The 57,671-nt window shown below is 38.8% G+C and carries 38 protein-coding genes and 1 pseudogene; 24 read left to right on the top strand and 15 right to left on the bottom strand.

Features of this window, described 5'->3' with window-relative positions; genetic code table 11:
* Positions 1 to 53: 53 nt before the first annotated feature.
* The 4 genes from trwL to ACFINU_RS02995 all read right to left on the bottom strand — a co-directional run bounded on the left by trwL (position 54) and on the right by ACFINU_RS02995 (position 1,993).
* Positions 54 to 371: a VirB2 family type IV secretion system major pilin TrwL gene (gene trwL, locus ACFINU_RS03010; RefSeq protein WP_375617815.1), complete on the bottom strand. Its 318-nt coding sequence runs from the start codon at positions 369 to 371 to the stop codon at positions 54 to 56.
* Entirely contained in the window at positions 334 to 633 is a 300-nt protein-coding gene (gene korA, locus ACFINU_RS03005; RefSeq protein WP_375613158.1) for a KorA family transcriptional regulator, read from the bottom strand. The genes trwL and korA overlap by 38 nt, the downstream gene beginning before the upstream one ends.
* Before the next feature lie 116 nt (positions 634 to 749).
* Positions 750 to 1,322 (bottom strand): TrwN protein, encoded by a 573-nt coding sequence (locus ACFINU_RS03000; RefSeq protein WP_375617816.1) that lies wholly within the window; start codon positions 1,320 to 1,322, stop codon positions 750 to 752.
* A 56-nt stretch (positions 1,323 to 1,378) separates the two neighbouring features.
* Positions 1,379 to 1,993: a hypothetical protein gene (locus ACFINU_RS02995; protein WP_375617817.1), complete on the bottom strand. Its 615-nt coding sequence runs from the start codon at positions 1,991 to 1,993 to the stop codon at positions 1,379 to 1,381.
* A 128-nt stretch (positions 1,994 to 2,121) separates the two neighbouring features.
* On the opposite strand from ACFINU_RS02995, the gene ACFINU_RS02990 reads away from it, so the two are divergent.
* Entirely contained in the window at positions 2,122 to 2,409 is a 288-nt protein-coding gene (locus ACFINU_RS02990) for an H-NS family nucleoid-associated regulatory protein (protein ID WP_015857007.1), read from the top strand.
* A 1,584-nt stretch (positions 2,410 to 3,993) separates the two neighbouring features.
* Here the strand turns inward: ACFINU_RS02990 and ACFINU_RS02985 are convergent.
* The gene (locus ACFINU_RS02985; RefSeq protein WP_375617818.1) at positions 3,994 to 5,271 is read right to left on the bottom strand and encodes a ubiquinone biosynthesis hydroxylase; all 1,278 of its coding nucleotides are present in this window, start codon (positions 5,269 to 5,271) and stop codon (positions 3,994 to 3,996) included.
* A gap of 733 nt (positions 5,272 to 6,004) precedes the next feature.
* Between ACFINU_RS02985 and ACFINU_RS02980 the strand changes: the two genes are divergently transcribed.
* The 8 genes and pseudogenes from ACFINU_RS02980 to ACFINU_RS02945 all read left to right on the top strand — a co-directional run bounded on the left by ACFINU_RS02980 (position 6,005) and on the right by ACFINU_RS02945 (position 22,412).
* Positions 6,005 to 8,446 (top strand): DNA translocase FtsK 4TM domain-containing protein, encoded by a 2,442-nt coding sequence (locus ACFINU_RS02980; protein ID WP_375617819.1) that lies wholly within the window; start codon positions 6,005 to 6,007, stop codon positions 8,444 to 8,446.
* A gap of 706 nt (positions 8,447 to 9,152) precedes the next feature.
* Positions 9,153 to 9,416 (top strand): annotated as a pseudogene (locus ACFINU_RS02975) (DNA translocase FtsK); the annotation flags it as partial.
* A gap of 121 nt (positions 9,417 to 9,537) precedes the next feature.
* On the top strand, positions 9,538 to 10,146 hold the full coding sequence (locus ACFINU_RS02970; RefSeq protein ID WP_375617820.1) for an outer membrane lipoprotein carrier protein LolA: 609 nt from the start codon (positions 9,538 to 9,540) through the stop codon (positions 10,144 to 10,146).
* Between the two features lie 33 nt (positions 10,147 to 10,179).
* A complete protein-coding gene (locus tag ACFINU_RS02965) occupies positions 10,180 to 10,995 on the top strand; it encodes an exodeoxyribonuclease III (RefSeq protein WP_375617894.1) in 816 nt (271 codons plus the stop codon).
* A 61-nt stretch (positions 10,996 to 11,056) separates the two neighbouring features.
* Positions 11,057 to 12,538, top strand: coding sequence for an efflux transporter outer membrane subunit (locus ACFINU_RS02960; RefSeq protein WP_375617821.1), 1,482 nt, complete (start codon positions 11,057 to 11,059; stop codon positions 12,536 to 12,538).
* Complete coding sequence (locus tag ACFINU_RS02955) at positions 12,535 to 13,761, top strand: efflux RND transporter periplasmic adaptor subunit (protein ID WP_375617822.1); 1,227 nt, start codon at positions 12,535 to 12,537, stop codon at positions 13,759 to 13,761. The genes ACFINU_RS02960 and ACFINU_RS02955 overlap by 4 nt, the downstream gene beginning before the upstream one ends.
* Before the next feature lie 3 nt (positions 13,762 to 13,764).
* On the top strand, positions 13,765 to 15,753 hold the full coding sequence (locus ACFINU_RS02950; protein WP_375617823.1) for a MacB family efflux pump subunit: 1,989 nt from the start codon (positions 13,765 to 13,767) through the stop codon (positions 15,751 to 15,753).
* Between the two features lie 1,709 nt (positions 15,754 to 17,462).
* Positions 17,463 to 22,412 (top strand): DEAD/DEAH box helicase, encoded by a 4,950-nt coding sequence (locus ACFINU_RS02945; protein ID WP_375617824.1) that lies wholly within the window; start codon positions 17,463 to 17,465, stop codon positions 22,410 to 22,412.
* Between the two features lie 1,366 nt (positions 22,413 to 23,778).
* Here the strand turns inward: ACFINU_RS02945 and ACFINU_RS02940 are convergent.
* The 6 genes from ACFINU_RS02940 to ACFINU_RS02915 form a co-directional block, all read right to left on the bottom strand.
* Positions 23,779 to 24,444 (bottom strand): YdcF family protein, encoded by a 666-nt coding sequence (locus ACFINU_RS02940; protein WP_375617825.1) that lies wholly within the window; start codon positions 24,442 to 24,444, stop codon positions 23,779 to 23,781.
* Positions 24,445 to 24,448: 4 nt separating this feature from the next.
* Complete coding sequence (locus ACFINU_RS02935; protein WP_375617826.1) at positions 24,449 to 25,402, bottom strand: cell division protein FtsX; 954 nt, start codon at positions 25,400 to 25,402, stop codon at positions 24,449 to 24,451.
* Positions 25,395 to 26,054: a cell division ATP-binding protein FtsE gene (ftsE, locus tag ACFINU_RS02930; RefSeq protein ID WP_273723097.1), complete on the bottom strand. Its 660-nt coding sequence runs from the start codon at positions 26,052 to 26,054 to the stop codon at positions 25,395 to 25,397. The genes ACFINU_RS02935 and ftsE overlap by 8 nt, the downstream gene beginning before the upstream one ends.
* A gap of 537 nt (positions 26,055 to 26,591) precedes the next feature.
* Complete coding sequence (gene acs, locus ACFINU_RS02925) at positions 26,592 to 28,535, bottom strand: acetate--CoA ligase (RefSeq protein WP_375617827.1); 1,944 nt, start codon at positions 28,533 to 28,535, stop codon at positions 26,592 to 26,594.
* 1,138 nt (positions 28,536 to 29,673) lie between these two features.
* A complete protein-coding gene (locus ACFINU_RS02920) occupies positions 29,674 to 29,988 on the bottom strand; it encodes a hypothetical protein (RefSeq protein ID WP_375633465.1) in 315 nt (104 codons plus the stop codon).
* A gap of 1,106 nt (positions 29,989 to 31,094) precedes the next feature.
* Complete coding sequence (locus tag ACFINU_RS02915; RefSeq protein WP_375617829.1) at positions 31,095 to 31,784, bottom strand: YggS family pyridoxal phosphate-dependent enzyme; 690 nt, start codon at positions 31,782 to 31,784, stop codon at positions 31,095 to 31,097.
* 165 nt (positions 31,785 to 31,949) lie between these two features.
* Between ACFINU_RS02915 and leuS the strand changes: the two genes are divergently transcribed.
* Both leuS and ACFINU_RS02905 read left to right on the top strand, forming a co-directional pair.
* Complete coding sequence (gene leuS / locus ACFINU_RS02910) at positions 31,950 to 34,592, top strand: leucine--tRNA ligase (protein ID WP_375617895.1); 2,643 nt, start codon at positions 31,950 to 31,952, stop codon at positions 34,590 to 34,592.
* The gene (locus ACFINU_RS02905) at positions 34,579 to 35,169 is read left to right on the top strand and encodes a hypothetical protein (RefSeq protein WP_375617830.1); all 591 of its coding nucleotides are present in this window, start codon (positions 34,579 to 34,581) and stop codon (positions 35,167 to 35,169) included. Before leuS ends, ACFINU_RS02905 begins: the two co-directional genes overlap by 14 nt.
* Here the strand turns inward: ACFINU_RS02905 and fsa are convergent.
* Entirely contained in the window at positions 35,166 to 35,819 is a 654-nt protein-coding gene (gene fsa / locus ACFINU_RS02900) for a fructose-6-phosphate aldolase (RefSeq protein ID WP_375617831.1), read from the bottom strand. The two genes, ACFINU_RS02905 and fsa, sit on opposite strands and share 4 nt — an antisense overlap.
* 364 nt (positions 35,820 to 36,183) lie before the next feature.
* Positions 36,184 to 36,354: a hypothetical protein gene (locus ACFINU_RS02895; RefSeq protein ID WP_375667350.1), complete on the bottom strand. Its 171-nt coding sequence runs from the start codon at positions 36,352 to 36,354 to the stop codon at positions 36,184 to 36,186.
* 523 nt (positions 36,355 to 36,877) lie between these two features.
* On the opposite strand from ACFINU_RS02895, the gene ACFINU_RS02890 reads away from it, so the two are divergent.
* The 8 genes from ACFINU_RS02890 to ACFINU_RS02855 all read left to right on the top strand — a co-directional run bounded on the left by ACFINU_RS02890 (position 36,878) and on the right by ACFINU_RS02855 (position 48,024).
* Entirely contained in the window at positions 36,878 to 39,085 is a 2,208-nt protein-coding gene (locus ACFINU_RS02890; protein ID WP_375617833.1) for a primosomal protein N', read from the top strand.
* A gap of 1,030 nt (positions 39,086 to 40,115) precedes the next feature.
* Complete coding sequence (gene atpH / locus ACFINU_RS02885; protein WP_375617834.1) at positions 40,116 to 40,697, top strand: ATP synthase F1 subunit delta; 582 nt, start codon at positions 40,116 to 40,118, stop codon at positions 40,695 to 40,697.
* Positions 40,697 to 42,232 carry a F0F1 ATP synthase subunit alpha gene (atpA, locus tag ACFINU_RS02880; protein ID WP_375617835.1) on the top strand — a complete coding sequence of 512 codons (1,536 nt, stop codon included), beginning with the start codon at positions 40,697 to 40,699 and terminating at the stop codon, positions 42,230 to 42,232. Before atpH ends, atpA begins: the two co-directional genes overlap by 1 nt.
* Before the next feature lie 20 nt (positions 42,233 to 42,252).
* Positions 42,253 to 43,164 carry a F0F1 ATP synthase subunit gamma gene (locus ACFINU_RS02875; RefSeq protein ID WP_375617836.1) on the top strand — a complete coding sequence of 304 codons (912 nt, stop codon included), beginning with the start codon at positions 42,253 to 42,255 and terminating at the stop codon, positions 43,162 to 43,164.
* 19 nt (positions 43,165 to 43,183) lie between these two features.
* Entirely contained in the window at positions 43,184 to 44,809 is a 1,626-nt protein-coding gene (atpD, locus tag ACFINU_RS02870) for a F0F1 ATP synthase subunit beta (RefSeq protein WP_375617837.1), read from the top strand.
* 109 nt (positions 44,810 to 44,918) lie between these two features.
* A complete protein-coding gene (gene atpC, locus ACFINU_RS02865) occupies positions 44,919 to 45,335 on the top strand; it encodes an ATP synthase F1 subunit epsilon (RefSeq protein WP_375617838.1) in 417 nt (138 codons plus the stop codon).
* Positions 45,336 to 45,358: 23 nt separating this feature from the next.
* Complete coding sequence (locus tag ACFINU_RS02860; RefSeq protein ID WP_375617839.1) at positions 45,359 to 46,987, top strand: MFS transporter; 1,629 nt, start codon at positions 45,359 to 45,361, stop codon at positions 46,985 to 46,987.
* A gap of 29 nt (positions 46,988 to 47,016) precedes the next feature.
* Positions 47,017 to 48,024 (top strand): HlyD family secretion protein, encoded by a 1,008-nt coding sequence (locus ACFINU_RS02855; protein WP_375617840.1) that lies wholly within the window; start codon positions 47,017 to 47,019, stop codon positions 48,022 to 48,024.
* A 471-nt stretch (positions 48,025 to 48,495) separates the two neighbouring features.
* Here ACFINU_RS02855 and ACFINU_RS02850 read toward each other — a convergent pair whose 3' ends face one another.
* On the bottom strand, positions 48,496 to 48,780 hold the full coding sequence (locus tag ACFINU_RS02850; RefSeq protein WP_375611728.1) for a hypothetical protein: 285 nt from the start codon (positions 48,778 to 48,780) through the stop codon (positions 48,496 to 48,498).
* Between the two features lie 852 nt (positions 48,781 to 49,632).
* Here ACFINU_RS02850 and ispG point away from each other — a divergent pair.
* From ispG to ACFINU_RS02835, 3 genes are all read left to right on the top strand, one after another.
* Positions 49,633 to 50,874, top strand: a complete 1,242-nt coding sequence (ispG, locus tag ACFINU_RS02845; RefSeq protein ID WP_375617841.1) for a flavodoxin-dependent (E)-4-hydroxy-3-methylbut-2-enyl-diphosphate synthase — start codon at positions 49,633 to 49,635, stop codon at positions 50,872 to 50,874.
* A gap of 486 nt (positions 50,875 to 51,360) precedes the next feature.
* Positions 51,361 to 52,512: an MFS transporter gene (locus ACFINU_RS02840; protein WP_375617842.1), complete on the top strand. Its 1,152-nt coding sequence runs from the start codon at positions 51,361 to 51,363 to the stop codon at positions 52,510 to 52,512.
* Between the two features lie 798 nt (positions 52,513 to 53,310).
* Positions 53,311 to 53,910: a hypothetical protein gene (locus tag ACFINU_RS02835; RefSeq protein WP_375617843.1), complete on the top strand. Its 600-nt coding sequence runs from the start codon at positions 53,311 to 53,313 to the stop codon at positions 53,908 to 53,910.
* A 1,238-nt stretch (positions 53,911 to 55,148) separates the two neighbouring features.
* Here ACFINU_RS02835 and ACFINU_RS02830 read toward each other — a convergent pair.
* Positions 55,149 to 56,051: a polyprenyl synthetase family protein gene (locus ACFINU_RS02830; protein WP_375617844.1), complete on the bottom strand. Its 903-nt coding sequence runs from the start codon at positions 56,049 to 56,051 to the stop codon at positions 55,149 to 55,151.
* Positions 56,052 to 56,471: 420 nt separating this feature from the next.
* Here ACFINU_RS02830 and rpmF point away from each other — a divergent pair, with 420 nt between their 5' ends.
* Together rpmF and ACFINU_RS02820 are read left to right on the top strand one after the other, a co-directional pair.
* Positions 56,472 to 56,651 (top strand): 50S ribosomal protein L32, encoded by a 180-nt coding sequence (gene rpmF / locus ACFINU_RS02825; RefSeq protein WP_005774555.1) that lies wholly within the window; start codon positions 56,472 to 56,474, stop codon positions 56,649 to 56,651.
* A gap of 131 nt (positions 56,652 to 56,782) precedes the next feature.
* Positions 56,783 to 56,977 (top strand): hypothetical protein, encoded by a 195-nt coding sequence (locus tag ACFINU_RS02820; protein ID WP_375617845.1) that lies wholly within the window; start codon positions 56,783 to 56,785, stop codon positions 56,975 to 56,977.
* Positions 56,978 to 57,671 lie beyond the last annotated feature (694 nt).

The raw sequence follows: 57,671 nt of genomic DNA, 5'->3' as shown, positions 1-57,671 counted from the left end.
GAAACCTAAATTTCTTTTTTACGAAAGAAGCATTTCATGTTTCAAAAGATTTATTAGTTGGGTTTAAATAATAAACTAGCAAGTTCAGTTGCTGAACCAGCGATAACGACACCGATTGCCCACCGTACAAATGTGTCTTTTCCGATATAGCGCCCTGCATAACCAATTGCTAAGCACAAAAGTATTACGGCAGCAGCGATAGGGATAATCGTTTTTAAATCTGTTTGAAGCAGTCCTAAAGCTTTTTTTGCAGGATCTAAACCCGTTGCTTGGGCGAATACAGGATTGATCATAAAAAATACAGTTAAAGCTGCAGAAAATGCAGCAATTTTATTACGAGCTGTTGTGTGAAGAATATTTAATTGTTTCATGTTCTTTATCCTGATTAAGATTAAAACTCCCACAAATGACCCCTCGTTCATGAAGAAACTTAAAGAGATATTTTGGATCAGCCCAAGTTCTTAGTTTTCCTCTTTGTGTAAGTAACGTATATTTATTTGGTTTTCCGGTGATTGGATCATCGGAAATAAACGTGAAATACCATTCTCTTTCTGAAAGCATCACGACTGTAATCTCACGTGCTGCTTTTTGACTAAATGCCATATCAACGCTGTTTTGTTCTATCATTTTCATTATTTTTGCCCTCAATTAGAAGAGATTTTTTCAATCTTACTAATTAGAGCTTTAACATTTTCTTATCTACCTTTCATTATAACATCCTATCAAAATTTTGGGTTTTCGTGAAAATATCAATCATCACTCAGCGATTTTCTTGATGAAGAAAAGTCTTCAGCTGAAAAAGCATCGTGGGCGCTACTTTCTTTATGTGTAAATGCATCTTCCTCCCCTTTTGAAGAGAGAGGAAGAGAATCTACTTTAGTTGTCTGTTTCGGTTCTTCTTTTTTTAGCTTTACAGGCTCCTGCAAGTCTTCATTTCCTCGTACAGCAGCTTTTACTCCAATATATGAAGTAATTTTCTGTATAGAGGCGCTGTTTGAGTTTTCTGTATTGTAAAAATTCAGCACAGACTGCAAAGTCGCTTTTTCCAAGATGCACTTTGATGTTGTTTGTTTATAGCAGTAAGTTAAAGCGCTTTGTACAACTGTAATATTTCTGCAAAAATCAAACGCATCAAAAAGAGAAAACAATTTCACATTTACAACATCAATTTGCCCTAAAATTATGTTAAAATTATGTTCACTCTGTTTAGCTGTTGCGATTGTTTCTTTAAACTGAGATGATTGATAGAACAAGTTATCTTTATCATCTGTTACATAGACATTGTCCTGCGTTTCTTGTTCGGCAACAACTGAAAATGTCATGGGAGGCATATTGGATATGTATGCAGCAGCAAAAAATGTGAAATCTGGGACAATCATTAGCAATACACCTTATTATGAAGAATTTTATTAATACAAATGCTAATTCTGTATTGTGCTTTTTCTCGTTGTCTTTTGATTTTATAAATTTGCAGAATGAGATTGTTTAGCTTAGAATATTCCTTGTGATTATTGCTTTGTTCTCTTCTAAGAATATTTCTAATATATGCGAATATCCAACCAACGAGATAAAAGTGTGGAATAAAATAGAGCACATTACGCCAACCAATATTATTGGAATCACGAAGAAAGGCACTGCTTTTAAAAAATAATAATCTTTGATGATGTATTGAAGCTGCTTGTTTTATATAATTCTCTAGTTGCAAAAATCTTTTCAAAAAAAATTTATACGAAGTAAAAAGCCGTTGTGTATGAGGGGAGGTTTTCTTGTCATAATGAACTACACCATCATTATACAGAGAGGACTTGTTCTTTGTTGCGTATTGCCATAACTTATAGAGTGACGATTTATATTTACTTTTGACTACTGATTCATGAGAGTCAGAGAGGTGTGATGGTGTTTGAGCACTGCATTTAGCAGTTCCAGCGATTGAGCTGAAAAAAGATGCAGTGGCGGTAATTGATATACCAATAAACAGTTCTTTGTGGCTCAAAGCACATCTCCGTCAAAGTGATATATGTATCGTAATTTTAATTTCGATAATAAATAGACAAAAATTGTCTATGATTGTGTTAAAAATATGGCAATAAAAAATTCTTTTTTGCAAGGGGAGTAATCAAGGTGAATGATCTCAAGAATATGAATTTTGATGAACTACAAGAGATGCGTACACAAATCGATGTGGAATTAAAAAAACGGCAAGCAAAGGAAAAGCAAAATGCGCGACGAAAAATTCTTGAAATTGCTAATGCCCATGGAATTGATATCGCTGATCTTGTGAGCAAAGAGCGCCATTATAGAAATCCCAATAACCAATGGGAATTATGGAATGGGCGTGGACGTAGACCTAAGTGGATTAAAGAGTGGTTGGAGAATGGGTATACACTTGATGAACTCGAAGTAACGTAACACGTGTGTGATCTTTACAAGATAAGGGAATACCAAAGAATGTAAATGCAAGAAGTATGCTCTTTTGGGTAATTTGATTGTATAAACATACTGAACGAATATATTAAAATATTGAGTTACCAAATACAATGATAGGGAGCGTGAAAAAGTTTATTTAAATGCAAAAGGTCTTGTTGTTATAATCTGGCAAGCATAATGATGATGCCAGATTGGAATATTGTAATTGCTTTTGGCATTTGAGAGAGGGGGATATTTTACTTCTTTTTATCGTTTCATTAACGTTGATCTTTTTAGTCTATGTAAATAAAGAGTTTTATTGATTATTTACAAAAATGGTCGAAATGAGAATAATTTATTGCATAGAGATTTTAACTCAATATGTAAAATGATACTTTTATCAATTAATATGTTAATAAATTAGCATACTTATATTTTTGAAATACTGTTCTGTAGAACAAGCCTGATGTTATAGATTTTGTTTGGTCTTTTTTCTGTAAGATTATATACGAGGCATTTACTTTATTTATCGTTCGTTTAGTTGAGATGAGTGAGTATATAGAAAAATGGAAAATTTCTATGGCTGTTATGGGTTTTATAGAATTTATGACATATTTCTGAGCGTTTGTGATTAAAATTCATTTATGAGCGTTTATGAATAATGAATAAAGAGCGTATTTGAAAATAAAAGGATTGGATCATTTCTATTGCGGTTTATCTTCTTTTATGGTGTGAAATAGGGGGTGATATGCAGGTTTACAATTGTGTATGATGGTATAGAGTACGGAAAACTTTGTTATATATTGGAATATTTTTTCTAAAGTCGTGTGGTATTTCCACAATAAGTTAAAGAGTTTGTCTGAGAAGCAGAATGCCCCAAACGGAATACATTTATGTTTCCAATTTACGCACTTTTTTAAAAGAAAAATTTTTCAATGCAACTAAGCTTATTTTATAGCGCTTTTCGTGAATAGTATAACGTAAAAGTTCCTATGATCATATAAAATCCATTGTACAGCACCATTTGTACTTCAATAAAAAGTGTAAGCCGGCGTCCTTATACACTTTACTCGCCTCCAATGTTGCTAAAGTCCTTAGTTCTCGAGAGGGGGAGACTTTTTGTTGCTTTGTTTAATTGTTTTTATTTATACGACACTTTCGCTTGTGATGTGCAAGCGAATGATTTTGATTGCTTCAATATGAGAGAGATTTGAAATAAGGGTATTTTATGATCTTTAGATTTCTCACTCAATATGAGAACAATGAACTTATTATTATAAATAAAAGTGTTGTGTGCTAAAAAGTCTTGTTTATTTTGTTATGCCGTGAGATGGCTTCTTTTAAGGTGTGGTGATATAAGGTAACCTCTTTGAGACATTAAACGTTTTTTCAGTGCATGGTGAATATTCTTAGAATGTAGCTTGCTTGTCGAGTTTTATATTAAATGAAATATGGGAGGAGGAAGTCAAGAAAAAATTACTCGACAGGAATCCGGTTTGTAAACAGATTGGATGAGATAGGAATTTTTTGTTCTTTGAAGGAGGAAGGCAAAGGTTGTAAAAAAAGTGAAATAGTATGAATTTTTGCTTAAAGTGGGAAGCCGTGTAGAAGACGTGGAGCATTTGGAGAGAGTCCGGCAGCTTCTTGAATGAAGTATTTTTTTATTTTTGGTGCTTGATTAATGATTCCAAGTCCGGTATCGCGGAGCATCCGTAAAAGAAGGCTATCATTAGAAAAGAGTTTATTAAGCCAATCATTGCTTAAAGCCATACGGACAATTTCAAAACGTCTCCAGCTTTGATAGCGCTCTAAAGCCGTGAGGGAGCCAATGTCAAGACCTAGTCGTGCTGTTTCAATAATCACTTCAGCCAGCGCAGCGCTATCGCGTAATCCTAAATTGAGTCCTTGTCCTGCAATGGGGTGGATGGTATGGGCGGCATCGCCAATGAGAGCAAAACGTGGTTTAACGCATTGACGTGTTAAAGAAAGACTCAAAGGAAAAGCTTGACGTTCGCCATCCCAAGAGAGTTTGCCTAATCGATGGCCAATGCGTTTTTCGAGTTCTGTTTCAAAAATAAGTGCATCAGCTTTGAGATAATATTGCGCAGTTTTATGATCTTCATTCCACACAATGGCGGATCGGTTGCCTTTGAGAGGGAGAAGAGCAAAAGGACCGGCAGGTAAAAAATGTTGAATTGCTTGACCATTATGGGGTTTTTCATGTTCAACTGTGCAGATGATTGCTGTTTGTTTATAGGGATGAGAAAAGTTTTTAAGATCTGCTTTTTGGCGTAATTTCGAATGGGCTCCGTCAGCTGCAATAAGCAATTTTGTTTGCCAAACCTCTTCATTATTTAAAGTGACGGTTGTATGTTGGTCTTCTTGATGAAAATCAATGACACGGGTGTTTGTAATAACAGGGATATTGAGATCTTTGACACGTTTTTTTAAAGTGTTGATGAGTTCTCTATGCTCTACCATAGCAGCAAAGGGCTCGCCGGGATTAATGTCGCCTTCAAAGGTTAAAAGAGTGGGTTTGACAGGATCATTTGTGCTTGTATCTGTGATGATCATTGAATGAATGGGTTGCGCATAGGGTTTTATAGATTCCCAACATTGTAATTGTTTTAACATACGAATAGAAGCAGCAGCAAGGGCAATGGTTCGTATGTTAGAAGCAGGGGTATCTCCTTGTGGAGCAGCATCAACGATTTTTATTTTCAGATTAGGGGCTGTTTGCTTGAGTGCTATCGCTAGGGTTAAACCGACAGCTGCCCCCCCTGCAATGAGCAGATCACATTGTTTAGTTTTATGAGATTTAATTTTTTTATTGGGTTGTACGTTTTTATTGCGATTAGAACACACAATACTTCTTCCATTGTTTATAGTTTGCTTTCTTTTAAAAAGAATATCTTTTTACATTGCCTAAAATATCTTAATTTTTACTTTTCTCTCTGCTTTACAAGAACGAGGTTTCTTTTTGGCGCCAATCTGATGACGGATTGGTTTTTCAGAGTTTTTCTGCTTAATCATTTATGTGATTCATCTTACAGATTTATCGGATAAGCTTTTTTGAATATTCCTCTTCAATTCTTTTTACACTTGGTTGATAAAAAAGAAAACTAAAAATAAACAAAGATGGTCGTGTATTTTTTAAGTTGTGTGAGTTACTTCAGTATGCCTGTCCTGAAGGGAGTATTTAGTTAGTATGATAGATAAAAAATTGTGGTCATTCGTGATGGTTAAAACAGTATTCATATTTTGCCGTTATCATGATGTAGCATAAAAAATATTATTTGTTTAGGAAGGTGCCTATAGGACCCATGTGACATTTTAACACATGAGGTGTTTTTTGGTTGATCGTGTGATAAATATCTTGGGAGAGCTTTTTGTGTGCCTTATGAAGGATAGTCTCTTAGGGTGGTGATATATGAGTGATATGAAGTGGTTAGAAGGTAGAACGCGCTAGATAAGACGTCGGATTGTTTACAGGCTATTTGTTTACAGATCGGTACAGAGTTTTAAGCTTCATCCTTTTTTAAGAGAGAGGGAGTTATAACTCTTTAAAATATGAAAGTTTTGTATTTGGAATTGATAGATGCACCGAAGTTCTTCTCCTTATGATTCATTAGAAGTGCGAAATTCTCAAGGTTCGCGTCTTATTGAGATGTTTTTACGTCAGATAGGGGTATTTATTGGGCTTGGGCTTTTGGGCTTTATTATTTTTTGTGTGTTTGCTTTGGCGACGTGGAATGTTGAGGATCCATCTTTAACCCATGCAAGTACAAATGAGGTTACAAACCTTATGGGGTGGATGGGGGCAATTTTTTCAGATTTTATTATGCAGTTTTTTGGCTTGGCAAGTCTTTCTGTTTTGTTGCCACCGTTATTTTGGTCTTTTCTCTTGTTGGCGCAAAAGAATATCTACAATTTGACTTTGCGCTTTTTTTTATGGGTGCTATCAACGATTTGTTTTTTAATTGCTTTTGCCCTTATGTCACCTGTTGCTTCTTTTACTTATTGGCCATTGCCAATGGGATTGGGAGGGGTTTTAGGAGATAAAGTTTTAAGTGTTGCTTCTTCAGTCTTTCCTCTTTTTCTTTCTCCTCCTTACACGGTGTTTTTCAGTGTTGTTTTTATTCTTTTAGGTTTTTTCACCGCTGCTTTTGCTGGTAATGTGATATGGCGGCGTCGAACAAAGAAAAGAAAAGAAAAAAGCATTCCAAAAGACGAAATCGTTAATCCAGTCTTTGAGTTGGAAGAAGATACGGAATATGCCGCAGAGGAGGATCGTGAAAATCATGGTTTTTTTGCGACAACTTGTGGCGCTCTTTTGCATCTTTTTTATTTTTTACAAGCACGTTTTTTTCGTTTATTCTGTTTCAAAAGGCGTTTTCAGAGTAAAGGGCAAGGAAAGCCATTTGATCGGATTGAGCCAACTTTTTTAGGTGAAAAAGTAAAGTGTGAGGAAAATCAAAATAAAGCCTATATTTCTCCTGTTAAAAATCGAAAGTCTTTAACAGCTTCTTCAAAGGGTGGTTTTGTTCTTCCTCTTGTAGATTATCTTTCGGTTCCACCACCGTCTGTTAAGGATGCAAAACTTTCTCCTGCTATTTTAAGAGCAAATTCTCAGGAGCTTGAAGGGGTTTTGTTAGATTTTGGGGTCAAAGGAAAAATTATAGATGCTTGTCCTGGACCGGTGGTAACTTTGTATGAATTTGAACCGGCTGCAGGCATTAAATCTTCCCGTATCATTGGTTTGGCAGATGATATTGCACGCTCGATGCGTGCGATTTCGGCGCGTGTTGCGGTGGTTCCAGGACGTAATGTTATTGGAATAGAATTGCCTAATGCAAAGCGTGAGATGGTTTATTTACGAGAAATGTTGCAGGCGCAAGAATTTATTGACAGCAAAGCCAAGTTAGGACTTGCTTTGGGTAAGACAATCGGGGGGGAAGCTGTTGTTGCAGATTTAGCAAAAATGCCCCATCTTTTGGTTGCTGGTACAACAGGATCGGGAAAGTCTGTTGCTATCAATACAATGATTTTATCATTGCTTTATCGTATGACACCTGAACAATGTCGTCTCATTATGGTGGACCCGAAAATGCTTGAGCTTTCGGTTTATGATGGCATTCCCCATTTATTAACACCCGTGGTGACAGATCCTAAAAAAGCCGTGATTGCTTTAAAGTGGGCTGTTCGTGAAATGGAAGAACGCTATAGTAAAATGTCAAAACTAGGCGTTCGTAATATTGATGGGTTTAATGCACGTCTTAGGGAAGCTGCAAGTCAGGGAGAGACAATGGTGCGGACAATTCAAGTTGGATTTGATCGCGAGACCGGTGAGCCTCTTTATGAAACGGAAACACTTGATTTTAGTCCTATGCCCTATATTGTTGTCATTATTGATGAAATGGCTGATTTGATGATGGTTGCTGGTAAAGACATTGAAGGCGCGGTTCAACGCTTGGCACAAATGGCACGTGCTGCCGGTATCCACGTGATTATGGCGACACAGCGTCCTTCCGTCGATGTTATTACTGGGACGATCAAAGCCAATTTTCCTACACGTATTTCTTTTTCTGTGAGTTCAAAAATTGATAGCCGAACAATTTTAGGTGAACAGGGGGCCGAGCAATTATTGGGACAAGGAGATATGCTCTTTATGATGGGAGGAGGACGTATTCAACGTGTGCATGGTCCTTTTGTTGCGGATGATGAAGTGGAGCAGGTTGTTGCGCATCTCAAAGCGCAAGCACGACCTGATTATTTGGAAACAATTACGCAAGAAGTTGAAGAGGATGGTGCTGATGTTTCTTTGGCTTCTCCTTCAGAAGATGATCCCTATAGTCAAGCTGTTGCTATTGTGCTTCGTGATCGTAAGGCTTCGACTTCTTATATTCAACGCCGTTTAGGCATTGGTTATAATCGTGCTGCGACACTGATTGAGAGGATGGAAGAAGAAGGTATCATTAGTCCAGCAAATCACGCAGGGAAACGAGAAATTTTAGTGCCTGCTGAAGAAGAGCGCTTTTGAAAAATCTTTATAGTTGTTTTTTATAATATCTTATAAAACAAGTGTTTGTTTACTGTATCGTAGAAAGTCTGCATTTTCATACACCAGTTCTCGATTTGCGATAGCTCCTTGGCACTTGGAACTCTTTATAAGGGGATTCTTTATCTTATATAACTTTTATCCACACACCAACCTTGCTTGTAATGTGCAAGCAAATGATTTGAGTTGATTCAATATGAGAGAGTATGTGATGAAAGAATCTTATTGTATTTGGCGTTATGATTTAAGTTAAAAAGATAAATTATTATAAATCAATATCTTGGTATAAAATAATGTTATTGCGAATGTAGGGGTGTAAAAGCATGTAAGACTTGATATTTAAGTGTCTTTTTAAGTGCGCTCTAAATATTTAGGGCAAGGCTGATCTGTCGAGTCTTAATATAAATGAATTATATGGGGTGGGAAGCTAAGTGAAATTTGCTAAACTCCAAACTGTTTACAGAGCGGTTGTGGTGAAAATTTTTATTCTTTTGGGTGAGAAGGAAGTCAAAAAAGTATTTTTGATACTTAAAAGAGCTTTCAGGTTTGCGAGTAATATGTTTAGTCCTTAATCCATTATGTCTTGACTATAATTTATGTTGCTTCATAGATTAGGGGTGGAAAAGAATATATTATGCGTTTAGAAAAGCAGGAAATTTGGGTGCTTTCGGAAACTTAAACGCAGACTGATTATTTGGAAACGATACCGCAAAAAATAAAAAAGGATGTTTCTTTAGCTTTTTCTTTAGCAGATGATTCCTATTGTCAAGCTGTTGCTATTATGCTTCGTGATCGTAAGGCTTCAACTTCTTATATTCAATGTCGTTTAGGCATTGGTTATAACCGTGACGCCACATTGATCGAAAGGATAGAAGAAGAAGGCATTATTAGTCCAGCTAATGATATGGGTAAGCGAAAAGTGTTGGAGATTGTCGAAGAAGAATACTTTTAAAAATCTTTTGATATTTTTTTCAAACAATATCTTTATCTTATAAAGAAGGGTATTTATTCGTCGTTGATCACTTAAGTTATGAATTATAAGGTCAATTAAGTATTGCTTGGGAGCATTTTTTATGAAAACGTCTTTTTTACCGCAAAGAAGAGTCTTTGGGTTAGTGGGAATTATTATCTTTTGGTGTTTAACTGTTCCTGTTTTTTCGCAAGCATCTAATAAAGTGATAAAGGCGCAAAATGTTGTGAATCACTTTGCGGCAATCAAAACAATGACAGGTGATTTTATTCAGTTTAGTCCAAAGGGAAAAATGTCTCAGGGGACATTTTATTTAGAGCGCCCAGGGAAAATTCGTTTCATTTACAAAAAAATGCCTTTACAGATTATTTCAGATGGCCAATTTGTAGGTATTAACAATCGGGCTTTGAATACTTGGAACTTTTCACAACTTTCGCAAACGCCAATGAAATTTTTGTTGGATGATAAAATTGATGTATCTTCTGGGCGCTTGTTCGCATTTCGCGAAGATCCAGGGGCTGTAACGATTGTTCTGCGTGATAAAACGATTGGGGCAGGGCAAATAAGAATGGTTTTTGATTCTAAAGGCTCTGCTTTGCGACAGTGGACAATTGTTGACCAACAAAATTTGGAAACTACTGTGCAGATTATGAATGTGCGGACAGACGTCCGGTTCGCTAATGGGATGTTCACACTTCCTTCGAAGAAATGAAGAAAGAGTGTTACGTCATTGGGATTAAAACAAATGTTCTTTCGTATTGCAACTTGGAATATTAATTCTATTCGTTTGCGTCTTGCACAGGTTTTTCAGTATTTGGATCTCTTTTCCGTAGATGTTTTGTGTCTACAGGAAACAAAATGTCCAGATGCTTTATTTCCAGTGGAGGCTTTTGAAGCAGCGGGTTATAAGCATATCGCATTGAGTGGACAAAAATCTTATAACGGGGTGGCTATTGTTTCTCGTTTGCCTTTTAAAAAGGTAGAAAAGCGTTTCTTTTGCCAAAACCAAGATTGTCGCTATATCTCAGTTATTGTGGAAGCCCATGGGAGAAGCTTGCGGATTCATAATTTTTATGTTCCTGCTGGGGGAGATATTCCAGATGCTGATGTGAATGAAAAATTTCGTCATAAGCTTGATTTTTTAGAAGAAATGTCTTCCATACGTGCGGATCAAGGAGATGGTCTTTCTTCTCTTTTGGTGGGCGATTTAAATATTGCTCCTTTGGCAGAGGATGTTTGGTCTCATCAGCAATTGTTGAAGGTTGTAAGCCATACTCCTATTGAAACCGAGCGTTTACAGGATTTGTGTTGTCAAGGTGGATGGGTTGATCTGATGCGGTTGCATATTCCTGCTCCTACCAAGCTTTATACATGGTGGAGTTATCGTGCACGCGATTGGGCATTTACCGATTATGGGCGGCGGCTTGATCATGTTTGGTCTTCTCCTGATTTAGCACCTTTTGTTGTAGATCTTTCGATTTTTCGTGATGCGCGCGGATGGGAACGTCCTTCAGATCATATTCCTGTGCAAACTGTATTTGATTTTTCACGTCAAGTTTGAAATAAGAGGTAAATAAAGTATTAATATTAAATAATGATTCTGAAAGAATGCGGGAGACTAGATGTATATCAGAAATCTCAAAAGGGGCGCTTCTCGTGGATTACTTTCTAGTGTCTTGTTGTGGTTGCTTTTGTCAGGATGTATGGTTGGTCCCAATTACCAGAAAACATCTTTTCGTGTTCCAGCAGTTTGGGGAGAAAAATCTGCACAGACTGCTGGACAGCCAGTTGCGCTTGCCGGATGGTGGCGGCGTTTGAATGACCCTGTTCTAGATGCATTAATGGATTATGCGATTTCTGGAAATAATAATGTTGCTGTTGCCAAAGCTCGGGTACGTGAGGCGCGTGCGAGTTTAGGACAGGTTGTGGGAACTCTTTTGCCAAATGTGTCCAATTCAATTTCAGGAACCCGTAGTCATTCTGCACAGTCTGATGCATTGTTAAACCAATACCGTAGTGGTTTTGATGCAAGCTGGGAGCTTGATTTTTTTGGTGGGCATAAACGAGCGGTTGAAGCAGCGCGTTATGGTCTTGATGCGGCTGTGGAAGATATGCGTGCTACCATGGTGACATTGCTAGGAGATGTGGCAACAAATTATGTACAAATGCGTGGTTGGCAACAGAAATTGTTGATTGTGCGTCAAATTGCTGTATCACAACGTAAAACCTATGAATTGATGCGTGCTAGATTAACAGCTGGTGATGTTTCTGAGCTCGATGTTTCAAATGCGCAAGCACAAATGGCAAATACAGAAGCAGATATATCACAGATGGAAGCGAATTTAGCAATGAGCGTTCATCGCCTTTCTGTCTTAACTGGTCGTGTGCCTACGGCATTGAAGGCTCTTTTACAAAAAAATGCTAAGTATGCAAAGATTCCACAACCGCGCTGGCCGATACCAGCAGGAATTCCAGCTGATATTTTGTTAACACGTCCGGATTTACGACGGGCAGAGCGTCAATATGCGCAAGCGACAGCGCGGATTGGTCAACGTGAAGCAGATCGCTATCCATCACTTACTTTAACAGGTAATATTTCGACAGCCGCAACGGCGATAGATCAGTTATGGAAAAATTCAACGATTGGCTGGTCTTTTGGACCTGGTCTGCGTTTTCCTTTTTTTAATGGAGGTCAGGTTGAGGCTTCTATTGCTGTCGCGCGTGCACAGCGTGATCAAGCTTTTATTACTTATCGAGCTGCTGTTTTGGGAGCTTTAGAAGATGTAGAAAATGCGTTGGTAAGATTAACTAAAGAACATCAACGCTTAGAAAAGCTAATCATTGCGAATAAAGCTTCTCTTCATTCCTTAAAACTTTCACGGAGTCTTTTTGAGAATGGAAATACCAGTTTTCTTGAATTGTTAAATGCTGATCGCTCTTATTATTCTGCACAAATGGCGCTTAAAGATAGCCGTGTTTCTTTGGTTACACAATATATCACGTTGATGAAAGCATTGGGCGGGGGCTGGGATGGCGTTGTTGATGTATCACGTCCGGAAGTCGTTGATGGTGCACCTCGTTTGCGTGCAAAGGTAGGGAAATGAAAAAAAACTTACTCAAAAATTTCATTACAAAACACAAAAAACTTTCCTTCTTTTTAACTGCTATATTTCTCATTCTCTTGTTTTTATGGTTGCGTTCTGTTTTTTTTGGAACATCTACTCCAACTTATATAACAGCGGTGGTGAAGCGTGGGGATATTGAGGAAAGTGTTTTAGCTTCTGGTCTTGTACGTCCTTACCGGTTGGTGGCTGTTGGTGCGCGAGCAACAGGGCGTGTGGTGTCAATGCATGTTTCCCCTGGGAGTGTTGTGAAAGAAGGCGATCTCTTGGCAGAAATTGATCCTACAGATCAGGAAAATGATTTAAAAAGAAAAAAAGCAGCATTATCGCATTATTATGCGAGTTTGGTAGAACAAGAAGCCTATCTTTCTCTTGCACAGAAAAATTTAGAGCGTCAGAAAAAAATGATTGAAACACGTGCGGTTTCACGTGCGAACCTCGATGAGGCTATGACACAGGTGAAAATACGCGAGGCGCAAATTGAACAACTTCGTCAGCAGATTGTGCAAGCACAAATTGATGTGGAGAGTGCAGAGGTTAATTTAGGTTATACACGCATCACTGCCCCTTCAGCGGGAACGGTTTTGGCAACAGTTGTGGAAGAAGGGCAGAATGTGAATGCGGTTCAGTCGGCGCCAACAATTGTTATTTTGGGTGATTTATCAAAGATGACGATCAAGGCGCAAATCTCAGAAGCAGATGTTCTTAAAGTCCGAGCTGGACAACCACTTTATTTTACAGTTCTAGGTAATTCACAGCGTCGTTATGAAGGCGTTTTAGAAAAAGTAGAGCCGGCTCCTGAAACAATTCGTGCTGATGTGAGTATTAATCCTGGTATGGTGAGTGGTTCTAGTGCTTTAATCTCATCGGCTATTTATTATAACGGAATTCTACATGTTGATAATGCGGACAATTTTTTGCGAACCTATATGACTGCTCAAGTTCATATTATCTTAGGGCGCGCACAGAATGTCTTGTTGGTTCCAAGTAATGCTTTACGCGATGAGACAAGAGAGCGTAAAGCATGGGTTTCTGTTTTGGTGGGGGAAAATAAGTTGGTTACTAAACAGGTGAGCGTTGGGTTGAATAATAAGGTTATGGCAGAGATTATTTCAGGACTTAACGAGGGTGATGTCGTCGTCACCAGTTCGTCTGATGGAGTGATGCCCGAGTCTTCTAACATGCATAGCGAAGACGAGAGTTAAAGCATGAGCACAAATCAAGCAGATACTGTCTTCGTCTTGGAAAATATTGTGCGCAAATTTCCTGCGGGCGAAGCATTTGTTACCGTTTTGAAAAACATCAATCTTACCATTAAACGTGGTGAAATGGTGGCAATTGTAGGTGCTTCCGGTTCAGGTAAATCTACCTTGATGAATATTTTAGGCTGTCTTGACCGTCCAACTTCTGGCCGTTATTGGATCTCTGGTAAAGAAATAGCTTCTCTTTCTGCGGATGAATTGTCGGCTTTGCGACGTAATCATTTTGGTTTTATTTTTCAGCGTTACCATTTGTTGAATGAATTGACAGCTCTTGGTAATGTTGAAATTCCGGCTATTTATGCGGGAAGTGCCGTGGAAGCAAGGAAACAGCGGGCACAGGATCTTTTAACACGTTTGGGCATGGGTGATCGGATAAATCATCGTCCAAATCAGCTGTCCGGTGGTCAGCAACAACGTGTTTCTATTGCTCGTGCGCTCATGAATAATGCGGAGGTCATTCTTGCAGATGAACCAACTGGTGCATTGGACAAAAAGAGTGGGCAAGAAGTATTGCATATTTTGGATGAACTTCATCAAGAGGGACGTACTATTATCATTGTAACCCATGATATGCAGGTGGCTGAAAGAGCAGAGCGTATTATCGAAATCAGTGATGGGGAAATTATTGCTGATAAGCGGTCAAGGGTTGCAAAAACAAAAGTTGGTGGAAAATCTCTTCAGGAACAACAAAATCTAAAAGGCCAACAAAAACTGGGCTTTTTTCGTTCTTTTGTTGAGCGATTCCGTGAGGCGTTTGTGATGGCTTTGTTGGCAATGAATGCACATCGCATGCGGACTTTTCTAACAATGCTTGGGGTGATTATCGGTATTGGGGCGATTATTGCTATGGTGGCTTTAGGGAATGGTACACGAGAGAAAATTCTGGAAAATTTTAAAAGTTTGGGTGCTAATACATTAACCATTTTTCCTGGCAAAAGTTTTTCTGATCCACAAGCAGAAAAAATAACCAGTTTGGTTGAAGCTGATGCAGAAGCCTTGTCTGGGTTACCTTATGTTTCTGGTGTAACACCTCAGATTTCAACAAGCTCAAAAGTGCGTTTTGGTGCAGTTGAAGTCAATGCTGTCATTGTGGGGGTGGGAGAACAATTCTTTCAGACACAGGGGCTCAAAGTTTTCACAGGACAGTTTTTTGATCAAAAAAGTGTCCATGATCGGGCGGTTGATCTCGTGATTGAAAAAGAAGCATTGTCTGTTCTTTTTCCCCATAGCCATGAAAGCCCTCTTGGCAAAGTGGTGCTTGTGGGTAATGTTCCAGCGCGTATTATTGGTGTTGTTGATTCGCAAAATCACGCAAATGGAGATACATCAAATACATTACAGCTTTATTTGCCCTATACAACAGTGCAAACGCGTTTTCTTGGTACAACAGAAGTTCGTGCAATTACTGTTAGGATTGCTGATGATGTCGATTCACATTTAGCGGAAAACATGGTGAAACGTTTTCTCATTATGCGGCATGGTGGAGAAGATTTTTTCATTAGAAATTCAGAATTCTTTCGTGAACGTATCATGGAGAGTACACATATCTTAACACTTTTAATTTCTTCAATTGCAGCGATTTCCCTGATTGTAGGTGGTATTGGGGTGATGAATATTATGCTGGTCACCGTTTCTGAGCGGATCAATGAAATTGGTGTGCGTATGGCAGTTGGTGCACGCCAAAGTGATATTTTACAGCAATTTCTCATTGAAGCGATTTTGGTTTGTGTGATTGGTGGTGGTTTGGGGATCTTGCTTGGGCTTTCTATCGGTGGCTTGTTCCTTCTGTTTAAGGCACCTATCCATCTTATCTATACCATTGAATCGATCATTATGTCTCTTACTTTTTCAACCCTCATAGGAATATGTTTTGGCTTTTCTCCAGCGCGGCAAGCTTCACGACTGGACCCTGTTGTCGCTCTTTCACGCGATTAGACTTTATCAATTTGGGCATGTTTGTTCGTGATGCTTTCCACTTGGATGAAGCGTTTATGAAGCGAAACATGAATGGGAAAAGTTTAGCATTATTTGCTGCTCTATTTTAGAAAACGCTTTGTTCGTTAAGTGGAGCGTACCACTAGAGGTGAACGTTTCTTATAGCGCACCACATCATGTGAGATATGGTAGGCATATAAGCCTTCTTGAGGCATTAAATGTTTTGAGAATGCATGATGAATATTTTAAATCTTTCTTGTCGAGTTTTATGGAAGTAAATCCTATTAAGGAGAAGTTAAATGGAACCCGTTAGAATGAGATTGCTTGCAGACTGAATTTTGTTAAAAATCTTCGTCTTCTGAGATGTGAAGAGGAGGATAAATGAAATATATTGCGCGACGATTCTTAAGATTTAATTTAAAAAGAGGCGGGGTAGTGAATAGTATATCTGCTAACAAACAAAAGAACAAAAAAGAAGGTTGATGCCAAAAACAGCTTAAACCTCCGTTCTTCCAAAAAAATGAACTGGTATCGAGATAGCTGAGCAGTTTAAGAGGTTTCGTTTAGTCTTTTTAAGATTTTCGGAAAAGAGGTTATGTGGATTTCTCACTTTTGGTTTTGCAGAGGGTGGTGCAAATTATAGGTGTTTAGGTTTATGCAAATAAAATTATGATCTTGCTCAAGTTTTAAAATGTGACCTAAGACACTGTCATTTTCTGTTCCTTTATTCGAGTAACGTAGCTTCTTTAGAATATTTTGTTTAAGGCATCGCTTTTTTCTGCCTTATCTCATGATTTTGGAGCTGAAGGATAAACAAGCCATTTGAGTTTCTAGGGTAAGGATGCCGTCAGATACTCGGTAGGGGGCGCGATCTTAAGAACTAATACCGTGAGATGCGGGTTTGATTTCATGAGTTTGGTGAGGACGACAAAAAGTTTGAGAGGCGGATCGCTTTTTATTTTGAATGATGTATGAATGAAAGGGGCTTTCATTTATTGAAAAAGAATAAGCTCATATTCAGTAGGTGTGAGATGAAGTAAGAGAACATCGTAATACCAAGCTGCAGTTATGCTGCTAAAGAACATAATGGCCGCTAGTGATGAGCAATGGTATGTCTAGTCGGTATGGTATTCTCCCTCCTGCTACAAGTCCGATACAGATAAAAAAGAATTCTAAAGCCACCCGCTATAAAGTATAAGAAGCGAATAATTAGTCTACGAAAGAACAAAAGATAAAGAAATATTTCAAAAATCAATATTTTGAATATCACGACTAATATTTTGCGTATTATAGTGAAATTATATGCATGATCGTTCGTAAAATGCGCTGTTTTGTGTGTGGAGTTTCTTCCTTGGTGTCTTGTGTGTTCGCAGGTGTCGTATCCATTTCCCCCTCTCATTCCTAAGCTAAATCCTAAAATTATTGCGCACTTTATTTTGTATTCTTAACAAAAGGCAAAAAATATTTTCAAAATCATCACGCCTTACCGTTTATTTCCATAGGGATATAGACATCAATAAATGCATCATATGATTTGGGGGATACTCAAAAGGATCAAAAGATTCTCTATTGTTGATTTAATTAAGCATAGAAGAAATGTCTTAAAATCAAGCAATTTTAAGCTTTTTTAAGTTTTTTGGGTAGAACAAGAGGCATTGACGAATTGGTTTAGATTCGATAATTGAAGGTATTTTTCATTGGGGGGAAGCATGACGCTGCAATCGCTTTTACAGACATATCGTGATGAAGCGCGTACCGAACGAGATAAAGGTACATATTTTGAGCGTTTTGCTCTTGCTTATCTAATATATGATCCTCTTCAGTTTGGGTGTTATGAAAAGGTTCAAACCTTTAAAGATTGGGCTCATGAAAATGGTTGGGATGGTCGGGATACCGGTATTGATCTTGTGGCAAAGCTTCGTGATGAAGAGGGGTTTGCAGCAATCCAATGTAAATTTTATGATGCAGCCTATCGAATTAAAAAAGCAGATATTGATAGTTTTATTTCGGCATCAGGGAAAGCTCCATTCAAGCGGCGTGTTATTATAGATAGTACTGAAAGTGCTTGGAGTGATAACGCTGAAACAATGATACGGGGGCAGGATATTCCTGTTATACGGATTAATCTTTCCGATATACAACAAAGTCCGATCTGTTGGGAAACTTTTGCAGCCCAGGGCAAAGTTGTTTTGGAGGATAAAAAGAAGTTGCGTCCACATCAATTGGAAGCATTGCGTGATGTGCGTGCTGGGCTTGCTCAAGCAGATCGGGGGAAGCTTATTATGGCTTGTGGTACTGGTAAGACATTTACCAGTCTTAAAATTGCTGAGGATTTGGCGGGTGAAGGCAAGTTTGTTTTGTTTCTTGTTCCTTCCTTGGCACTGATGTCACAGACGGTTCGTGAATGGACAACGGATGCAGGAATCGGATTGAGATCTTTTGCTGTTTGTTCCGATACACAAGTGGGAAAGCGTCGTAAAAATAGTGATGATGTTGCTGAAATTGATGTGTTTGATCTTGCTTTTCCGGCGACAACCGATGCTGCTAAACTTGCAGAACAGGTGGCGAAGAGTGTTGCAGATAAGATGACCGTGGTGTTTGCAACCTATCAATCTATTCAGGTGATTGCTGATGCTCAGAAAAACTATGGTTTGCCAACATTTGATCTTATCATTTGTGATGAAGCGCACCGTACAACAGGGGCAACGCTGGTGGGCGAGGGTGAATCCAATTTTGTTAAGGTGCATTCCAATGATGTTATTTGTGCCAAGAAGCGCCTTTATATGACAGCGACACCACGTATTTTTGGTGATAACGCAAAAAGTCGCGCGAATGAAGTTAATGCCGTTCTTGCTTCGATGGATGATGAAAAACTTTTTGGTAAAACACTTTTTTATCGGGGTTTTTCATGGGCAGTACAAAATGATCTTTTAACAGATTATAAGGTTATTGTCTTAGCAATGGACGAAAAATTGGTCAGTTCCGCTGTTCAGAAGCGCCTTAGTGATAGCGATTCTGAGCTTATTCTTGATGATGCAACAAAGATTATTGGCTGTTATAAGGCTTTGACAAAACAAAATATGAAGGCTGATGTTGGTGCGGATTTATATCCTATGCATCGTGCTTTAGCGTTTTGTAAAACTATTAAAAGTTCTGAACTTGTGCGTGATGAGTTTTCTACGGTTGTTAGAGAATATCTTGATTATACGAAAGAGGATACAGAAAATGAGCATTTTCTGAAGTGTGAAATTGAGCATGTTGATGGCACTTTTAATGCGAAGGATCGTGGTGCATTACTTGACTGGTTGAAAGCTGATAGTGGGGATGATGTTTGTCGTATTTTGACCAATGCTCGGTGTTTGTCTGAGGGGGTGGATGTTCCGGCTCTTGATGCGATCATATTTTTAAATCCACGCAAAAGCCAGATTGATGTTGTGCAAGCGGTTGGGCGGGTGATGCGTCGCTCTGAGGGTAAAAAGATGGGATATGTCATTTTGCCAATTGGTATTCCTCCTGATACTCCAGCGGAACAGGCTTTGAACAACAATGATAAATATCGGGTTATCTGGCAAATTTTAAATGCTTTGCGTGCGCATGATGATCGTTTTGATGCGACGATTAATAAGGCATCCCTCGGGCAAGATATTAGCAATGTGATTGAGATTATTGGTGTCACACAGAGCACTGAATTAAAGGCTATTACGGCTGTTGTAGACAATCTTCCACTACGCGCACAACCAGCACGATTGGGCATTGGTACAGCGGAGCGTGATGTCCTTTTTACAGATGGACAAGGGGAGCTTGCTTTCCCTGTGGATGAGATTTCTCGTGCCATCATGGCAAAGATTGTCAAGAAATGTGGGACACGTGATTATTGGGAAGATTGGGCGAGCAACATTGCTGAAATTGCTAAGAATCATATTACGCGTTTAACAGGTATTCTGGCAGAGCCAGAGACTGAGGCGCGTCAAGCCTTTGACAGATTTATGGCAGAAATTCGTGATGATTTAAATGATGCGATTACAGAGGCTGATGCGATTGAGATGTTGGCACAACATATTATCACGCGTCCTGTCTTTCATGTGTTGTTTGAGGAGTATCAGTTCACACGTGAAAATCCTGTCTCGCGTGCTATGCAGCGTATTCTTGATGTGCTTGATAAGGCGAATCTTGATAAGGAATCCAAAGATCTGGAAAAATTTTACGCAAGTGTAAAATTACGCGCCAGTGGCATTACGGATCCAAAAGCAAAACAGAGGTTGATTGTAGAGCTTTATGATAAGTTTTTTCGTTATGCTTTTCCACGCACTGTAGAAAAACTAGGCATTGTTTATACTCCCGTTGAGGTTGTGGATTTTATTTTTCACTCTGTCAATGATGTCTTAGAGCAAGAATTTGGGCAAACGCTTGGCTCATCGGGTGTGCACATCATGGATCCCTTTACTGGAACGGGAACTTTTATCACGCGGCTTTTACAATCGGGTTTGATAAAACCAGAGGAGATGAAACATAAATTTTGTCATGAAATTCATGCCAATGAGATTGTACTTTTAGCCTATTATATTGCAGCCATTAATATTGAGACGACCTATCATGGTCTGATGGGGGGAGATTATGTTCCTTTTGAGGGAATTTGTTTAACCGATACATTCCAGCTCTATGAGCAAGAAAAAGACTTGATAAGTGATTTGCTGGTGGATAACAGCACACGTCGATCACGCCAGAAGGAACTGGATATTCGTGTTATTGTTGGCAACCCTCCTTATTCTTCTGGACAAAAAAGCGAAAACGACAATGCGCAGAATATTGGCTATCCTAAATTGGATCGTCGCATTCGTGAAACCTATGCCGCTCAATCTAAAGCAAGCAATGTTAATGGACTTTATGACAGTTATATTCGTGCCATTCGTTGGGCAAGTGACCGTATAAAAGACTGTGGTGTTATTGGTTTTGTGACAAATGCAGGTTTTATCAGTAGTTACTCTACGGATGGTTTACGAAAATGTTTAATCGAGGAATTTAGCAGCCTTTATATTTTCCATTTGCGGGGGAATCAACGAACTTCTGGAGAACTCTCTCGAAAGGAGGGGGGAAAGATTTTTGGTTCTGGGTCTCGCGCACCTATTGCGATTTCCATTTTGGTTAAAAATCCGGATGCACAACAGCATGGGAAAATATATTTTCGTGATATTGGAGATTATCTCACAGCAAAAGAAAAGCTCCGTGAACTTCAGAGGTTGGGGAGTATTGGTGGTATCACACGTGAACACAGCTGGCAGATGATTACACCTGATGAGCATGGCGATTGGCTGAATCAGCGCAATAATGATTTTGAAAAATTTCTAGCCTTAGGTGACAAGAAAGGCAGTGATAAAAGGCTCTTTGAAAATTTTTCTGGCGGTATACAAACTAGTCGTGATGCTTGGACATATAACTCAAGTCGTGAAGCTTTAGCAAAGAATATGAGCAATATGATTGCTTTTTATAACAGTGAAGTAGAGCGTTTTAATGCTGCGTATCTACATTCTGATCGCAAAGCACGTGCAAATGCTGTGAACGATTTTGTCAATACAGATGCTAAAAAGATTAGTTGGAGTAGTAGCCTTAAAGAAGAATTAATAAGGGGGAAAGCTTTTAAATTTAAAGATACGTATATTACTCAGAGCCTTTATCGTCCTTTTACACAACAGTGGCTCTATTACAATCGTGTTTTTAACCATAGAGTTTTACAAATGCCACGTATTTTTCCTCTGGAACAAGCGGCTGAAAATAAGGTGATACAAGTTACGGGAATTGGAGCAAGCAGTGGATTTTCTGTTCTGATGACTAAGAATTTATCTAATCTTCATGCAATGGATACTGGTCAATGTTTTCCACGGTATGTTTATGAAGATACTGTGTCCTTGAAAAATAAGGAGGGGGATCAGGTTCATTTGTTTGCAAATTTTGCAGAGGAAAGCAAAGAAACTGGTTTAGAGCGGCGTGATGCTCTTACGGACGAAGGGTTGGCTTATTTTAAGGCAGCTTATCCTGGCGAAATGATAACAAAGGATGATTTGTTTTATTATGTTTATGGGATTTTGCATTCTGAAGATTATCGTGCTCGTTATGCGCATAATTTATCTAAACAATTGCCGCGTATTCCAACGGTCAAAAGAGTAGAGGATTTTTGGGCTTTTGTGACAGCGGGGCGCAAGCTTGGTAATTTGCATATGAATTATGAAGAGGTTGAACCCTATCCCGTTACCTATAAACAGGGTGATCCAAGAACTTGGGTGATTTCTGATGAGAAGAGTTTCTATCGTGTTGAAGCGATGAAATTTGCTGGTAAGCGTGGTGCTATTGATAAAAGCACAGTGGTTTATAATGCGCATATCACGATACAGAATATTCCTCTTGAAGCTTATGAGTATGTGGTCAATGGCAGGTCTGCTCTTGAATGGGTGATGGAGCGGCAGGTTGTCAAAACGGATAAAGCGAATGGACTTGTTAATGATGCTAATCGCTATGCTGTTGAAACGGTGGGTAATCCAGCTTATCCATTGGAATTGTTTCAACGGGTTATTACGGTAAGTTTAGAAACGATGAAAATTGTGCGCAATCTTCCAAAATTGGAAGTGAGAGAAACTGAAAGGGTTAAATTATCCATCGTGCGGTAAAATAGTCTCGAGTCGTAACAAGCTGGCACTCTCATATACTTTGCTCGTTCGTGGGTTTTGCGATAAGCCCTCGACACTTGAGACAGTCCATAAGAGGCGTGCCTTTCTTGTACAGTTTTACGCTACGCAGGCTCTCTTCCTTTGTGATGTGCAAGTCCTATGTGATGTGCAAGAAAATGGTTTTGATTGATTCAATAGAGAGCAGATTTGAAATGAGAGAATCTGATGATATTGAGAGCTCTCATTCAAGTTGAAGCGTAATAAATTTTCATTATAAATCAATATATTGTATGTGATAAAGCACCTTAGGCAGTGAGGTCGCTAAAATTATGACGCATGAGCTTTAGCGGCAGTGATGAATATTCTCAGGCAGGGTTTTCTTGTCGAGCTTTATGTGAGTAAACCATATAAATGGGGAAGCTGAGAGGAACTTGTCCAGAGAAAGTGGATTGTTTACAAATCGTTGCTGATAGGAATCATCGTCCTTTGAGATGTTGAGAGGAAATCACAATTCTCATGAAATCTGTCCTTTGAGGTGTTCTGATATTGAAGTGAGCAGGGAGAACGCGTTAGACAAGAAGCTGAGTTATTATTGTTTACAGATCAATAGAGTTTAAAAATTTTCGTTCTTTTTTGAGGAGGAAACCAGACAAAAAGTGATCTTAGAGAGCGAAATGATTTCAAAAAAGATTGCGATAAAAAATGTAGGGTATTTGTCGCGGTGTGCGTTTTGAGCTTATTCCTATCTGTGATCTAAAATGCTCTTATGAAGATGCTTTGTAGAATGAAGAAGTAGTTACTAATATATTGATTTATAATGATAGTTTAATGTTCTCTCTGTTAAATGAGAAATCTAAGTATTATAAATTTTCTTATTTTAAATCTATTAAAATTACTTCTTTGCATGTCATATGAGGTTGGTATGTGCGTGTTTAAGAAAGGCGTAAAGCATTTCTCTTACCAATCATCCCAAGTGGCGTAAGAGCTATCGTAATACTTGGGGGTGGCAAAATATAGGGGGGGGCGGTTTGCATTTTTTATGAAGGGTAAGACAGTGGTGTAAATAGATTTTTATGACAAGTTTGATCTTATAGCTATCTGGGAAGATTTATTTACAAGAGCTGTCTTCTATATTGGGGATGGCATTAGATAGATCACGTGTTGTGAGATATGTTTGGGATGTAAGAGATGTTTTGGGTGAACGTGCGAGACAGTGACACGTGTATCGGGGCGTTGTGCTTTGTATGGGGGAAGTTCTGGCGGGCTTTTATGGCGGTAATTCGTGTGGAAAGGTATGGAGAGAAGGGTAAAGCAGTCAGAGGGTAGCAAGGTTTAAAGTCACAAGAATAAAGATCAGGGAGAAAGGTCAGAAGGCGGTTCTGATATAGACTTGCAGTGTTTTAATATATTGGAATATGAGAATACGGGCTTGCTTGATCTGTTGTATTGTGCTTTCAGCTTTGCTCTTCTTCACAGGATAAGCAATGAAATGGATATCAGGCATGAGATATTTAAGTTCACGCATCGAGCGCCATATGTGGTAATCATGGGTGACGATATAAAGGGTTTTATAGTGATGCTTTTCGATCCAAGCAGCGCTTTCTTCGGCGTTTCCTCTGGTGTTAATCGCTTGATGCCCAATGTCAATACAACAGGAGATAAGCTGTGGGTTAATATGCATGTTATGCATGAAACTCTTCAGGTTTGTTGAGGTATTTACGCCACTGATGAGGAGTCGTGAACCAAGCCCCTTTTGTAAGAGATGAAGTCCTGTCTCTATTCGGTGTTCTCCACCTGTAAGCACAATGATAGCATCGGCTTTGGGAAGAGGCGTTGGGGGGACAAGTCGTTCGGTTTTTTCAGAAAAAATAATAAAACCACCCCAAAAAATGAAAACAATGACTACAAGAGTCAGTGTTGTGGGTGGAAAATAGCGAAATAAGCAGCGGGGAGACCAACTATAGTGGGGACGTTTTGGAATAGAGCGGTCTAAATTTTTTTGCATCAATGAGTTGGGGCTGTTGTAAGTCATAAAATTAAAATAAACCGTTTTCACATTGATCGATTTTTTTCAGTTGCGCTAAAATAGTCATGCGGTTGGTAAGGGTGGTGAGAAAAGAAACAAAAATAATAAGCAGAGTGATTTTGCCATAAGGAATGGAACTTATGGAAATATGTCCTAATAAAGCCGTTATTTGGCTGGCTTCTGCTCTTCCTAGGTTATAATTCGTCCAGAGACAAAAGGCTGAAAACAGAAAGATGCTTGTGAGACCACCATATAAAGCACCACGCAGCGCAGTTTTAAAAAAATGCCAGTCAAATTGGCGAGCAATGAAAAGAGTTTCAGTACCAAGGAAATATAAGACATTGATAATATGTGTATTTTCTGCCAATGCATTGCGGGTGGCAAAAATGATGGTGAGGATAAGAGAGCCTAAAACCAATGCTAAAATTGAAAAACCAATGAAAACAGTGGTGTGTGCCATGGTCGCAAAACGATGAACCCAAACACGGTGATCATCAAATTGACCTCCTGGAATTTGGGTTTTAATGGCGTGATTAATGGCTGCAAAATTGATTTTTTCATTTCTCTTCAGGGTCACAATGATGAGGCGGGGAAGGGGTAGTTCATTGACATTGAAGCCTGTTCCAAGCCATGGCTCCAGTAACTTTTCAGTGGCTTTTTGGTCAACAATTTTTGCATCTTGTACACCAGAAAAGGTTTTAACCAATTCTACGGCATCACGGAGTGCTTTGTTGATATCAACATTGTCAATGGGGCGTATCTGTATTGTTGCTTCATAGCTAATCTGATTACTCCAATTTTCGGCGGCACGTTGGACCAAATCAACTCCGATTAAGGTGAGGCTTGAAAGAAATGTCATAATAGCAATCACGGCAACCAATGCTTTTCCAGAAATATTACCACTGGGAATAATCGCTGTTGTATTTTTTTTATTGCTGGTAAAAACGGAGAAAAATTTATTCATGAATCGTCATCCGTCCGTTATGGAGAAGCATACGCCGTGCTGCAACTTGTTCCATTAAGGCAATATCATGGGTGGCAATGATAACAGCCGTTCCAAAACGGTTTAATTCAATAAACAAACGCAGGAGGCGTTTTGCCAAGGGCGGATCGACATTTCCGGTGGGTTCATCGGCAAGTAGAATTTCAGGTTGATCAATGAGTGCGCGTGCAATGGCTACCCTTTGTTTTTCCCCACCGGAAAGAACCGGTGGTAAAACATGAATATGATCTCCAAGACCTACCCAACAGAGAAGATCTTCCACTTCACTGCGATAGGTTGCTTCTTCTTGTCCTTTAATGCGTAAAGGTAAGGAAACATTTTCATAAGTGGTCATGTGGTCGAGTAAACGAAAATCTTGAAAAACCACCCCGATACGTTGTCGCAGCGCAGGGAGCTCTTGTCGTTTGAGTAATGCTGTGTCTGTTCCAAAGAGATCAATATGACCGCGGGTGGGTTTGAGTGCTAAAAACATAAGACGCATCAGCGACGTTTTCCCTGCTCCAGAGGCACCTGTGAGAAATTGAAATGATCCAGGAGGAATATGAAAGCTAATATCACGAAGGACCTCAGGGCCCATTCCATAGCGTAGGCCGACATTTTCAAAATGAATCACTTTTTATTATTACTCCTGATTTTATATTGCATCATTTATTCTAATAACTCTTACTTTCATTGCTTTAGATTTTTGTTGTAAGCTTGTTTATTTTAGATTTCATGGTTTTCAATATTTTTTATACACCCTCGTTATAGATAAATATTTTTGCTCAAGAATATTATCACTTATACTTTCTTTTTTTAGCCTTATTTATGATTTTAGCAGGAATTTCAAAGGGATTCTAGCATAAACATCAGAACTATTTTTCCTTCTTACTCAGAGGCTTTTTTTGCATTGAGTGGACATTAGGTGATTTTAAAAAGCTATGTTGCTCTTTTTATCTTACTTTCTTATTCTTGTTCGTATCCCAATCCTGAGGTTTTTGCTTAAATTATTTCTTACCTCTCATGAAGAAAAGCGTTTGTTGTTAGAATGATTGAGCTTTTCATGAATTGTTTTGTTTTTTATTCTCCTCGGTGGTTTTCGTAATAATGCTGAGATAATTTTAGCAAAAAAAACAAAAACCACCGTATGTTATATTTCTTCGTGGGTTCTTTAATTTTGTCGGTTAGCAATCAGATCTTCAACAACTTGTGGTTCGGCAAGAGTTGAGATATCTCCGAGAGTATCAAAATCGTTTTCGGCGATTTTTCGTAAAATACGTCTCATAATTTTTCCTGATCGCGTTTTGGGAAGCTGTGGGGAAAATTGAATTTTATCCAATATGGCAATAGAACCTATTTCTTGTCTTACATGTTTAATAAGCTCTTTTTGTAACTCTTCACTCGGCGCTGTCCCTTCCATTAAGGTGATAAAACTATAAATTCCTTGTCCTTTAATGGGATGCGGGTAACCCACAATAGCTGCTTCTGATACAGCGGGATGAGAAACAAGGGCTGATTCAATTTCAGCAGTTCCTAACCTGTGTCCCGAGACATTGAGAATGTCATCAACCCGCCCTGTAATCCAGTAATAGCCGTCACTATCGCGCCTACAACCATCGCCTGTAAAATATCTTCCTTTATAGGAGGAAAAATAAGTTTGAATAAAGCGCTCATGATCTTTATAAAGCGTGCGCATTTGTCCTGGCCATGAATCACTGATACAAAGATTGCCTTCTGCTTCACCTTCTAAAATATTGCCTTGGGCATCAACAATTTGGGGTTGAACACCAAAAAAAGGACGTGTGGCTGATCCTGCTTTGAGGGGGGGTGCACCAGGCAAGGGCGTGATCATATGCCCTCCTGTTTCCGTTTGCCACCATGTATCGAGAATCGGACAACGGTCATTTCCAATTATATGATAAAACCATTCCCATGCTTCTGGGTTAATCGGTTCGCCTACCGTGCCTAAAAGACGCAACGACGTTCTGTCTGAGTGTTCAACAAACGAATTTCCTGCTCCCATTAAGGCGCGGATAGCTGTTGGTGCGGTATAGAGTGTATTGACTTGATGCTTGTCGACAATTTGCCAAAATCTTCCTTTGTCAGGAAAGGTTGGTGTGCCTTCAAACATTAAAGTGGTCGCACCATTGCATAAAGGTCCATAAACCAAGTAAGAATGACCGGTAATCCAACCAATATCAGCTGTACACCAGTAAACTTCATCGGGGTGGTAATCAAAAACGTATTGATGTGTCATCGCGGCAAAAACAAGATAGCCTGCTGTGGTATGCAAAACACCTTTGGGTTTGCCGGTTGAGCCTGAAGTATAAAGAATAAAAAGCGGATCTTCAGCGTTCATTGGTTCTGGTGGACAAGCTGTTTTGGCATGAGCTATCTCTTCGTGGTACCAAAAATCACGTCCCTCTATCCATTGAATGGGTCCACAAGTCCGCCGTATAACCATGACTTGGTCCACATGCACGTTTTGGCGCGCTGCTATCTCAATAGCATGGTCAACGTTGTCTTTTAAGTTAATCCGTTTGCCGCCACGCAAGCCGTGATCAGCGGTAATCATAAAGGTTGATTCACAGTCAACAAGGCGTCCTGCTATTGCTTCAGCAGAAAAGCCTGCAAAAATAACCGAATGAATGGCTCCAATGCGAGCACAAGCAAGCATAGCATAGGCTGCTTCGGGAATCATAGGAAGATAAATGGTTACTTTATCGCCTTTCTTAATGCCACGACTTTTCAAAAGATTAGCAAAACGACAAACATGTTCATAAAGCTCGTTATAGGTTATTTTTTTATCATGATAAGGATTATCTCCTTCCCAAATGAGCGCGATTTTGTCTCCATGGATTTTCAGGTGGCGATCAATGCAATTATAGGTAACATTTGTTATCCCATCTTCGTACCATTGAATGGAGACATCTCCGTTAAAAGAAGTGTTTTTTACTTTTGTAAAAGGTTTAAACCATTCAATGCGTTGACCGTGTTTTGCCCAGAAGCTTTCTGGATCATTGATGCTTTCTCGATACCATTGTTGATAAGTTTCTTCATCAAGTAAAGTATTTTTTTTGATCTCTTCTGATATTGGATAAATTTTTTCAGTCATGTTTCCCTCTTTTTATTGTTTGGAAAAATCTGCCGCTGTATTTTTGTATGGTTATATTTGTGGCAGAGTTTTCCCAAAAGCTTTTCATTGTGAGGTTAGACTAAATGACAAAGATTAGAATAGTCAATTTTTAAATCTGATGTGATGATATTAAAGAGGGTATTCTATGTTTTTAGGATACTCAAATATAGCAAAACCTATTGCGGTATAGAGCTCTTTATAAACACACTAAGACATTTAAAAAATGTCTATTATAAAATATTTCTCAAAAGTTGATATAAACCAATATCGTTAAATAAAAGACTAACAAGAAAGAATATTGAGCTTATTAATAATGATTTTTTTAGAGAATCTTTCCAACTATAATAAATAAACTTATAATAAAAAATATATATTAAACCAGAAAAAAACGTTGCTATAAGCGATTCAATAATTTTATGAGTAAAATCTGTCATTGTAACTCATAATCACTCATTAATAGCACCATCGCTACTTTATTCAGTGTACTTGGAACTCATCAAATAAAGATTAATATAAACTAAAATATCTACGCAAAAAATTAGAAATAAAGAACATAATAAATGACGATAATGCCATTATAATAGACAATCTCCAACCTACGCCATTGAATATTTTAAAAGAAATGGCAATTATAGGAGTAATTATAATTAACATGCAAAACATTCTTACAACTTCATAATGAATATCCATTATAACAAAATCCTAGTTATAGTAATGAGATTAATAAATACTTATGAAAAAATTTGTTCAGTATACTCGAAACTCATCCGATAAATAATTAATATAAACCGAAGTATCTACATAAACTATCAGAAATAATGAACAGAATTACTGTATATAATGTTGATTTTATAGATAGTTTCCAACTGTAGCCACCAATTTTTTTTAAACCAATAGTATATATAGGGATGAATACAATGAGAATGCAAAACAGTCTTATGATTTCATAAAGAATATTCATTATAACAAAATCCTGATTATAAGATGTGATTCACAATAGATATCTCCGAAAACTATTTTATCCACAGATGTAGATATTTAATTTTGGTATATTCTTTCGAATATATTTACAGAATTATTTATCTTCAGAGATATCTTTGTAGCTACTTTTTATAAATTAGAACCAACAATTCCAAGCTGACTGTCCAAAGCCATAAATAGCACCTCCAATGAGCCCCCCTCCCAAACCTACAGTTCCACCTGTAAGAGCACCTCCTAGTCCTCCAAACAGAGCTCCCCCTGCTGCTCCTGTTAGCCCTCCCTGAGCTCCTAGTGTAGAGGCGTGTGAAATCATGTTATTAGCAAAACCATTAAAGCTACATGCATTTCCATGAGTATGTTTTGATATTCCATGAAAAGGTCTTGAATTGTGCGAATGACCAAAAGAAGGCTTTGTCGCCATATGACCGAATGTGTTGAATGAACCAAACATATTAATTCTCCTTAATTATCTACATTAAAAGTAGTATCACAATGATACATTTCAAATGACTATCGCGTATTTTTAGAAAAATATCAAAGATAAACTTTAAAAATAACAATAAAAATACTGTATAAATAATATATAAATTATGTATATATGAATTTTTATTCTTAAAAATATAATAATATTAATTATAATTGTTTAAAATATAAGAAATGACACCATATCTTTTCTTAATTGATGTTTAAAATTAGAAAAATGTGCATCTGAAAAAAATTGGTGTTTTTCTCTTTGTTTATGAGAACGATAAAGAAATATCGTTATTGGGATCGATCTCATTGCCATTGTTTTGCCTGCATGTATTATGTGCATATGAACGGGATTCATTCTTTTATTTTCAGGCGAATATTGATCGTATGTTACGCTTTGTAGAGCATAGAAAGCCTCTATGCTATCGTTGGACCTTATAGATTGCTATTCATGTTGTTTAGCGCGGCTCTTGGTGCTCTATTGGGTATTTGAGATGTTTATTTTTCTCAAGTGGCTTACATGAAAGAGTTTTATTACTGTATTATGCAGCCATAAGCCTCTTTTTTGCCTGTTTTACGCCATTGGCATGTGGGGAAATTGTTTACGCGTGTTGGAGAAGTTTAAGAGAATTCATGATTTTTAATGGAAATCATTGTGATAATCGTATTGAATATTCTTTTGCAATTATTTATTTCGCGATAGTTTTTTCATTCATGCGCAACGCTCCTCTTATCATTTTGCTTTTATATAAGGATTTATTTTTTATGTTGCTTTTGCTGGAGAGGCGGTCAGAGGGGAGGTGAAGTAGAGCCAATGTGCGAGAATATGAGAGCCAAATTGCAATGCTATCTTAAATCTATTGTACGTGTTGTGGATGTGCCGGTGAGAAATTTGAGAAGACCAGCTTTTTTGCTTATTTTGCTAACAGGATGAAAGAGGGACTGAGATCTTTTTTGCTAGAATTGCTCTTTTATTGATATTGAAGGAAATATTTTTTCTCATTTCTGCTGTTTTTGGCTTGTTTGTAGAATTTTCAAGGGAGATTTATATGAAGGGGGAATGAATTTATATGAGGGGAAATTGCTTTACACAGGGCGTTTTCCAAATAAAGCAGAGCCAATGCGAAGGACGTTAGAGCCAAACTGTAGAGCGGTTTTGAAGTCACTGGACATACCCATGGAAAGCTTTGGAAGATCTGCTTGTTTTGCTAATTTTGCTAAGAGCGCGAAATAGGGTCCGGGGTTTTCATCGACAGGGGGAATGCCCATAAGACCGATGATATCAAGTCCATAGTTGTTTTTGCATTGGTTGACAAAAGGGATTACTTCTTGCGGTGCAACACCACTTTTTTGCGGTTCTAATCCAATATTGACCTGAACATAGCAGGGAAGATGCCTTTTTTGTTTTTCCATTTCTTCGGATAAAATTTTGGCTATTTTTTCACGGTCAACCGTTTGGATGACATCAAAAAGTTTTACCGCCTCTGCCGTTTTATTTGATTGTAGGGGACCGATGAGATGGAGTTTAATATTTTCAAATTGTTGACGTAACTCGAGCCATTTTTGTGCCGCTTCTTGTACGCGGTTTTCTGCAAACAAAGATTGTCCTGCTTGCAAAAGGGGTCGTATATCAACAGCAGAAACAGTTTTTGAAACAGCGATAAGTTCAATTTCTTCTACGGGGCGTTGTAGTTCTTGACATGTTTTAGCAATGTCTTTTTGAAGGTTTTGCCATGCTTCAATGGAAGGGGCATCGAGGGGCGTTTGTGTATTCATATTTTTGTGCTTTACCTTTTTTGTTCAAGAGTTGGTCGGTTTTTTTAAAGTTTTATAAAATACTTAGGGAAATATTTCACGAAAATGTTGACGATGAGGTTAATCCATGGTCAAGCATAATAAAACAAGTTTTTGGTTCTGTTTTATTAAAAGAGTATAATGGGAATGACAATTGGACATTATAATATAGGCGAACGCTATAATCCACGTGCGAGAGAAAAAAAATGGCAAGAAATTTGGGATGAAAAGAAAATTTTTCAGACTGTTCAAGAAGATGCTCGTGAAAAATATTATGTTTTAGAAATGTTTCCTTATCCTTCTGGCCGTATTCACATGGGGCATGTGCGCAATTATGCCATGGGGGATGTGGTTGCACGCTATAAACGCGCAAAGGGATTTAATGTGCTTCATCCCATGGGGTGGGATGCTTTTGGTATGCCGGCTGAAAATGCTGCTCTGCAAAGTAAAGTGCATCCTAAAACTTGGACCTATCAAAATATTGCGGTCATGCGCGGGCAATTAAAACAATTAGGACTCTCACTCGATTGGGCGCGTGAATTTGCAACTTGTGATGTGGAATATTACCACCGCCAACAAATGTTGTTCCTTGATTTCTATCAAAAGGGGTTGGTAGCACGTAAAGTGGCTAAGGTGAATTGGGACCCTGTTGATCATACTGTTTTGGCCAATGAACAGGTTGTTGATGGGCGGGGATGGCGTTCTGGTGCGTTGGTGGAACAACGTGAGTTGACGCAGTGGTTTTTCAAAATTAGCGACTTTAGTGAAGATCTCTTGGCAGGGCTTGAAGAGCTGAACCAATGGCCAGAAAAAGTTCGCACCATGCAAAAAAATTGGATTGGAAAATCACAAGGTTTGCTGATTCGTTGGGCTTTAAAGTCGACAGGTGATGCTGATGATGTTTGTGAGAAATTTGATGAGGTTATTTGTTATTCAACGCGTCCTGATACACTTTTTGGTGCCTCCTTTTTGGCTCTGTCTGTTGATCATCCTATTGCACAAGCTTTGGCAAAAAAAGACAAAGCGTTGAGTGATTTTATTGAAAATTGTCGGTGTGGTGGAACGACAACGGCAGCACTTGAAACAGCTGAAAAACAAGGGTTTCTCACGCCCCTTTTGGCAGTTCATCCTTTCGATTCAACAGTACATATTCCTGTTTATATCGCAAATTTTGTGCTTATGGATTATGGAACAGGGGTTGTTTTTGGTTGTCCAGCTCATGATCAGAGAGATTTCGATTTTGCGCGTAAATATGATCTTCCAATAAAACCGGTGGTTTTACCAAAAGGAGAGCAAGCAGAAGATTTTGTTATTACTGAAACACCTTATACGGGTGATGGGGTGATGATCAACTCCAGCTTTTTGGATGGTTTAACACCCCAACAAGCTTTTGAAGGAGCTGCTAAAAAGCTTGAAAAACAAATGCTCAATGGGCAACCGCAAGGGAAGAAAACAGTGCAATTTCGTTTGCGTGATTGGGGGATTTCACGTCAACGTTATTGGGGGTGCCCCATTCCGATGATCCATTGTACAACTTGTGGGGTTGTTCCTGTTCCACGTGCTAATTTACCAGTTGTGTTGCCTGATGATGTTACTTTTGATCAACCGGGCAATCCTCTTGCGCGGCATGAAACATGGCAAAATGTTACTTGTCCTTCTTGTGGTCAACTTGCCAAACGCGAAACCGATACCATGGACACATTTGTTGATTCTTCTTGGTATTATGCACGCTTTACGGCTCCTTTTGCGCAGGAACCTGTTGATAAACGAGCAACAGCTGAATGGTTGCCTGTGCAACAATATATTGGTGGAATTGAGCACGCGATTTTGCATCTTCTTTATGCGCGCTTTTTTATGCGTGCTATGAAATTGGTCGGTCATGTGACGGTAGATGAGCCTTTTAAGGGGCTTTTTACTCAAGGTATGGTGGTGCATGAAACCTATCGAGATGATCAAGGGTGGGTTTCTCCAGCGGATATTTCCATTGTTGAAAAAGATGGAAAGCGGTGTGCTTATAAATTAACCGATCAAAGTGAAGTAACAATTGGTTCGATTGAGAAAATGTCAAAATCAAAAAAGAATGTCGTTGATCCTGATGATATTATCGCATCCTATGGCGCTGATACTGTGCGCTGGTTTGTGTTGTCAGATTCTCCTCCCGAGCGGGATGTCATTTGGACAGAATCTGGTGTTGAAGGTGCACATCGCTTTGTACAGCGTGTTTGGCGCCATGTGGCTGTGAGTGCTTCTATTTTAAAGGATGTGGCGCCTTGTGCAGGGCATCAGGGGGCGGCTTTGGAACTCTCAAAGGTTGCACATCGCACGCTTTGCGCTGTAGAAGATGATTTGGAAAAATTCGCTTTTAATCGGGCTATTGCACGCCTTTATGAATTCTTGAATATTATGGCACCGTTGTTAAATAGGATAGAAAGTGTTGACGATGAAATGAAAGCTTCTTTACGTCAAGCCATGGATTTTTTTCTTGCTATGATTGCACCAATGATGCCCCATTTAGCAGAAGAATGTCATGCTGCTTTAGGGGGAAAAAATTTAATATCTGCGCTTTCTTGGCCTGTTTATGATCGTGCGTTAACCGTTGCGGAATGCTATACTTTGCCAGTACAAATTAATGGTAAAAAACGCGGTGAGGTGAGCGTTGCAGCAACTGCTGATGAGGTGATGATTAAAGAAGCGGTTTTGGCTTTAGATTTTGTAAAGGCACAGCTGGTTGAAAAGCCTGTGAAAAAAATCATTATTGTTCCACAAAGGATTGTGAATGTCGTTCTTTAAAAGTTTTCTGCTTGTTGTTTTAGCTTGTGTCTTTACACTGTTGTGTGGATGCAAAGTTGAACCGCTTTACCGTCAAGAGTTGCAGAGTGCAATGACAATGAATTCTGTTTCTGGGCACTCTTCTGAACAATTTTCTTTGGGGTTAGCGCAAAAGCTTGCTTCTATTGTTGTGGAAGAACCTTCGGATTGTTTTGGTCAAATGGTGCGCAATCATCTGCTGTTTCTTTTGTATGGAAATGGTGGTAAACCTTCTCTACCTGCTTATCGATTGGCATTGCAGATATCCGTCTTTACAAGAGAATCGATGCAGATAGAGGTTGATTTCGAGAAAAAGAGAAAGGGACGACCTTCTGTTGGAACTGTTATGAGCAGAGCTTCTTATACTTTGCAGGATATGAAAAATACTCTTGTTGCAAAAGGAACAGCAATGATGAATGCATCTTTTGAGCGACTTCGTCAAGAATATGCAACGCTGCAAGCAGAAGAAGATGCAAAAAAACGTGTTGCGGAAGAGTTGGCTGAACAGATCTTTTTGTTACTTTCAAAAGATCTTTCCAATAAAAATTCTAGATATTAAGCAATATTTTGTCCTGTTTTTTTCCAGTCGTCGAGGAATATTTGCAACCCTTTGTCGGTGAGAGGGTGTTTGACCAGTGCTTTTAAGATTGCTGGTGGAACTGTTGCAACGTCAGCACCACTGAGTGCTGCTTCTTTGACATGATTAACGGTGCGGATTGAAGCGGCCAAGATTTGTGTTTCAAAGTTATAGTTATCATAAATTGTGCGAATTTCATGAAGCAGTTCACTTCCATCATTTCCGCAATCATCCAGTCTACCAATAAAAGGCGAAACAAATGTCGCGCCTGCTTTGGCAGCAAGTAAGGCTTGATTGGCAGAAAAGCAAAGTGTGAGATTTGTTTTTAGTCCTGCTGCTGTGAGGGCTTTACAGGCTTTTAATCCATCGAGTGTTAAAGGAAGCTTGATACAAATATTGTCGGCAACCTTTGCTAAAACAGCTGCTTCTTTCATGATGCTTTCAAATTCCGTTGCTGCAACTTCAGCAGAAACAGGTCCGCTAATGAGAGCACAAATTTCTTTTGTGACATCAAGAATATTGCGTCCTGATTTTAGGATAAGAGAGGGATTGGTGGTAACACCATCAACAAGGCTTAAATTCTGTAACTCTTGAATTTCTTCGATATTGGCGCTATCCACAAAAAACTTCATCTCTAACCTCTTCTTTTTAGCTTTTATCTTATTTTTTGTTATGCGCTATTGTTGACTGCAAAAGCAAGAGAAAGAATTAATCTCTATGTACAGAACAAGAATGCTATGGTGTTAATCATGTACTCGTTTTCGGTAAAGAAATATGATTTATCGTTTCCACATCCATTTCATAGTGTTACTCGTGATAAGGCATAGAATTCATTGCGTACCAACATTTTTGCGTATTGGCATCTTTGCGTAGCGGTGTTTTTATATTTATGGAAATAAGCTAGCATTATCAAACACTTTGCTCATTTCCTATTTGCGATTGCTCTTGATATTGGAGAGTGCATCATAAGATACCTTCCTTTTTCAGGGGGGATGTTTAACTTTGTTTTTGATGAAAGCGAATGGATTTATTCTGTGTTACCCATTCTTCAACAATACGCTTTTGTGCTACTTGTATTGTTGCTTGATTCTCAATCAAGCTGAAAGATGTACGCACGTGTTTCCACGTTTTGGCACAAAGCCAAGGTGAATATTGTAACGGTTCCATTTGCGATATTATTCTCCCTGTAATTAAAATCATGGGAGACTCTCTCATTAATAAGGATTTACAAATGTTCCTCGATGGGGCTGAAATGAGAAAAATTCATCGTATTGAGGGTTTTATTACAATAGGTAAAATGATGATTATATCTTTATAAATCAGTTTGTTGAAGATAAATTGAGATATGAGGCGGTAAAAAAATAAACGTGTGTGTTGGGAAGAAGTTACACTATGGGATAGCTTTGTTGAAGAGCGCACTTACAATATCATGTTGAATGCTTATAGTGATGAGCTTTATTTGCACAGAAGAATGGCGCTGTTTTTTTTGCTATAGAGTTTTTTATTATAGACGATGAGATTGGTTTTTTTATTGGCACTTTGGTGATGAAATGAGTATTAAAAAGAATTTTTGTGAGAAAAATGTTGTGATAGGGGGGAGAGATTGAATCCTGCAATGAATTTTATAAGAGTGTTTAAAGATAAGGTGTAGACCTGTTGGTGCTCAAGAGGTCGTAGATTGGTTTAAAAGATGCATTCAAACGTGATAGAGGAAGAGATTGTATCTGTATTGGTTCCTCTTCCTGTTGCGCATGCTTATAGTTATAAAGTTCCGTCTTCTATGGAGGTGGAAATTGGTTCTTTTGTTCGGGTTCCGGTGATGGGGCGTGAGCTTTGCGGTTTTGTTGTGGATGTTGGAGAGAAGACAGCAGATGGGCAAAGGTCTGGTTTGGTGGCGCGTGAAAAATTACGCTCTCTGCTTCATGTTTTTGATTGCCCCCCATTAAAGGCAGAAATGATCACATTTTTGCGTTTTGTTAGTCGCTATACAATGGCGCCTTTTGGTCTTGTTGCACGATTGGTTTTGTCTGTACCCGCTGCTTTAGAGCCGGAAGCACAGATGCTGGGTTTGCGATATTGTGGTGGAAATGTAGAACGTCTCACACCAGCGCGGTCACGGGTTTTGGAATTGGTGCGCAGTGAGAAGATATGGACACGTTCTGGTCTGGCACATGCGGCTGGAACTTCGGTTTCTGTTGTTGAAGGTTTAAAAGCGCTAGGAATTTTTGAAGATGTTAAGGTTCCTGCTCCTGATCTTGTGGGCATGCCTGATTCTGATTTTTGTCCTCCTCAGTTGCAGGGAGCGCAAAATGAAGCAGCAACAATGTTGCGGGAAGGTGTTTTATCTTCTCAGTTTCAAGTTTTTTTGCTTGATGGTGTTACGGGATCAGGAAAGACAGAGGTTTATTTTGAAGCGGTCGCTCAAGCCTTCAAAGGGGGCAAGCAGGTTTTAATTTTATTGCCGGAAATTGCTTTAACACAGCAGTTTTTAGATCGTTTTTATGCACGCTTTGGCGCTGCGGCAGCGGAATGGCATTCTGATTTGACACCACGTCGTAGAGAACGCGTTTGGCGGCAAGTTGCAGAAGGGCGGGTGCGTGTCGTTGCGGGGGCTCGTTCAGCGCTTTTTCTTCCCTTTCATGAGCTTGGCTTGATTGTTGTCGATGAAGAACATGATAGCGCTTATAAACAAGAAGAGCGTATTTTTTACCATGCGCGTGATATGGCTGTTGCACGGGGCTCTTTTGAGCGTTTTCCTGTTATCTTATCTTCAGCAACACCGTCGATTGAAAGCCAAGCCAATGTTTTAAGAGGGCGTTATCAAAAGGTACATTTACCTTCCCGTTTTAAAGAAGTTGCACTTCCACAGTTGCGGGTGGTTGATATGCGCCAAGGAGGGGTGCAAAAGGGGCGCTTTATTTCCTTTTCTCTTGAAAGAGCTTTAAAACAAACGCTTGATAAGGGCGAACAAGCTCTTCTTTTTCTTAATCGTCGTGGTTATGCACCTTTAACTTTATGCCGAATTTGCGGACATCGTTTTCATTGTACCGATTGTTCAAGTTGGTTGGTCGAACATCGTGCGCAAGGGCAACTGAAATGTCATCATTGTGGATATCATGAACCACTTCCTCAAGCCTGTCCTGAATGCGGGACATTAGATCATCTCGTGGCTTGTGGACCGGGTGTGGAAAGAATTGCCGAAGAAACACAAATGCTTTTTCCTCAGGCGCGATCATTGATCCTTTCAACGGATCTCAAAGGAGGGATTGGGCAGCTGCGAAGCGAATTACAAGCCATTGCCAATGGCGATGTGGACATTATTATTGGAACACAGTTGGTTGCTAAAGGACATCATTTTCCCAAGCTCTCGCTGGTTGGTGTTATTGATGCTGATCTTGGTCTTGCCAATGGCGATTTACGCGCAAGTGAACGTACCTATCAGCTGCTTTCTCAAGTTACCGGAAGAGCAGGGCGTGTGGGATTGAAAAGTTTAGGATTATTGCAAACTTATCAACCAGATCATCCGGTCATCAAAGCCTTACTTGCATGCCAGCCAGAAGATTTTTACACACGTGAGATTGCAGCACGTCAGCATTATCATTTGCCCCCCTATGGGCGGCTTGCCTCTTTGATTGTTTCTTCACAACAGCGCCAAGCAGCAGAACATTATGCGCGCGCATTGCGTCAGGCAGCGCCACGGGAAAAAAATATCTCGGTTATGGGACCAGCAGAAGCGCCTTTGGCTTTGGTTCGGGGGCGTTATCGTTTTCGGCTTTTGTTGCAAGGACAGCGTTCTTTTGATATACAAGGGTTTATACATGCAATGCTTAGCGGTACACCCAAAATGCCCAGTTCCGTTCGGGTTCAAATTGATATTGATCCGCAAAGTTTTTTCTAAAACCAGTATCACATAAAGTAAAGATCTCTTTGCTTAAGGTGCTTTACTTGAACTCTTAGTATTATTCAGAATAAGCATCCAGGCAGCAAAATATGATATATGTACATTGCATTAAGTAGAGCCACGGGAAAAAATATCTTTGTGATAGAACCAGCAGAAGCGCCTCTCTTCTTCGAGGGCGCTATCATTTCGGCTTTTACTCCTTTTTTGTGTTAGGGACAGTATTCTTTTGATAGGCGGATTCTTTTTATAAGGGCTGAAAATGCTTAGCTGTACACCAAAAGTATCCAATTCTATTCGGGTTCAAATTAATATTGATCTATGCTTCTTCTAAAATCAGTGCAATATAGTGCCATATAAAGTGAAGCTACGCGGGCTTAATGAAGGGCGTGATTTTGATAAAAAAATTTGAAAAGAGAGAATTTGTCGATATTTGGAGCTTATCCGGTATGAAAAATGATATATTATCATTATAAATCAATATGTTGTATATTTAAAGAGTGTGCTTACAAGAAAATATTACTTGGTGAAATTTTTTAAAAGGAGTGGGTATTTGAAGAAAAAAGATCAATGTTTTCTTTAATTTTTAGGAGGATATTCATTGTTTTTTTCTTTCTTATCAGTTTGAAATAATAGACTTTTTCAATCGCAGCTGCATCTCATTAAAGGTCTTGTGGTGATAAAGGGAGTGTTTTTTAGAGAAGAAGTGTTTTATTATGGTGGCAAGGGCATTTGAAGAAAAATCAAAGAGAGTGAAAAAATCGCTCAGAGAATGTCAAAAAGAGGCATAAAAAAACTGTGATGCCATCCTGTATATCTAAAAAAAATGCTTTTCAAAAATATTTTGAATATTTTATTAAAATTTTTAAAAAGCAGCGATTTGTAGTGTTGCGAGTCGGCTATGTCTATGCTAGAAACCAAGTGATTTTTGTTCTAGGTTTTAAGAAAAAGATTCTTAAGATTGAGAATGTCTGTTTCATTTCATCTGATAACTATCAGAGAGTAGCTCAAGGGAAAGAGGCGGTATTTCGTGTCGGATTCATTTTCTCTCATACCGCTGCCGTTGGTAGATCAACGCTATGCGCAAGCGCTTTTTGATTGCGTTCAAGAAGCTGGGAACGTTGAAAAGGTTGAAAAGGCAGTAGAGGATCTTTTGCTTGTTTTGGAGCATAAGGATTTAAAACGCTTTGTGCTTAGTCCATTCTTTTCAGTTAAAGAGCAAATTAAGGTGATGCAATCTGTTTGTGCAAACATCAAATTTGCTGATAAAAACGCAGGGCAGGTCATTGGTAATTTTTTACGCGTTATTGCAACAAACCGTAGGCTTAGTGCCGTATTTGGTATTTTACGTGCTTTCCAGCATTGTGTTGCACGCGCTCGTAGGCAGGTTACTACGCAAATTGTTTCTGCGCGCCCCTTAAGTTCTCAACAAAGACAAGAGTTGTGTGAGGCTTTGGAAGGTGTTGTTGGAGGAAAAGTTTTGCTGCACATCATTGTGGATCCAACAATTCTTGGTGGATTAATCGTTCGTGTGGGGTCGTCTCAAATTGATACGTCTCTTCTCACAAAATTGTCTTCACTTAAGCTTGCATTGAAAAAAGAGGTCAGCTGATGGATATTAGACCATCTGAAATTTCAAAAATTCTAAAAGAGCAAATCAGAAACTTTGACCAAAAGGCTGAGGTTTCAGAAATTGGTTGGGTTCTCTCTGTAGGGGATGGTATTGCTCGCGTTTATGGTTTGGATAATGTCCAAGCAGGGGAAATGGTCGCCTTTCCAAACGGTGTGCGTGGTATGGCACTCAATTTGGAAGTTGATAATGTTGGTGTGGTCATTTTTGGCTCAGATCGTGATATTCGTGAAGGTGATTGTGTAAAGCGGTTAGGCGCTATCGTCGATGTTCCTGTGGGCCCCGCTTTGCTGGGACGTGTGGTTGATGCGTTGGGAAACCCTATCGATGGGAAGGGTCCCATTAAAGCAACGGAGCGTCGTCGTGTTGATGTTAAGGCGCCTGGAATTATTCCGCGTCAGTCAGTGCATGAACCGATGTCGACCGGATTGAAAGCGATTGACGCACTTATTCCTATTGGACGGGGGCAGCGTGAATTGGTGATTGGTGATCGCCAAACAGGAAAAACAGCAATTTTGCTCGATACATTTTTAAATCAAAAACCTTTTCATGAAAAAGGGGCAGGACGAGAGCAAGACAAAGTTTATTGTATTTATGTGGCTATCGGTCAAAAACGTTCGACGGTGGCACAATTCGTTAAAGTTTTAGAAGAACGTGGAGCGCTGGAATATTCTATTATTGTTGCAGCGACCGCTTCTGATCCAGCACCACTGCAATTTATTGCACCTCTTGCTGGGTGTGCTATGGGTGAGTATTTCCGTGATAATGGGCAACATGCTTTGATTGGTTATGATGACTTGTCAAAACAGGCGGTGGCGTATCGTCAAATGTCTCTTTTATTGCGTCGTCCTCCAGGTCGTGAAGCTTATCCGGGAGATGTTTTCTATCTTCATTCGCGTCTTTTAGAGCGGGCTGCGAAGTTGAATGCGGAAAATGGATCTGGGTCATTGACAGCTTTGCCGGTTATTGAAACGCAAGCAAATGATGTTTCTGCCTATATTCCTACAAATGTGATTTCGATTACTGATGGGCAAATTTTTCTAGAGACTAATTTATTTTATCAAGGAATTCGTCCTGCTGTAAATGTTGGTCTTTCTGTGTCGCGTGTTGGTTCTGCCGCACAAATTAAAGCGATGAAGCAAGTTGCTGGCTCGATTAAAGGTGAATTGGCGCAATATCGTGAAATGGCAGCTTTTGCGCAGTTTGGCTCTGATTTGGATGCGTCAACCCAGCGTCTGTTAAATCGGGGTGCGCGCTTGACAGAGCTGTTGAAGCAGCCGCAATTTTCTCCACTCAAAACAGAAGAACAGGTGGTGGTTATTTTCGCGGGTGTGAATGGCTATCTTGATGCTTTGGCGGTTTCTGATGTTGCGCGGTTTGAGCAGGGACTTTTGGTGCTTTTGCGTAGTGATTATCAAGATCTCTTAAAGGCAATTGCTGAGCAAAAGCAAATAACAGATGAGCTGAAAGATAAGTTGATAACTGTTCTTAATACTTATGCGAAAAATTTCTCGTGATGAATTGATGGAATGCTTGAATGGCTTCACTAAAAGATCTTAGAGACCGTATCGCTTCGGTTAAAGCAACACAAAAGATTACCAAAGCTATGCAAATGGTTGCAGCGGCGAGGTTGCATCGTGCTCAAGAGGCAGCGCAGTCTGCACGTCCTTATGCGAAGAGAATGGCTGATATTTTGACCAGTGTTGCTGCCGATGTAGATGGTGTTGATGCGCCTACTCTTATGCGTGGTACGGGGCGCGATGATGTGCATCTTTTGGTGGTGTGTACTGCTGAGCGCGGTTTGTGTGGTGCTTTTAACGTGCAAATTGCTCGTCGTGCACGTGAACAGATTAAGGCATTGTTGGCGGCTGATAAAATAGTAAAAATTATCACTGTGGGTAAAAAAGGCGCGGATATTTTATCGCGTGATTACAAAGGCTTGATAATTGATCATATCGATTTGCATGCTGTAAAGCGAATTGGTTTTGCAGAGGCAGTGATGATTAGTCAACGGATTGTTGATTTATTCAATGAAGGTGCTTTTGATGTTTGTACGCTGTTTTATTCTGAATTTGTTTCCGTAATTAATCAGCGTCCAACAGCTTTGGATTTGATTCCAATGGTTGCTCCAAAAGCAGCTGTTGGGGCAATAGATGTTGTGGAGCAAACCGATCATAACAAAGGTTCACAATCGATTGTTTATGAATATGAACCTGATGCTGCGTCTCTTTTAGAGGCCCTTGTACCACGTAATCTTTCGGTGCAAATCTTTCGGGCTTTGCTAGAAAATGTTGCTGGTGAAATGGGCGCCAAGATGACAGCTATGGATAATGCATCGCGCAATGCGGGTGAAATGATTAGTAAATTGACGGTGGCTTATAATCGTCAACGTCAAGCACAGATTACGACAGAATTGATCGAAATTATTGCGGGCGCTGAAGCGCTTTAAATGGAGAAGGTAAGGATTGATGGTAAAAGCAGTAACCTCAAGCAAAGGAACAGAAAAAGGTGAAAAAAAGAAACCAGCTGCTCGTTCCGGCGTGAAAAAAGCCGCTTCGAAATCTCAAGTGGATGTAAAGGCTTCCTCTGTACCTGCGCGTGATGCAGCTAAAGATACACCTGTAAAAAAAGATACATCCGCAAAAAAAGAAGAGCGTGCAAAAGGCGCTGTTGGTGAAATCAAGCAGATTATTGGTGCTGTCGTTGATGTGCAATTTGAAGGTGAATTGCCAAATATTCTCAACGCTTTGGAAACAGAGAATTTAGGCAATCGCTTGGTATTAGAAGTTGCGCAGCATTTGGGTGAAAATACCGTGCGTACGATTGCTATGGATACGACTGATGGTTTGATGCGGGGCCAAAAGGTTGTGGATACAGGCACACAAATTAGCGTTCCTGTAGGAGAAGCAACGTTGGGACGTATTATGAATGTGATTGGGGAACCGGTGGATAATGTGGGACCAATCGCTTCAACCAAAACACGTTCTATTCACCAAGAGGCACCTGAATATGTTGAGCAATCGACTGTTTCGGAAATTCTCGTAACCGGTATTAAAGTCGTCGATTTGTTAGCCCCTTATTCTAAAGGGGGTAAAATTGGCTTGTTTGGTGGTGCTGGTGTTGGAAAAACCGTTCTCATTATGGAGCTTATAAACAATATTGCAAAGGCACATGGTGGCTATTCTGTATTTGCTGGTGTGGGAGAACGTACACGTGAAGGAAATGATCTTTATTATGAAATGATCGAAAGCCGCGTGAATGTGAATCCAAAAGAGAATAATGGTTCAACGGAAGGGTCAAAGTGTGCCCTTGTTTACGGGCAAATGAATGAACCACCAGGAGCGCGTGCGCGTGTGGCTCTTTCAGGATTGACAATTGCGGAAAGTTTCCGTGATGAAGGACAAGATGTTCTCTTCTTTGTGGATAATATTTTCCGTTTCACGCAAGCAGGAGCTGAGGTATCTGCTCTTTTAGGGCGTATTCCTTCTGCTGTTGGGTATCAGCCTACCTTGGCAACGGATATGGGGGCGTTGCAAGAACGTATTACCAGTACAAAAACAGGTTCTATTACTTCCGTTCAGGCAATTTATGTTCCGGCAGATGACTTGACGGATCCGGCGCCGGCAGCGTCTTTTGCTCATTTGGATGCAACAACTGTTCTTTCGCGCTCTATTGCGGAAAAGGGGATTTATCCAGCGGTTGATCCGCTTGACTCTTTCTCGCGTATGTTGGATCCATTGATTGTGGGGGAAGAGCATTACACTGTTGCTTGTCAAGTGCAAACCATTTTACAACGTTATAGAGCGCTTCAGGATATTATTGCTATTCTTGGAATGGATGAACTTTCTGAAGATGACAAATTGCTGGTGGGGCGGGCGCGTAAAATTGAACGTTTCCTTTCGCAACCTTTCCATGTTGCTGAAGCCTTTACTGGTTCGCCGGGGAAACTCGTTCCTTTGGAAGATACAATCAAAGGCTTTAAGGGGCTTTGTGCTGGCGATTACGATGATTTGCCAGAAGCTGCTTTTTATATGGTTGGTTCGATTGATGAAGCACTTGAAAAAGGAAAGCGTCTCATGGCAGAGGCTTCTTAGTAAGAAGCTTCTTATTCAAGAGAATAACTGTCATGGGTATTTTTCGTTAAAAAGGACGAGTCGTTGGAGAAAACGGAAAGTCCTTATATCGGGTATTGTGGAGACTTTCGTGGAAGACAATAGAGAAGAGCATTTTTTATTTGAGCTTGTATCGCCTGAAAAAATTGTGTTTTCAGAGCAGGTAGTGTCTGTTGTTCTTCCTTCAGCCTCAGGTTATTTGACAGTTATGGCGCATCATGCGCCATTGGTGGCAAGTATTGTGTTGGGCAGTGTTCGTGTTCGTACCTCTTTGGGTGAAAAATTATTTGTTGTATGCGGGGGCGTTGCAAATATTACCTTTTCAGGTTGCTCTTTATTGGTAGAGCACGTTGTGGCTGTAGAGAATCTTTCTTTTGATGTATTAGAACAGCAGATTTTGCAGATTCAAGCGACGTTAGAAGGAGGGACAAGTGATGAGGACAATCATAAAATAGAGGCTTTTTTCCAGCAGTTGTCAGCTGATGGTGCTGTGTTGATAGAAGCGTAGCAGAGTATACAGGAAAAGATGACATGAGCGGAAAAAAGAGTACGGTTGTGTCTGCTAAAAGGAGTGCAAAACCTTTTCCTCATCCTGGTCGTGTCTTTGCGGGACCTTTGCCAAAGTGCTTTGTTTATATTTTTGCTTCTCTTATTTTGCAATGGGCTTATGGTTTAGGGGCTAATATTGTTCAGTCTAACATTGTCCATCTTACGGGTGATTTTCATGCAACTTTGGCCGAGACGACATGGCTGGTAGCGGCTTATATGGCGCCAAATGTGAGTGTAGCGATTATGTTGATCAAAATCCGCTATCAATTTGGGCTGCGCGCTTTTGCTGAACTGTCAATCCTTGGCTTTGTTTTGGTTTGTGTGTTGCAGCTCTTTGTTACGGATTTGCGTTCTGCGCTAATTATTCGCTTTTTTGCTGGGATTGCTGCTGCACCTTTGGCTTCGCTTGCGCTGCTTTATATGATGGAGGCTTTTGCTCCAGCAAAGAAGTTTACTGTTGCTCTGAGTTTGAATTATATGAATGCAGCTTTAGCAGCACCTTTATCACGTTTGATTTCTCCTGATTTGCTGGAAAATGGTGGTTTTTCCAGCCTTTCCGCTCTGGAAATGGGGTTGGTTCTTATCAGCTTGGTCTGTATCTATACTTTACCTCTTACTCCTGTTGTGCGTAGTAAGGTTATTCAAAAATTAGATTGGATAAGCTATGGTTTGATTGCTCTTGGTCTTGGATTAAATGCTGTGATCATGTCTGTTGGTATATTGTATTGGTGGTATGAAGCGCCATGGATTGGTTGGGGGCTCGCACTTGCTATTTTCTCTTTGGCTGTTGCTATTATTATTGAGCTTAATAGAGAAAAACCGTTGATTGATCTCCGTTGGATTTTCAGTAAAGAAATGATACAATCTGTTTTTATTTTATTGATTTTTCATGTTTTTTTGTTGGAACGATCCAATTTGCCCGTCGGTTTTTTTAATCTTTTTGGTTTGCTCAATCGTGAAATGGCGCCCATGTATCTTGCGGTGACATTAGGGATTCTGTTAGGGGGGGCTGTTTGTGTCTTTTTTTTACGGACGGGGCGTGAAGATTATTTTTATTTGTTATCTTTGGGTTGTTTGGCACTTGGCGCTTATTTAGATAGTCGTGTCAATCATTTAACGCGTCCGCAAGATATGATGTTGAGCCAAGGATTGGTGAGTTTTAGTTATGCACTTTTTTTGCCTCCTGCTCTTTTCAAAGGGTTTGTGATTGCTGGTGAGCGAGGGCCGCGTTATGTTTTGAGTTTTATTGCTGTTTTTTTGCTAACGCAAGTGACAGGGGGATTGATGGGATCGGCTTTTTTTGGCACTCTACAGTTTTATTTTGCTCATAAGAACTTTGAGTCTTTAACACAAAATATTGTTGTGACGGATCCGCTTATTTCTGGTGAGATAAATACTTTATTTTCGCCTTCTTATGGTGCTTCTGTTCCCCATGGCTTTGGAAGTGAGCAGGCGACTTCTCTGTTGATAGAGAAATTTAAGTTAACAGCAAATATTTTTGCTTATGATGACGTTTTTCGGCTTTATTTTTATATTTCAATGGCTGTATTCGTTGTTTTTCTTGTTACAATGGTTGTTAAGTCATGCTCTTTGCGTGCGTTAGAAAAGTAGAGTGATGTTATAGAAGAGGGGTGCAAAAAATGATAAAAGCATTACGGTCAAAAGCTACGATTGTTGCATTCCTATCGGGCATTACGGGTGTTTTGCTAATTTTGTGGGCTTGGAGACTTCCTCCTTTTGTAAATAACATTCAAATAACGGATAATGCTTCCATTAAGGGTAATGTTACTCTGGTGAGTTCACAGATCTCTGGGGTGATTGCACGGATTTATGTGCAAGATTATCAACGTGTTGAAAAAGGAATGCTACTCTTTGAGCTTGATGATTCTCTTTTTCGTCAGCAGCTTGCACGGGCACAGGCTGTTCTCGATTCAAAAAATGCAAAACTGGCAAGTATTGAATTGCAAGCTCAGATTTTACAGGGAGAAGTTAATGCTGCAGAAGCGGAATTAGCGCGTTCACGAGCATTCTCTAATGTTGTTTCTGATAGTAAAAAGTTAGGCTTTGGTGATGCGGCAGTTTCTGTTTCTCGCCCTCTTTCACAACTCTTGGCAGCCCTAGAAACAAAACGACAATTGCAAAAACAATTAAATCTTGAACGGCAAAGTTTACAGTCAGAAGTTTCGGGAGCGAAGGTGAGTGTTGAGTTGGCAAAACTTAATCTCGATCATACAAAGATTTTATCTCCTAGAACAGGCTATGTTGGATTGGTTGGCGCTAGGGTAGGGCAATATGTTATGCCGGGGACACAATTGGTCTCTGTTATTTCTGATGATATTTGGATTATTGCTAATTATAAGGAAACGCAACTTTCTCAGATGCGTGTGGGACAACCGGTTGTTTTTTCTGTTGATGCATTGAACAACAAAAAGTTAACAGGGCGTGTGGTTCGTTTTGCACCTGCTACAGGCTCAGAATTTTCATTGTTAAAAACGGATACGACAATTGGTAATTTTATCAAAATTGCGCAACGTATTTCAGTACGGATTGCTTTAGATCCTGGGCAGGAAGGGATTGAAAAACTCATTCCTGGCATGTCCGTGGTTACCTATGTAGATACTTCGCAGCGAGTCGATTCTGGAGGATGAAATTTTGGGTTTTTTCAGTTTAATTTTTGCGTCATTTACTTATAGCAAGTGGTTGTTTACGTTGGAAGATTTCGTTTGGTTTGCTATACTACATGTTTTAAAGCTCTTAGGCTTCTTATACTTTTATGTCATGATGTAAAATAATGTTCCTTAGAATATTAAAGCGCATGCATCTTTACTCACTTCCATTTCTTTTGAACTAACTCAGTAGGGGGATGGAGTATTGGAAGCTTTGCCTGTGGTTTTGCACAACACTGTCCTTTGAGGTGTGGTGTCACCGCATGTTTGGAAGATGGGGGTGGGGGATGCCAGATAAAAAACTGGATTATAGACTGCTCGGATAGGTGGGAAACTTATCCTGTTGGGAGAGGGCATAAAGTTAGGAGGAAGACGTAAAGTTTATATTTTGTAAACCATAAAAAATGCCCGCTTTGAGTCGGGCATTAAAAGGGAAGGTTATTGGTTGTGTTATTAATTTTTACGGATCAGCAAGAAGCTTACTAAAACGACTCCTGCTGCTAATGCGAGGGTTTTTTTAGGATTTTCTTTCGCTTTTTTCTTTAATTCTGTAGCATGTTCGTTGAGGTGATAAAGTGCGTGACGGCCTTTTTGTTTCCATGTATTAAACAGCTCAGAAATGTTTTCAAAGCTATCATTTTGAAAACTCCAATGATTTACGGGGACCAGCTCTCTTTTTAATTGTGCTATACGTTTTTTAATTTTAGCATTTTTTCTATGGGGTGAAAATAGACACATTTATTGACTCCTTCATGTGTTAAATTGTTGTGTGACAGTTGGAATTGTGTTTGGGGTTTTGCTATAACGGCTTGAAAATTGAAAGGTTGCATTGATAATGCCGTGCGTGGGTGAGATGAGAGTTAAGAGTTTGGGTTTAATGAGGCATTTCTTAATGTACTCGAGTTCATTTCGTGATGGTGTTTGTTAAGGATGTAAGGTAAAAATTTTTACAAAATGGTGTAAGATTCATTCATAAAAATGGTGGGCGATGTCTTCATTTTTTTGTTTGTTTAAAGTGTTGGGATAGCTTTTGGCACTTGAAATAGTTTATAAGGAGTTTTTATCTACCTATTCTCTTGTGGCTGTAGGGAAGTGGTATTGATTGATTCAATTAAGAAGATTTAAAATGAGGAAATCTTATGATATTTGGGTTTTCCATTCAAATTTGTAAAAAATAGATTATTATAAATCAATATGTTGGATTAATTTGGCGATGTCTTTCATGCATTTTTAAAAATGGCGCTTTGATGGGTGTTATTTGTTGTGTTGTAAAACACTGTTTTGTGATGACATTAATGTCAGGTATCGGAATGCAACTTAAAAATACAGTATTGTCTCTGTTTTGTTTCAGTTTCTTTTTGAAGCAACCAAGTGTAGAAGTATAAACTTGAACAGAAGTAGTAGAACTTATCCGGTACGTCTATAGAATGAATCCACCTATGAGTTGTATTGCATCAGTGTTAGTAGGTAGAACCTTTTGAGAGCAATCTGTTAAGATTGGTGGGCGGTGTAATTTTCGTCCTTTGAAGCGCGGAGGAAATCAATGTAAATAATGATTGATAGCGCAGGTTTTAAAAATTTGAGGACTTGATGAGTACGACCTATTTTTTATCTAAACCACTTGAGCGTCGTCGATCTGTTGGTGTTGCTGTTGGTGATGTGATCATTGGGGGGCAGAGCCCGATAGTTGTACAGTCGATGACCAATACAGATACCGCTGATGTTGATGCAACTGTTTCTCAAGTAGCTGCTCTTTGGCAAGCTGGCTCACAATTGGTTCGAATTACTGTTGATCGCGATGAAGCGGCGGCGGCTGTACCAAAAATACGGGAGCGATTGGAGAGGTTAGGATTTTTTGTACCATTGGTTGGGGATTTTCATTATATTGGTCATAAGCTTTTATCTGAGCATCCTGCGTGTGCTGAAGCGCTTGCAAAATATCGCATCAATCCTGGAAATGTAGGTTTTGGCGCAAAAAAAGATCGTCAATTTGCAGAAATTATTGAGATTGCTTGTCGGTATCATAAACCTATTCGTATTGGCGTGAATTGGGGCTCTCTTGATAATGCGTTGTTAACACGGCTTATGAATGAAAATGCACAGCAAGAAAATCCTTTATCGGTTGCTGAAGTGATGCGGGAAACTGTTGTGCAGTCGGCTTTGCTTTCGGCTACTTTAGCAGAAGAGTTAGGGTTGGGGCGTGATAAAATTATTCTTTCTGCTAAAGTGAGTGATGTCCAAGATCTTATTGCTGTTTATACCACCTTGGCGGCGCGTTGTGATTATGCTCTTCATTTGGGATTAACGGAAGCTGGGATGGGAACAAAGGGCATTGTTGCTTCTTCGGTGGCTTTGGGTATTTTATTACAGCAAGGGATTGGCGATACGATACGAATTTCCTTAACACCAAAACCTGGTGGTGATCGGACACGAGAAGTAAAGGTGGGGCAAGAACTTTTGCAAGTGATGGGGTTTCGGCAATTTTTGCCTGTGGTTGCGGCTTGTCCTGGTTGTGGGCGCACAACCTCAACGGTCTTTCAACAATTGGCACAAAAAATTGAAGCAGATTTATACAAAAATATGCCTGTTTGGCGTGAAAAATACCCTGGCGTTGAAAGTTTGAAGGTTGCTGTGATGGGATGTATCGTCAATGGACCGGGGGAATCAAAGCATGCGGATATTGGAATCTCTTTGCCTGGAGTGGGGGAAAGTCCTGCGGCACCTGTTTTTATTGAGGGACAAAAGGTAAAAACTTTGCGGGGTGATCACATTGCTGAAGAATTTGAAGCACTTTTGAGTGATTATATTCATACACGCTTTGGGCAAGGTTGAGGTAAAATCGCATAAGGTTGAAGTAAAAATGGTGTGTCGTTTTTTTAAACAAGCTGTCTTCAATGTGAAGAGGGTGCTGTTGTATGCTGCTTTAGCTATGGTCAATACTGTTGTTGGTTACTTATTATTTTAGGTAAAACCAGATGATATGCCTGTTTTAGAATCAGAAGCTTATGAAAGATATTAATGAGTTTGAGTGTGTTAAGACTATTAAGCAAAACGATATGAATACTTTAATAGATCCGTAAATGTTGTTGCTGGTTTTTTGGCTGCTCTTGAGACAGTAAAATATTTAACGGATTCTTCAAATATCAAATTATAGAAAGAACATTGTTCATTCATTGTTTCGGTATTTTCCAGCTATAAAATTGATAGGACTGAAGATCCTTATAGCGGTTATAGCCCTATTTGTCGTAAAATGTAAGCTTTTATATTGATATAAAATGATGTATACGGGTGCCTTTTTTGGCGTTATTGGGGGAGTGCATGACAAGTATATTAGCGTTTGGCTTTTTATTTAACGGTATAAGGATTTTAACCGGCGCCTTTATTGTCTTTTATATGCTTGAAAAAGGCTTAACACTTATTGATATTGGGATCATTAAGTCGTTTCAGGCTTTTATTATGATGGTTACAGATATTCCTCTGGGATATTTTGCTGATCGAAAAAGTTATAAAATATCGATCGTTTTGGCAGCGGCTTTTGCTGCTACATGGCTCTTTCTCATGGGATTTTCTACAAGCTTTTATGGTTTTCTTTTGGCAGAATCTTTTAATGCCTTATCGCTGACATTGATTGCGGGGGCTTATAATGCTTTACTTGTTCAATATGCAAAAGCAAAAGTGACATCGACTAAAAAAGTGCTGGGAGCGAGCTCTCAATATAATTACATCGGCATGTTTATATTCAGTTTGATCGGTGCTTATTTTGCTGATTATTCGAGCCAATATATATGGTATATCGCGGCGTTTTTAATGTTGATGACAGCACTCTTTGGTTTGTTTTTTCTTGATGACTTGAAGGGGGAGAAAAAAACAAATAAAGCGAATTCTCTCATTTGTGAAGCTAAGGAGATGTTGTCTATTTTTATTAAAGTTCCTTATATTTCTTTATGCTTTTATTTTTCATTGATCTTTTTCAATATATTCTCGCAGTATTGGCAGTGGATATTTAAAGATCATCATATTAATGTCACTTATTTTGATCTTGGTGTGACATTTTCGCTGATATTGTTCTCTCAGCTTTTGGCTAGTTTTCTCTTTACAAAACTAAGTGAAAGAATGAACTTTATTTTACTGTTGTTTCTTTCAGCTTCACTGATTTTTACCGTTGCTTTCTTTGAACCAAGAAAAGAAATGGCTGTCATTTTAGTTTGTATGATTTTTTATCTCATTAAGTATACATATCTTCGTGTAGAAGTTGTTTTGCATGATAGTATTAGTGATCATTTCAGGGCTACATATGAATCTTTCTTGTCAACCGTTGGGAGATTTAGCTTATTGGTATTTTTTTACATGAGTGCGTATATGGTCAATATATTTGGCTTTTTCTCACTCGTTTATATTTTTGCTATTTATTTATTGATTTACTTGTTGGCAGTACTTTTTTTAGAAGGAACTCTCAAAAAAGTTCAGTGAAAATATTAACTTATTACGATACGTGTTTTATAGGGTTTCATAGTGGGGCAAAGCTTTGATTTATTAAGGCGCATCGTTGTTTTTGCATGTTGAATGAGAAAGCTGAATAGTGTCAGTTATTCTTATTTAAAATCTATGTATGTTGAAGCAATCAAAGTCATCTGCTTGTACGTTATAAGTGGGCTTGGCATAATAATCATTAAAATGGCATAACAATCATTACAAAAGAAATAAAAATGCTGCTCATGAATATTACACAAAGGGTTGCTGACAAGATTGGACGCTGATAAAGAACATGATTGTGCCGGATTATATACTATTAAGGAATGGTGATGGAGCAGTTTTCTCATTTTCATTGGTTCCTTACTGGTAACACTTTATCTCATTAGAGCTAATTTAAGCAGTCGGACAATTTATAGCCTGTTCAAATAGGCTTTCCTCATGACTGATTTTATTGTTGATATATTTAACGCGTTTTATTGCTGTTTTCTTTAAAATATCAATTATCTTGTTGAGATAATTTTTTACGTTGTACATTCTCATTTTTGAGTATTTTCTCTTTGATTGTGGTGTTAGCTCTGTATTTTCTGATGTTAGAAAATTTCTGATCCAGATAATAAACTTATCTATGGAAACTTTGAATGACATCCCCCCTCTTTGAGAGGGAATAAAACCAAGTACAGAAATATTGTTGAGTACAATTTGCTACAAATAAGCCACAAGAAACCAGCACATATTGATATATTTGATAGGAATCTGTTAAGCCGTACAAATTATGGTTATTATAAAGGTAAAGCGATGAAATCGTTATCCATAACGTGTGTTGTAACATTTATAACTCTTTTTTCTGTATTGGTATTGTTGGGATGTACGCGTGTAGATAGTTTAGAGCAGTACAATAAACTTTACGAAGAATATATAAGTGAAAAATACGAGGCTTTTGAACATTTTCAAAAGCAGGAACAAGCAAGAAATTTCGTCTATAGCCGTGGTTATCAAAATATAGCGCCCAAATTTGATATTATATGGCATCGACACATACTTATTGTTTTATGTGGACGCTTTGTTAATTTATTACGCAGTGATTATAATGAGGAGATGTCATGGGCAATGCTACCCAATGTCATAAGCAGTTTGCGTTATGACTATAATTGGAGAGAAAGCGATTTTATCTGGGCTTATAATATGTCTATGAATTCTACCGACCCCATGATTGATTATGCGAAAAAATTTCTTAATTCTTCAAGTGGAAATGGTATTAGCCCAACAACACAAATTATTGACCTTGTGTCTAGTATGAGAGCTGGTCATGATGACAATACTAAACAAATAGCGCGTTTTTGCAGAGAACTCCACACGATATATGATATGATGAAACCAAGAGGAATTTACAAATGATATTGAATGGGTAATGAGAAAAATTCTCTCGAAGGGTATTAAATGGCTATAATACTCTTGATAATTGCGGCATTTTCTTGGCCATGTTGCTTGTTTTTTTATTATGGCTTCAAAAGGTGGACATATTTTCCAGCTTTGGCAACAGGCATAGGTTCACTTACAATGATGCTTTTCATCTTAATAAGAAAATTGCACTTAAAGGAGGAAATTTGCACTTGGATTGAAAAAACGACTTATCACAAATTAGATTGCGCTATTATATATAATAATAATAAGGACTTTTTTATCTTTCTGTTGCAAAGATCATTCTCTGTTTAATCTTATCAATTCTCTTTTTGTGTGATGAATTGAATAAACGAGATAAAGAGCGTGATGAATTAAAGTTCTACAGTGATCATGATTATTATTAAATTGAAGTTATTACACACTTTTGTAAATAAAAATGTTTCTGCTTTTGAAGGAGCATGCCGACACAATCATTCACTTTGCTAGCCCCTAATGTTGCGACAGCCCTTGGCTTTTAAGACGGTTCATAAGAGGCATTTTTTTAGTCTTTTCTTTGATGTTTTGCCCTACGCGGCTCTCTCTGTTTTTGAGGTGCAAGCAAGTGATTTTTATTGATTCAATATACACAGATTTGAAATGAAAGAATCTTACGGTATTCAGGGTTCTTATTCAAGTTGAATAACCGATAATTATCATTATAAATCAATGTGTTATATCTTTCCAGCTTAAGAAAAGAGAGATCAGTAATAATACTGCTTTGGTCTTTCGCTCTATTGAAATTAATGGCTTTATTTATCCTGTTATGCCGTAACATACTGTCATTTGAGGGGTGGTGAAGGTATCCTGTTTGATACATTAAGTATTTTAAGAAGTACATGGTGAATATTCTTAAGTCTTGCTTATCGCGTCTTTAGTTTAAGTGAATCGCATGTGTGGAATCGGCTTTAAAGCATCCACTGTAATATCTTTTAAAACATGGTGATTACGCATTTTTACATTTTGTTTCTTTCAGTTTTTAATGGAAGGCATTTTTCATGCAAAATAGGATACCTAGAATGCATTTGTGTTATAAATTCACGCGGCTTGTTTTAATGAAATTCCTCTCAAGATTTGTCGTACCCATTTCATGATAAGGACTATAATGGAGATTAATAGTAACGTTTCTTGGAAAAGTCTATTATGCATTCAATAAATATGACGGTGTACACTATGTACAATAGGGTGGATGAAGTTTAATTTTGGCGTATTGCACTAAAGTGTGCTGCTTGTTGGAGGGGGAGTGCTTTAGCGCCAAAAGGATGTAAGAATGCTTCTGCTTTACTGATGAGTATATCTCGCTTTTTTTGGGTTTCTTTAATGCCGTAAAGGTGAACAAAAGTGGCTTTTTGTGCCGTTTCATCTTTCCCAGCCGTTTTTCCTAGGGTTTGCGTGTTGGCGGTGACATCAAGAAGGTCATCGGTTAATTGAAAGGCTAAACCAAGATAGGTACCAAAATCAGTAAGTTTTTCAGTTAATTCTTTAGATGCATTGCCAATGATGGCACCTGCTTGGCAAGCAAAGCTTATCAGGGCTGCTGTTTTCATGTGTTGTAGAGTGATGATGTCAGTACTTTCTTGCGGTCTTTTTTCAGCTTCAAGGTCCAGCATTTGTCCACCTAACATACCGCCAAGTCCTGCCGATTGTGCAAGAGACGTGATCAGCTTGATTCTAATATCTGTAGATAGATTACTAGCTTTATGGGCAATGATTTCAAAGGCAAATGTTAAGAGGGCATTGCCTGCTAGAATTGCTGTTGCTTCATCAAATGCTACATGGACAGTGGGTTTTCCACGCCGGAGTATATCGTTATCCATAGCGGGAAGATCATCATGAATGAGCGAATAACAATGGATACATTCTAAGGCACATGCAACATCAAGAGAATATTCTACAGGGACATCAAAAAGTGCAGCACTTTGAATTACAAGAAAAGGACGCAAGCGTTTTCCACCGTTCAGCACACCATAGCGCATGGCTTTGATTAAGTTTTTAGGGCGTGAAATTTCACCATTTTGGATTTGATTACTTAACAGGGTATCAAGTCGTTTTTCAACGGTGTCTCTATGTTTTGCAAGAAGGGTGGTAAATTCGTGCATTCTTGCTTCCTTTGTTTTACAAAAATGAAATTATGAAGTTTAAAGAGAAAGAGTGTCGCTTTTTCTTATTTTCATAAATTGGCGTCGTTTTTTATTAAAAATCAACTTCTCTTTTTATCCGTATCTCTACTGTATGCGCAAATCCCTTTTTAAACAAAATAAAAAATGAAGGTCTTATAAAAAAGCTTTCATTGGTGTATAAAATTCTCAAATTTTGCAGTGTTTTTGATATTCATTTGATTATTGTGACACCATTTTTGATAACAAGAAGGTCATTTTTGGTAAGAGGAGGATCATTTTGACATTGCCTCTTCTTTTTTATCAGTGTATAATATCTTCAAATTTTATGGTGTTTTTAAATGAAGCATTGTCATTTTTGACATTGCTTTTTCTGTTTTAATGGATTTGGAGTGTCTTTTTATGGCTGTACCTAAACGAAAAACCTCTCCAGCGAAGAGGGGCATGCGCCGTTCGGCTGATGCTCTGAAGGCGCCGACTTATATCGAAGATAAAAATTCTGGTGAATTACGTCGTCCTCATCACATTGATTTGAAAACGGGAATGTATCGTGGGCGTTCCGTTTTAGTGGTTAAAGACTGAGCGTTTTCTTTCTTTTCCAGTGGTGAACTTCTTTTATTTCGTCGATCAATGCACGCTTGGGGCGTGCATTTTCGCTTTAAGATCAATGTTGGGGTTCCCTTGCGTCGCCCTCTATTGATATGGAAAAGGGAATGTATCGTGGGCGTTCCGTTTTAGTGGTTAAAACTTTAGCGTTTTCTTTCTTTTCCAGTGGTGAACTTCTTTTATTTCTTCGATCAATGCACGCTTGGGGCGTGCATTTTCGCTTTAAGATCAATGTTGAGGTTCCCTTGCATCGTCTTCTATCGATGTGGAACAGGGAATGTATCGTGGGCGTTCTGTTTTAGTGGTTAAAACTTTAGCGTTTTCTTTCTTTTCCAGTGGTGAACTTCTTTTGTTTCATTAGTGAATGCATTGGGTAAGATGCGTTTTTCACTTTTTCTTGAGAACATGTGTGGGATAAAGTTTTGCTGTAGAGAAATGATTCTATTGTGGGAGATGATTTTCTTGTTTTCTTGAGAGGCTATAAAGGGCTACTTGTATCAGTGTCTTTTATGATGACTTCGTTAAGAGCTTGGGTATTGATATAAGTTAGCTCAGTAATAGAATCATTTTGTATCGCACTTAATCTTTATTGACTATAGAGAGAATCCTATTAGACCGTTAAATATCGTCTTTAAGGCGGTTGATCTATGTAAGGATTTAAGCATACCGGTGTTTTTTATGAGAATATTTAAGGCAATGGTTTGTCTATAGGCTTATATTGTGACATGTGATTCTCCTTAAAAAAATAGAGATCGACATCACATTGATTTATAAAGATCATTTGTTGTTTTGCGCCTTGAATGGAAGGTCTATCGTAGGATTTTCTCATTTCAAATTTTTCCCCATGTTGAATCAATGACAATCACTTGCTTTTCGGTCACAAGTGGGGCCGGCATGTGGGTAAAAACTCTATAAAAAAGGAAAAAATGTTTATAATGAATATTTTCAAATGTAAGAATTGTTGTAACATTGGGGTTAAGTGTATGCTGATGCCAG

The organism is Bartonella sp. AC130YNZD (genome assembly GCF_042196865.1).
Taxonomy (GTDB): domain Bacteria; phylum Pseudomonadota; class Alphaproteobacteria; order Rhizobiales; family Rhizobiaceae; genus Bartonella.
The sequence above is the reverse complement of the archived record's forward strand: the minus strand, read 5'-3'. Positions and strand labels throughout refer to the sequence as shown.

Bases quoted from the DNA above. Each gene is read 5' to 3' on its own strand.
- trwL (WP_375617815.1), bottom strand. From the start codon at position 371: ATGAAACAATTAAATATTCTTCACACAACAGCTCGTAATAAAATTGCT.
- korA (WP_375613158.1), bottom strand. From the start codon at position 633: ATGAAAATGATAGAACAAAACAGCGTTGATATGGCATTTAGTCAAAAA.
- ACFINU_RS03000 (WP_375617816.1), bottom strand. From the start codon at position 1,322: ATGACATTTTCAGTTGTTGCCGAACAAGAAACGCAGGACAATGTCTAT.
- ACFINU_RS02980 (WP_375617819.1), top strand. From the start codon at position 6,005: ATGCACCGAAGTTCTTCTCCTTATGATTCATTAGAAGTGCGAAATTCT.
- ACFINU_RS02970 (WP_375617820.1), top strand. From the start codon at position 9,538: ATGAAAACGTCTTTTTTACCGCAAAGAAGAGTCTTTGGGTTAGTGGGA.
- ACFINU_RS02965 (WP_375617894.1), top strand. From the start codon at position 10,180: ATGTTCTTTCGTATTGCAACTTGGAATATTAATTCTATTCGTTTGCGT.
- ACFINU_RS02960 (WP_375617821.1), top strand. From the start codon at position 11,057: ATGTATATCAGAAATCTCAAAAGGGGCGCTTCTCGTGGATTACTTTCT.
- ACFINU_RS02955 (WP_375617822.1), top strand. From the start codon at position 12,535: ATGAAAAAAAACTTACTCAAAAATTTCATTACAAAACACAAAAAACTT.
- ACFINU_RS02950 (WP_375617823.1), top strand. From the start codon at position 13,765: ATGAGCACAAATCAAGCAGATACTGTCTTCGTCTTGGAAAATATTGTG.
- ACFINU_RS02945 (WP_375617824.1), top strand. From the start codon at position 17,463: ATGACGCTGCAATCGCTTTTACAGACATATCGTGATGAAGCGCGTACC.
- ACFINU_RS02940 (WP_375617825.1), bottom strand. From the start codon at position 24,444: ATGACTTACAACAGCCCCAACTCATTGATGCAAAAAAATTTAGACCGC.
- ACFINU_RS02935 (WP_375617826.1), bottom strand. From the start codon at position 25,402: ATGAATAAATTTTTCTCCGTTTTTACCAGCAATAAAAAAAATACAACA.
- acs (WP_375617827.1), bottom strand. From the start codon at position 28,535: ATGACTGAAAAAATTTATCCAATATCAGAAGAGATCAAAAAAAATACT.
- ACFINU_RS02920 (WP_375633465.1), bottom strand. From the start codon at position 29,988: ATGTTTGGTTCATTCAACACATTCGGTCATATGGCGACAAAGCCTTCT.
- ACFINU_RS02915 (WP_375617829.1), bottom strand. From the start codon at position 31,784: ATGAATACACAAACGCCCCTCGATGCCCCTTCCATTGAAGCATGGCAA.
- leuS (WP_375617895.1), top strand. From the start codon at position 31,950: ATGACAATTGGACATTATAATATAGGCGAACGCTATAATCCACGTGCG.
- ACFINU_RS02905 (WP_375617830.1), top strand. From the start codon at position 34,579: ATGTCGTTCTTTAAAAGTTTTCTGCTTGTTGTTTTAGCTTGTGTCTTT.
- fsa (WP_375617831.1), bottom strand. From the start codon at position 35,819: ATGAAGTTTTTTGTGGATAGCGCCAATATCGAAGAAATTCAAGAGTTA.
- ACFINU_RS02895 (WP_375667350.1), bottom strand. From the start codon at position 36,354: ATGGAACCGTTACAATATTCACCTTGGCTTTGTGCCAAAACGTGGAAA.
- ACFINU_RS02890 (WP_375617833.1), top strand. From the start codon at position 36,878: ATGCATTCAAACGTGATAGAGGAAGAGATTGTATCTGTATTGGTTCCT.
- atpA (WP_375617835.1), top strand. From the start codon at position 40,697: ATGGATATTAGACCATCTGAAATTTCAAAAATTCTAAAAGAGCAAATC.
- ACFINU_RS02875 (WP_375617836.1), top strand. From the start codon at position 42,253: ATGGCTTCACTAAAAGATCTTAGAGACCGTATCGCTTCGGTTAAAGCA.
- atpD (WP_375617837.1), top strand. From the start codon at position 43,184: ATGGTAAAAGCAGTAACCTCAAGCAAAGGAACAGAAAAAGGTGAAAAA.
- ACFINU_RS02860 (WP_375617839.1), top strand. From the start codon at position 45,359: ATGAGCGGAAAAAAGAGTACGGTTGTGTCTGCTAAAAGGAGTGCAAAA.
- ACFINU_RS02855 (WP_375617840.1), top strand. From the start codon at position 47,017: ATGATAAAAGCATTACGGTCAAAAGCTACGATTGTTGCATTCCTATCG.
- ACFINU_RS02850 (WP_375611728.1), bottom strand. From the start codon at position 48,780: ATGTGTCTATTTTCACCCCATAGAAAAAATGCTAAAATTAAAAAACGT.
- ispG (WP_375617841.1), top strand. From the start codon at position 49,633: ATGAGTACGACCTATTTTTTATCTAAACCACTTGAGCGTCGTCGATCT.
- ACFINU_RS02840 (WP_375617842.1), top strand. From the start codon at position 51,361: ATGACAAGTATATTAGCGTTTGGCTTTTTATTTAACGGTATAAGGATT.
- ACFINU_RS02835 (WP_375617843.1), top strand. From the start codon at position 53,311: ATGAAATCGTTATCCATAACGTGTGTTGTAACATTTATAACTCTTTTT.
- ACFINU_RS02830 (WP_375617844.1), bottom strand. From the start codon at position 56,051: ATGCACGAATTTACCACCCTTCTTGCAAAACATAGAGACACCGTTGAA.
- rpmF (WP_005774555.1), top strand. From the start codon at position 56,472: ATGGCTGTACCTAAACGAAAAACCTCTCCAGCGAAGAGGGGCATGCGC.
- ACFINU_RS02820 (WP_375617845.1), top strand. From the start codon at position 56,783: ATGTATCGTGGGCGTTCCGTTTTAGTGGTTAAAACTTTAGCGTTTTCT.